Below are 50,717 nucleotides of genomic sequence, written 5' to 3' on the forward strand. Positions count from 1 at the left end.
ACAGGACGGGAGAAAGCGTGAAGCCTACCAGATAATCCAGCGCGCGACGGGCCAGATAGGCGTCGATCAGCGGACGGTCCAGCTCACGAGGCGCCGCCATCGCAGCCGTGACGGCCGATTTCGTGATTTCGTTGAAGGTGACACGATGGACGTCAACGTTCTTCAGAAGCTTCTTTTCTTCCAGCACGCTGCGGACATGCCAGGAAATCGCTTCGCCTTCGCGATCCGGGTCAGTGGCGAGGTAAAGGTTCTTCGCCCCCTTCAGCGCCTTGGTGATAGCGGAAATCTGCTTGGCGCCGCGCTCGTCCGTCTGCCAGCTCATGGCAAAGTTCTCATCCGGGCGCACGCTGCCGTCCTTGGGCGGCAGATCCCGCACATGGCCGAACGAAGCGAGCACGGTATATCCGCTTCCCAGATACTTGTTGATCGTCTTGGCCTTTGCCGGGCTCTCGACCACCACAACGTCTGTCATCGCCACTCCGGTATTCCGCGTCACTTCAGTTCGGCAGCAACGCCACGCGTCCGCCGGGCACAAACTCCACGACCCCTCCGAGCTCCAGCTCGGCCAGCGTCGCAAGCACTGCCGACACGGAGAACTGGCAGCGGCGCATCACCTCGTCAACTGCTACGGGTGTTACAGATAGAAGCGCACACACCGTTTTCTGGATCACATCCGGATCAATCCAGTCATCTTCCGTCGCCGCCCCCCATGCGACCGAAGGCTCGGAAAACCCCGTCAGAAGCGGGTTGTGGCCTGGTGCGCGCTGCCAGGGCGCCGGCTCACGCGGAGGAAGTTCCAGCGGCAGGGCCTGAAGAATATCACTGATATTTTCTGTCAGTGTCGCCTGGCCCGTTTTCAGTAACTGGTTTCCGCCCCGTGACCGCGGATCCAGCGGCGAACCGGGCACAACCAGAAGTTCACGGTTGTAGGACTGGGCCAGATCAGCGGTGATCAGCGTGCCGGATCCGAGCGTTGCCTCGATGATCAGACAGGCCTGCGACATTCCGGCAATCAGGCGGTTGCGCCGCGGAAAATGGCGGGCCTGGGGCGCAGTGCCCAGCAGCGCTTCCGTCACCAGACAGCCCCTTTCGGCGATCTGCTGCTGCAGGGAGGCGTTCTCGGGCGGATAGACATGATCCAGCCCGCCCGCGATGGCCGCGACCGTCAGCCCAGGATGAAGAGCCGCGGCATGGGCCGCCGAGTCGATTCCCCGTGCCAGCCCGGAAATCACGCACAGTCCGGCATGTGCCATCTCGGCTGAAAGGCTCTCCGCCATCCGGATCCCCGCGGCCGAGGCATTGCGCGCGCCCACGACTCCTACGGAGCGGATCGATAGTTTGCGGACATCTCCAAGGGTGAAAAGGACGGGCGGAGCATCGGGGACGTGCGACAATAGAAGCGGATAGTCCGGCTCGCCGCGGATCAGCATCTTGCCGCCCAGTTTTTCCAGGCGTTCCAGCTCGTCCATCATACGCGAAACGGATGGAATGACCGGGTCTTCCCGACGCCCTGCCTTGCGCATTCGTGCAGGCAGGGCCGTAAGCGCCGCGCCCGCACTGCCATACTGCGTCATCAGTCGCGCAAAGTTGATGGGGCCTACCCCGGGCGTCCGCGCCAGACGAAGTGCGTCGATTCGGTCTGGTGCGGACATAATGGGGAGGGAAGCTGGAAACGCTGTCATAAGATCTTTTTCTTAGGACAGATTCCTTAACAGGTACTTAAAATCTAGCGGCGAGAAGCCTGATCCACGTTCACGCGGGGCTCCCGTCCTGTCAGGAGTCGGGTAATATTGCTGGAATGTCTGACCCAGATCAGCAGTGAGACGAGCAGCGTTGCCACCGGGATCGGAGAGTGCAGCGGTCGTCCTGACAGCAGAACCATCAGCACGGGTGCGAGGAGGAACGCTGCCAGCGCTCCGGCCGAAGAAATCCGGCTTAGACGCGCGACAAGCAGCCAGATCACGCAGCAGGCCAGCCCCACCGGCCAGGACAGGATCCAGATTGTTCCCAGTCCCGTTGCAACGCCCTTGCCACCACGGAACCCAAGCCAGACCGGAAAGCAGTGCCCGATGACAACGGCCACGGCGGCCACGGCCATGGTCGTCTCGCTCGCTCCGGGAAAAAAGAATCTGGCGATCAGGACGGCCACGGCTCCCTTGAGAGCGTCAAGAAGAAGCGTGGCTGCTGCCAGTCCGCGACGGCCCGTGCGCAGGACATTGGTTGCGCCGATATTGCCCGACCCGATTTTGCGAATATCGCCACCACCGGCCACGGCCGTCAGGAGCAGGCCGAACGGAATGCTGCCGATCACATAAGAAATGAGAGACAGCAGGATCAGCTGTGCCTGAAAGCCGCTCATGAAGCTGCTCCCGCCATCTCGGCAGCCGTAAAGACTTCTACGCCCCGTTTGAACGTGCGCAGGACGCGGCCCTTCAGCTCCTGCCCGTCAAAAGGCGTATTCTGTGCACGGCCCGGAAGATCTCCAGCCACGACGGTCCACAACCCTTCCGGATCGAACAGACACAGATCGGCATCGCTTCCGACCGCCAGCGTTCCGGCCTCAAGGCCAAGCAGGGCTGCCGGAGCAGACGTCACAAGTCGCAGCGCATCAATCAGCGGCAGCCCGGCGCTGAGCGTGACGCCCAGCAGCGTGACCAGCCCCGTTCCACCGGCCCGCGCCTGTGCAAAGGGCAGCCGCTTGTCATCGGCATCTGCCGGGGCATGATCTGACGCTACGGCATCAATCGTTCCATCCGCCAGCGCGGCACAGACAGCCTTGCGGTCGGCTTCGTTACGCAGGGGAGGCGACAGTTTTGCATAAGTGCGGAAATCGCCGATATCGTCTTCTGTCATCGCGAAATAGGGTGGCGCCGTATCGCAGGTCGCCCGAATACCGCGGCTTTTGGCCTCGCGGATCAGATCCAGCCCCTCCGCCGTCGAGACATGGGCGAAATGCAGACGCGCGCCCGTCATGTCCGCCAGACGCAGATCCCGTGCAATCATGATGGCCTCCGCTGCCGCCGGAACCTGGGGCAGCCCCATCCGCACGGCCCGCGCGCCAGCCGTGGCACAGGCACCCTTGGCCAGCGACGGCTCTTCCGGATGCTGAACTACGATGGCGTCGAGAAAACGCGAATAGGACAGCAGATTGCGCATTTGCTTGGCATCAGAAATGGCCCGCGTTCCATCAGTAAACGCGACCGCTCCGGCATCCCGTAGCAGCCCGAGCTCAGCCATCTCGCCGCCCTCGCAGCCACGCGTCAGCGCGCCGTAAGGGTGGATTGAGACCATACCCGTCTCTTCACCACGGACCCGCAGAAGATGCACGAGGGCCGGGTTGTCAATTGGGGGGGAGGTGTTGGGCAGGACCGCCATGGTCGTGATGCCGCCCGCGACAGCTGCCCGCGCGCCGGAAGAGACGCTCTCGCGATATTCCGATCCCGGCTCGCCAAGAGCCACGCGCATGTCCACCAGTCCCGGACACAGGACTGCTCCCGCGCCATCGATGACCCGCGCTCCTTCGGGGACCGATCCATCTTCGCAGGCGACGATCCTGCCCTGACGCACCACAAGCCGTCCGGTCTCATCGCGACCCGAGGCCGGGTCGATCAGGCGCACATTTTCAAAAACGATATCACTCATACTGGCATCCGTGCCCGGGACAGCCGGTCCAGAACCGCCATCCGCACAGCCACGCCCATTTCAACCTGTTCGGAAATCACGCTCTGGTCCGAATCCGCCACGTCCGAGGCGATTTCGACCCCGCGGTTCATCGGCCCCGGATGCATGACGAGTGCGCCGGGTTTCGCCAATGCCAGACGCCGGCGGTCCAGCCCGAAGAAGCGGAAATATTCGCGGGCACTGGGCACCAGACCGGCTCCCATGCGTTCTTTCTGAAGCCGCAGGGACATGACGACATCCGCGCCTTCAAGCGCCTTGTCCATGTCGGAATACAGCTCGACATCGCCAAGCTCGGCCATGGCACCGGGCAGTAGCGTCGGCGGTCCCGCCAGACGCACCTTGTTCCCGAATGCCGTCAGCAGATGGATGTTGGAGCGTGCCACCCGGCTGTGTCCGACATCGCCGCAGATTGCGACTGTAAGCCCTTCAAGGCGGCCGAAATGACGGCGGATCGTCAGCGCATCGAGCAGTGCCTGTGTTGGATGTTCATGCGTGCCATCGCCGGCATTGACGACACTGGCTTCCACCTTCTGCGAGAGCAGGGCCGGGGCGCCGGACTGCGCATGCCGTACGACCAGCAGATCGCAACGCATGGCGTTGAGCGTTGCTGCCGTATCGAGAAGCGTCTCGCCCTTGTTCACCGAACTTGTGGCGACGGACATGTTGATCACATCCGCGCCCAGCCGCTTGCCCGCGAGTTCGAAACTGGTGCGGGTGCGGGTGCTGTCTTCATAGAACAGGTTAATGACTGTCCGCCCCCGCAGCGCATCACGCGGCGCAGAACGCGAGCGGCTCAGAAGCGCGTAGCTTTCCGCCAGATCGAGGAACGGTACGAGCTGTTCGGCCGACAGCCCCTCGATTCCCAGCAGATGCCGGGGGACGGAAGGCCGCTCAGGCATCGACGGACCCGGAAGCCAGAACGGCCGCAATACGGGCCAGGACCTCGTCCTGCCCCAGAGCCGACAGCGTCAGGTCAATGCCCGGAGAGGTCGTGGAGCCCGTCATGGCGGCGCGCAGCGGCTGGGCCACGGAGCCAAGCTTGATTTCATGCTTCTCGGCATAGGCGCGCAGCGTGGCGTCGATCGCTTCAGGCGTGAAATCCTTGAGAGCGGCCAGTTCCTTGCCGACGCCTTCGAGAACCCTGCGTCCGTCCTCGCCGAGCAACTTCTCGGCCTTGGGTGTGAAGGTCAGCGGCAGGGTGAAGCCCGCGAAAGCCGCATTGTTCGCTAGTTCCACCAGCGTCTTGGCGCGTTCCTTGAGGCCCGGCATCATCGCAAGGATGCGTGCGCGGGTTTTGTCGTCTGTCACAACGCCTTCGCGGCCCTGAAGGCGCTCCATGACGTCATTGGTCAGGCGCGCGTCATCGGCCTGACGCATCCAGATTCCGTTCAGATGCGCCAGCTTGACGTAATCCATGCGCGACGGGGATCGGCCCACGCCGTCCAGATCGAACAGCTTGATCTGCTCTTCGCGGGACAGGACTTCGGCGTCGCCATGACCCCAGCCCAGACGCAGCAGATAGTTGCACAATGCTTCCGGCAGATAGCCTTCCTCGCGGAAATCCACGACCGACTGCGCGCCGTGGCGCTTGGACAGCTTGGCGCCGTCCGGTCCGTGAATCAGCGGCAAATGCGCGAAATGCGGCAGGTCCCAGCCCATGGCGCGATAGATCATGGCCTGACGGAAGGTGTTCGTCAGATGATCATCACCGCGCATGACATGAGTGATCGCCATGTCATGATCGTCAACGACCACGGCATGCAGATAGGTCGGCGTGCCATCGGAGCGCAGCAGGATCAGATCGTCCATCTCCGCATTCGCCACGCGGACTTCGCCCTGCACCAGATCCTTGATGACGGTCTCACCCTCACGCGGCGCCTTCAGACGCACGACATAAGGCGCACCTTCGGGGGCCTCGGACGGATCGCGGTCCCGCCAGGTGCCGTCGTAGCGGGGCGGGCGCTTCTCCTTCATGGCCTTCTCGCGCATGGCGGTCAGCTCTTCCGGCGTGCAGAAGCACTTATAGGCCTGCCCCTTTGCCAGAAGCTCCAGCGCGACTTCCGTGTGGCGGTCCTGACGTGCGGACTGGAAAACCGGCTCCGCATCTGCCTCGATCCCCATCCAGGCCAGACCGTCGAAGATCACGTCCACGGCCTTCTGGGTGGAGCGTTCCTTGTCGGTGTCCTCGATCCTCAGAAGGAATTCGCCGCCGTGATGGCGGGCAAAGAGGAAATTGAACAGGGCGGCGCGGGCATTGCCGACATGCAGCAGACCCGTCGGGGAGGGGGCAAATCGCGTACGGATGGTCATGCGGCCGTCATATCACGCTCTGCCCCGCGCTTCCATCCGCTAGCGCAGGGAACAGAACATGGGATTAATCCCCGCAAAACCGTCAAAACCACGTGTCTTACAAAAAGCTAAGCCTCTTCAAGCGCGTGTGATTTCCTGCCCTTTCCCGAACCTGCCTATCCTGTACCCCAATAGTCCGGGTGGTACCTTTCGATGAACCGACGCGATTTCAACGCCCTGCTGGCAGGGCTGGGACTGACCTTCGGAGAGGGCAGGATCCATCATGCGAGCGCCACGACATCGCACGTGGATGTCTTTACGCTGCGCGCCAATGACTGGGTGCCGAACAATCCGGATCTTCCTGTCATCGTCTATCGCAATGCGCTGGAAGCGGGGCCGGACCGTGAATCGGTCTATGAGGATCTGTTTGCCCGTAACGGCTGGCCACCGCAGTGGCGGAACGGCGTCTATCCGTTTCACCACTATCACAGCCTGGGGCATGAAGTTCTGGGCTTTTCCAACGGCTCTGCCCGCCTCATGCTTGGTGGCCCGAAGGCCCGGACGGTCGAGGTGCGTGGTGGGGACATCGCCCTGCTTCCGGCGGGCACGGGACACTGCAATCTTGGCTCAGATGAAGATTTCACCGTCATAGGCGCCTATCCGCCCAACCAGTCCTTCGACATTCTCCGTGCTGCGCCCACAGCAGAACAGAGCGCCCGCATCCATGACCTGCCATTCCCGAAAACCGATCCGGTTCAGGGCGGAGCAGGCGTCCTCGCACGGGAATGGCATCCCTCATGACAGCCTTTCCGCTCAGACGACGTCCCTTCCTTGCAGCGCTCGCGGGTCTGGTCACGGTCAGCAGCGCCAGTGCGGTTGAGAGCACGGGCCAGAAAACCCGGATCGGCATCATTGGCACAGGTCATGTTGGCACAACGCTGGCCGAACTCTGGGTTCATGCGGGCTATCACGTCATGGTATCGGCCCGCTCCCTGACAGAGGCGCAGTCTCTGGCAACGTCGCTTGGTCCGCTCGCTACCGCCGGAACCCCGGCCCAGGCCGCGGCTTACGGAGATATCGTGGTCCTCGCCGTGCCATATGGCGCCATTCCGCAGCTTGGCCCGCAGCTCAGCCGGACGCTGCTGGATAAGGTCGTGCTTGATCCGTCCAATCCCTATCCCTGGCGGGACGGGGCGATTGCGGATACGGCGCAGAAGGATGGGGCAGGTGTGACGACCCAGCGTTATTTCCCGTCCGCGCATGTGGTCCGGGCGTTCAATTCCATCGACATGACGACGCTCCGCTCCGAAGCCCATCGTGCGGCGCCTCTTCTGGCCGTGCCGGTTGCGGGAGATGACGCGCAGGCCGTGTCAAAGGTGGTGGCGCTGGTGAGGGCGGCCGGATTCGAGCCTGTCGTGACCGGAAATCTCGCGACTGCAAAACTGTTTCAGCCGGGCAACACCGGATTCGAGCTGGAACAGGATGCTGCCGGTCTGAAGCAGGCGCTGCACCTGTCGCAGTAAAGGCAGTCTGTTCGGGATGCGTCTACCTCGAGTGAGGAGGCGCGTCCTGGGGAAAAATCCGTTACGGTCCTGTCTGTGAAGACAGAGCCCCTTTCCGTTCCGGACCTCGATACGGACGAACTTCTGGCCCGTGTAGAGTCCCTTGACCCTGCACTGACGCCACCGCCTGCCATCATCCAGGCCTTTCTGGATCAGGGGCGGCAGATGATCTGCTGGCTTCCGGTCGCGGTGGGGCTTGGGGCCATGCTGTATCTGGTTCTGCCGTTCGAGCCTTCCGTGCTGTGTGTTGTGCTCGTCACAGTTCTGCCGATCCTGATGGGGTGTGCCTGTTTCTGGTGGGGCTGGCAGCGGTTGTTTCCGCGTCTGCTGGGATTCGCGCTGCTCTCTGTGGCGATCGGTTTTGGCGATCTGGCGTTTCAGGCCCGGATGCAGCCGCCGATGCCGGCCCTGCCGACCCATGCGACAGTCCTGACCGGACGCGTTCAGTCGCTGGAAATCCTGCCGCCCCGCAATGATGACGAGGATGACGGCCATCGCGTGATACTGGCGGATGCCGTGTTCGAGACGCCTGTCGATGCCGGGATGGCGCCGTTACGCCGGACGCTGCATATCCGTCTGCGCGATGATGACGACCTGCTTCCCGAGCCCGGAAGCACGATCCGCCTGCGCACCATGCTGCGTGCACCGTCACCGCCCTCCTGGCCCGGCGGGCGGGATCTTCAGCGGGAAGCCTGGTTCTCGGGGCTGGCCGGCAGTGGCTATGCGCTCGGTCCGGTCAGCCTTTCAGGCGCGCCCTCCCGCCAGTCCTGGCTTGAATCCCTGCGCGAAACCGTGGCTCTGCGTGCCAATGCCGCGCTATCTGACCAGACCGCCGCCATTGCCGCAACGCTTCTGGCGGGAGAAGCGGGGAGCATCGACCAGCATACGCGCGAAACGTTTTCCGCTTCGGGGCTGGCGCATCTCCTTGCGGTGGCCGGGCTGCATCTGGGGCTCGTGATGGCGGCTGTCATTGTGACGCTGCGCTGTGGTCTGGCGGCTATTGAATATGTCGCCCTGCGCTGGCCGTGCCGGCAGATCGCCGCTGTTGCCGGACTGCTGGCCGGGGCGGGTTATGTGATGCTGACAGGCGCGCATCTTCCCAGCCTTCGCGCGCTGGGTATGGCGAGTATCGTGACGCTGGCCATCGTCACCGGGCGGCGCGTGTTGTCCATGCGGTCTCTGTCCATCGTGGCGCTCCTGATCCTGCTCGTCTCGCCGATCTCGGTTGTCGATGTGTCGTTCCAGATGTCTTTTGCTGCCGTGATGGGGCTGATCGCGGGGTATGGTGCGCTGCGCGAACCGCTCATGCGCCTGCGGGGTGAGGGGGAATGGTACCGCGTTGTCGTGTCCCATTGTGCCGCGCTGGTCCTGACGAGCCTTCTGGCCGGACTGGCGACCCTGCCGGTCAGTATGGCGCATTTCGGCGCGCTTCAGCCTTGGTTCGTGCTGGCCAATCTCGTGGCCGTGCCGCTTGCGGCGGTCTGGATCATGCCGGTCGGGCTTCTGGCTCTGGTGGCGATGCCGTTCCATGCCGAAGCGCCGTTCCTGAAGCTCATGGGGATGGGAATCCGCATCGTGCAGGCGCTGGCGGAGCGTGTGGCAGCGTTTCCGATGGCGCATCAGCCTGTTCCTGCCATGCCGGGCTGGGGCCTGCTTCTGGTGATGCTCGGGCTGTGTTTCCTGTGTCTGTGGAAGGGCAGGGTGTGCCTTGCTGGTCTGCTGCCAATCGCGGTCGGGCTGGCCTCGATCTGGCTGGCTCCGAAGCCGGATATTCTTGTTTCTCCGGATGCGGGGCTGATGGCTGTGCGTCGTCAGGGTGTGCTTCTGGTCGGGCCTCATTCCAGCCTGCAACGCCGTACACTGGAAGACTGGCAGCAGGCTCTTGCCCTTCCCACGGCGCCGCTGCCGTCAGACTGTCTGTCCGGTCCGTGCCGGATGCCTCTTGGTGCACAGACTGTCCTGCTGCGTGTGCGTGATGCTTCGGATGGCAATACGCTGCCGACCATGATGCAATGCGAGGGCGTGAGCCTGTTCATCAGCGCCTCGCCTGCGCGGAAAGGTTGCCCGGATGTGCCGTCCATCGACCGGTTTTCGGTCTGGCGGGATGGGGCCTACAGCGTTTTTGCTGGGCGCGGTCTTACGGTTGTGTCGGACCGGAGCTGGCGGGGGAACCGTCTCTGGGTGCCGCCCGTGGGCTGGCATGGCATGCCCAACCTGCCTCTGGCCCAGTCCGAGTGAGCGCCTCTCAACCTTTTGGAAAGCAATCGCCCTGTAGGATCGCTGTACAAGGAGGTCCGCTATCGTGGCTTACAAACCCGCAACGGGCGTTCTGCTCGCGCTTGCACTGATGGTTGCTGTTCCGGCGCAGGCCGCTCCCGCCGTGATCTGGGACGGGCTGAGCCTGGGCATGAGCGTTCCGGAAGCAAAGCTCAGCCATCCGGAAATGATGGCGCTTCCCGCACCGGTGCCGCGGGCGGGTTTTGCGCGCTATGTGATGCAGGGGCCGTCGATCGGGTCGTGCCTGTCGAATGTGGATGTGAATTTTCTGGGCGGGCGTCTGGCTTCGGTTGAGGTTCATGCCCTGACGGATACGGATTCCGGTGATGTTCGCATCTGCGCCGAGGAATGGGGACGCGCGGTCCGGCAGAAATACGGTCAGCCGCTGTTCGACGTGCGGACGCCCATGACGGAAAAGATTACCTGGAACGCCAATGGCTTTTCGGTCACGACCCACATGCGCGTGGTCAACACGGTCGTGGTCTATTCCGTGTCCTATCAGGCCTCTCGCCGGACGGCGGCACAGATCCTTTAGGTCGCCGCGGCTTTTCGTGCTGGCGGAGCCTGCATCCGCTTGTCCGGGTAGAGGCACCATTTTGTTGCCGGGCAACGCCAGCATTCCGGTGCGCGCGCCTTGCAGACATAGCGTCCATGCAGGATCAGCCAGTGATGCGCCGGGCGCAGCATGTCTTTCGGGATCCGCGCGACCAGCCCGTCCTCGACCTGCCGCACGGTTTTGCCCGGTGCCAGGCCGGTCCGGTTGCCGATGCGGAAGATATGCGTGTCCACCGCCATCGTATCTGCACCGAAGGCGACGTTCATCACGACATTTGCCGTCTTGCGTCCCACGCCGGCCAGCGCTTCGAGCGAGGCCCGGTCGGACGGGACCTGTCCTCCGTGCCGTTCCAGCAACTGTTCGCATAGCAGCGCCACGTTATGCGCCTTCGCCCGCCACAGCCCGATAGTGCGGATATGCCGCGCAATGCCGTCCTCGCCGAGGGCTGCCATGGACGCTGGATCGGGCGCTTCCTCGAACAGGCCCTTCGTCGCCTTGTTGACGGATTTGTCCGTAGCCTGGGCTGAAAGCACGACGCTCACCAGAAGTTCGAACGGATTGCGGAACACCAGTTCGCTCTCCGCGTTGGGGTTGGCCTCGGCCAGTGCGGTGATGAAGGCTTTCGCGGCTGCCTTGCTCATGGCCCGGCTTGCGGTTGCGGGGGCATCGGTCATGACAGGCACTCCACTGGGATGTGTTACCGGGGCGTATTGCAGGGCTGTTGCGTCCGGTTGGGACACACAGCAAGATACGGCAAAGTTCTGAAAATTCCATGCCATCACACCGTGGCCTGCCCTGCATCATACCGCAGGCAGACAGACGGCGGAGCGTTTTGTGTCCGATACCACTCTTCCCATGACCACCCAGCAGCAGGAGGGCCGCAAGCAGGACGTGTCCTTTACCGAGGTCCTGTCCTTCGTCTCCAGCCGCTGGCGGGATCATCCTCTCTTGCTGTCAAAGACCCTGGGCGGCGTCGGCCTCGCTACGCTGGCCGATGTCTGCACGCCCATTCTCGCGGGTCGTCTGGTGGACGATATTTCCCGCCATGCCGCAGGTCCCGCCGTTGAGCAGACGGCCGAGCTTCTGCATCTGCGGGACGACGCATTCCTCATGGTCGGGGGGCTGATTGTTCTGGGACTGGTCGGACTGTTCGGGCGGCGCTCGTCTTTCATCGGGATTTCGCATCTTACGCTCGCCATCATGCACCGGATTGCCAATCAGGCTTTTGATCGGGTGCAGCGTTTTTCGACGGACTGGCATGCCAACAACTTCGCCGGCTCCACCGTCCGCAAGCTGACGCGTGGCATCTGGGCGATTGATACGCTCGACGATACGCTGCTGCTTCTGATTGCACCGGAAGTGCTGGTTCTGGGCGGCACGACGGCTGTTCTCATGTTCCGCTCGCCGCTTATGGGTTCGGTGCTGGCGGTCTCGGTCGTGCTGTTCGCCTGGCTTTCCATCACCCTGACCCTGCGTTACGTCGCGCCCACCGCCCGTGCCTCCAATGAATGGGACACGAAAATGGGAGCCGCGATGGCAGATGCCGTGACCTGCAATCCGGTCGTCAAGGCGTTCGGTGCGGAAGACCGTGAAGACGAGCGGCTCGACAACATCATCCATGGCTGGCGTCAGCGCACCCTGAAAACCTGGATCCGCGGCACCAACAGCGCCAATCTGCAGGCCCTGTCATCGCTTGCCATGCGGATGCTGCTGATCGGCCTCGCCGTCTGGCTGTGGTGGGATGGCAAGGCGGGACCGGGGGATGTGGCTTATGTGCTGACGATGATGTTCCTCGTGCAGGGCTATCTGCGCGATCTGGGACAGCAGGTCAGCCAGGTGCAGCGCTCGGTGAATGAAATGGAAGAGCTGGTGGCGATTTTCCGCCGTGAGCCTGCCATTCGGGATGCTCCTGATGCCGCGGAGGCTCACTTTTCACAGGGTGCCATCCACTTCGAGCATGTGGACTTTCAGTATCCCGGACAGGATAAGCCGCTCTACCACGATCTGACGATCGATATTGCGCCGGGCTCCCGCGTGGCGCTTGTCGGGCCGAGCGGATCGGGCAAGACGACCCTGACCAAGCTGCTTCAGCGTCTTTATGATGTGAATGGCGGGCGGATCGTGGTGGACGGGCAGGATATTGCCCATGTGACACAGGACTCCCTGCGCTCGCACATCGCTATTGTTCCGCAGGAGCCGGTCCTGTTCCATCGGACGCTTGCGGAAAACATCGCCTATGCGCGCCCTGATGCCAGCCGTGCCGAGATCGAGGAAGCCGCCCGTTTCGCCAATGCGGCGCCGTTCATCGAACGTCTGCCTGAAGGTTACGAAACCATGGTCGGTGAGCGGGGCGTGAAGCTCTCGGGTGGTGAGCGCCAGCGTGTTGCCATTGCCCGCGCTTTTCTGGCCGATGCGCCAATTCTAATTTTCGACGAAGCGACGTCCAGCCTTGATTCGGAATCTGAAGCTCTCGTGCAGGACGCCATGCGCCGTCTCATGCAGGACCGGACCGTGATCGTTGTGGCGCATCGTCTTTCGACCGTCATGGAGCTGGACCGCATTCTCGTTTTCAACCGGGGCGAGCTGAAGGAAGACGGAACCCATGCCGAACTGATCGAGCGGGAGGGTGGCATTTATCGCCGGCTGTTCGAGCTTCAGTCGCTGGAAGTCTGAACGGGGAGGGAAAGGCTGCGTTTTTGCATCCTTTCAGGTCTGGCTGCGTTTCTCCGTTTATGGACTTTTCCGCCCGGACCACAGGATGCCCGACGGGAGCCACACAGGAGACCGCTGCATGACCATCCGTTCCGCCTTCGCCGCCCTGCTGCTTGCAACGCCTGCCGCCCTATATGTCGGGAGTGCGATAGCTGAACCGGTAGCATTCGAACATGCGCGGCTGATTGACGGGACGGGCGCCCTGGCCCAGCCGGACGCCACTGTGGTCATTGATAACGGCACCATCATCTCCGTGGGTATCCCCGCACCTGCCGATGCCCGTCATGTGGATCTGACGGGCAAGACGCTCATGCCCGCCCTTATCAGCGATCACAGCCATGTCGGGCTTGTGAAGGGTACGGGAGCCAGCCGCGATAACTACACCCGCGCCAATATTCTTGCGGCCCTGAAGCAGTATTCCGATTACGGCGTTCTGACCGTCACGGCGCTGGGTCTGAACCGCTCCCCGCTTTTCGACACGCTGCGTCAGGAACAGCATGATGGCCGCAATCCGGGGGCGGATCTGTACGGTGTGGATCAGGGGATTGGCGCGCCTGATGGTGTGCCTCCGGCCGCCATGGTCAATGGTATCGGTCCCGATCAGGTTTTCCGTCCCACCACGCCCGAAGAGGCTCGCAAGGATGTGGACCAGATGATCGCGGAGCATACGGATCTGGTGAAGCTGTGGGTGGATGATTTCCGCAATGACGTGCCTGACGGCAAGACCTATCCGATGCTGCCCCCGGCCATCTATCAGGCTGTCATCGATGAAGCGCATCAGCATGGCACGCGGGTTGCGGTCCATATTCATGATCTGGCCGTCGCCAAGGCCATCGTTGCCTCAAAGGCCGATATTCTTGCTCATGGCGTGCGGGACCAGCCGGTCGATCATGATCTGATCGCCGCGATGCTCCGTCAGGGGACGTGGTACATCGCGACGCTGGATCTGGATGAAGCGAACTATCTTTATGCCGAGCAGCCTGAACTGCTCTCCAATCCGTTCGTGCTGGCGGGTATCGATCCAGCCCTGCGCCGCGAGTTCACCGATCCGAAATGGCGTGCCGAGACGATGGCCAAGCCGCTGACCAAGGCCTCGCATTATGCGCTGTCCGTTAATCAGAAGAACCTTGCTGTTCTGTATCGTGCGGGCGTGAAGGTCGGTTTTGGTACGGATTCCGGGGCTGCTCCGGCGCGCATCCCCGGTTTTGCCGAGCATCGTGAGCTTTACCTGACGGTGCAGGCGGGACTGTCGCCTGTGCAGGCGATCAGTCTGGCGACGGGCAATGCCGCGGCTCTGCTGCACCTGTCCGATCGTGGGGTGATCGCGCCGGGCCGTCGGGCCGATCTGCTGGTTGTGAATGGTAATGCCGATGAAAACATTGGTGCCGTGGATCAGATCGATCAGGTCTGGCAGCGGGGCGTTCTTGTCAGCCACGGCCCCGTGCGTTCGAAGAACTGAGGACCGGTTATCCGGCGGTTTGGGGACGGGAACGCCCTGACACCAGCCGGAACATCGGTCCCGTCAGGGTTGTGGAAATCACGGCCAGCACCATCAGGGAGGCGAAGGCGAATTCCGAAATCATGCCATGCGCGTGAAGGATGGTCGCTGCCACGATTTCCATTAGCCCCTTGCATTGCAACAGCGAGCCGATCCCCAGAGCCTGCCGGTGCGTCAGGCCCGGCGCAGGCGGGAAGATCCAGACGGCCAGGATCTTCGTGACAATGGCGATCACGACCAGCAGGAGCGAGGCGATGACGGATGGCCAGGTCAGCGCATCGCCGTCAATCCGAAGGCCGCTATGGCCGAAGAACATCGGGGCCAGCCAGATCAGCGAGAACGTACCGACAGTCTCGACCGGCAGGCGACGGACCCAGCGTGGCGGCATGAGCGCACCTGCGAAATAGGCTCCGATCAGCTCATGCAGCCCCAGTTCATGGCTCGCCCAGGATCCTGCGGCGAGATAGGCCGGGACGGCCGCCCAAATGACCCAGATCGGCGGGTTTTTAAGGTTCCGCGTGGCCCAGCTGCTGAGAAAGGCCATACCGATCAGTAGCAGGACGGCCAGACCCTCAAAGCCGGTCCAGCCATGTAAAGCATCTGGTCCGCGTGCGGCAAATTGCAGGATGGCCAGCCCGATCCAGAGCGCGGCATCGTCCACAACCGCGAGCTTCAGGGCGAGCTGTCCGACGGGGCGATAGACAGGCTCCAGTTCGCGCACGATCCCGATCAGAACCGGCAGGGCACTGACAGAAATGCACAGCCCGATCGACATGGCGCCGATCCAGCCATTCCCGTGAGGGGCCTGCCAGCCATGCAGCGGCAGGAAGAACAGCTTGACTAGAACGGTGCCGATGACGAACGGAATCCCCAGCGCCACCAGTGCGCCGCACAGAAGGCGGCCCAGCGTCGGGGAGGGCAGGTTTGCGGCTTCGGGAGAATGGGTCGGGTTCTGCCACATTTCCAGCCCGGCGGTGAACGCCAGCACCAGAACGGCCAGCCACCCGATGTAATCGCCATAAAGCGAGGGAATGCCGATGGTCGAGGCGGGAAAATGCAGGACCGCAAGAAGAATGCCGACCAGAATGGGCAGGATGGCAATCGGAATGGAGCGTCTGAGCAGCTGCCACAGTCCCCATGGGATAAGGACAAATATAAATGCATCCGCCAACAGTGCTGTCACATTCCCCATGATGATCCCTTTTTTGTTTCTGGTCCGATCAGGGTAACATGAATCACAAAATTTGCGGTGATTTTTTGTTACTATGTATTCTATGGATCTATGTTTGTGCTTTTCGGATCCAGAAATTCCAGAAAAAATAAACCCGGATTTTCCTCTTGGAAAAACCGGGCCTGTTCCAGTCAGGCTTCAATAAAGTCTTTCAGGAACTGCTCCAGCGCCCGTCCGCGATGACTGACGGCATTTTTCTCCGCTTCCGTCATTTCTGCAAACGTCCGGCTTTCGCCTTCGGGCATGAATATCGGGTCATAACCATGCCCGCGATCGCCCCGTGGCGGCCAGACGACCGTGCCGTGACATTCGCCCTGAACGGTCCGGGTCTGGCCATCCGGCCAGGCCAGGCATAGGGCTGCGACGAAGAACGCCCGGTGATCCGGGTTATCGCCCATCTCCCGGTGCACGCGCTCCATCGCAACCTGCATGTCCTTGGTCGGCCCACCCCAGCGCGCGGAATAGACACCCGGTCGGTTATCCAGCGCTGAAACACAGAACCCGGAATCATCGGCCAGCGCGGGCAGTCCGGAGACCCGGGCTGCGGCCAGAGCCTTGATGGCGGCATTGCCGGTGAAGGTCTCTTCCGTTTCTTCCGGCTCGGCCAGATCCAGTTCTGCGGCCGAGAGCACGATAATTCCGCTCCTGGCCAGCAGGGTGGAGAATTCGCGGAGCTTGCCGGCATTGTGGCTGGCAAGCACGATCTTTGAACCGGGGGAAAGTTTACGCATCATGCAGTCTCCAGCACCTTGTTCTGGGCTTCGAACAGTCGGGCCGTGCCGAGCTTCGCCAGCCGCAGAAGTTCGAAGAATTCGCTTTCCTGAAACGGCTTGTCCTCGGCCGTCCCTTGGATTTCGATGATGCCACCATCTGCCGTCAGGACGAAATTCGTATCGGCCTGTGCGCTGCTGTCCTCGATGTAATCCAGATCCAGAACGGCTCCGGCATCCGTCAGCCCGCAGGAGACAGCCGCGACCTGTGCCGTCAGGGCCTGTGACCGCTTGGCTTTTTTCAGCGCCAGGGAAAGTGCCACCCATGCGCCCGTGATGGACGCGCAGCGCGTGCCGCCATCCGCATTTAGTACGTCGCAGTCGAGCGTGATGGTCCGCTCGCCGATTTTTTTCAGATCCACGCAGGCGCGCAGCGAACGTGCGATCAGGCGCTGGATTTCCTGCGTGCGGCCGGACTGTTTGCCCTTGGCGGCCTCGCGCTGGCCCCGGCTGTGCGTGGCGCGCGGGAGCATCCCGTATTCCGCCGTGATCCAGCCTTGTCCCTTGTTGCGCAGGAAGGGCGGCACGCGGTCTTCGATCGTGGCCGTGCACAGGACTTCCGTCCCGCCCACGCGGATGAGGGCCGAGCCTTCGGCATGGCGGGCAAAACCCGTCTCGATGGAAATAATGCGGTTTTCGTCCGGCGCACGCCCTGAAGAGCGTTTGCCTGCGGTGTCGGTCATGTAAAAAGATCCTGTGGTCGAATATGTCCCGCCTCTACCGCGTTTGACGCGAAGGCATCCAGCCCCGACAGTTGGTTTACCATGATGCGACCACAGCCTCCCCTGTTCCGCCCCTCCATCCCGATGCCCCACGGTCTGGGAGATCGTGAAGCTGCGATCCTGCGGGAAATCGTCGAGGAATATGTTGAAACCGGCGAACCCATCGGCAGCCAGACCCTGGCCCAGCGCCTGCAGCCCAGCCTGTCCCCGGCCACCATCCGCAATGTCATGGCGGAACTGGCCCGCGCCGGACTGCTGTTCAGCCCACACGTCTCGGCCGGACGGCTGCCAACTGAAAAGGGCGTGCGCATGTTTGTGGACGGGTTGCTCCAGTTCAGTTCCCTGACGGAAGAGGATCGTGCCAGCATCGACAGTCGCCTCGATATTCATGGCCGCTCCTATCAGGACATTCTTTCCGAAGCGTCCTCCCTGCTATCGGGCCTGTCTTCAGCAGCCGGACTGGTGCTTGCGCCGAAATCGGACGCGACCCTCAAGCATATCGAGTTCGTCGCGCTGGGCCCGGGGCGGGTGCTGGTCATTCTGGTGGGTTCGGACGGGCAGGTGGAGAACCGCATCATCGAAACGCCGCCCGGCGTTCCGCCCTCGGCGCTGGTTGAAGCCGGAAACTATCTCAATTCCCGTCTCGGGGAGCTGACGCTGGGCAATCTGCGCGAACGGGTACGGACGGAAATGGATGCCAGCCGTCACGAACTGGATGCCCTGACCGCCAGCGTCATCGAAAGCGGGCTGGCGACATGGGACGCCGATGGCGGGACGCTGTTCGTGAAAGGGCAGGGGAAGCTGCTGGCCGACATTACCGAGATCGAACGCCTGACCACCATCCGGATGCTGTTCGACCATCTGGAGACGCAGGAGACCATGCTCCAGCTCCTGCAACTGGCGGATGCGTCCGAGGGGTGCGGATCTATATCGGGCGCGAAAGCGGTATGTTCGGCATGTCGGGCGTGTCCATGATCGTGGCCCCGGCCCGCAACGAGGCCCAGAAGATCGTGGGCGCTATCGGCGTGATCGGCCCGACGCGCCTGAATTACGGGCGGATCGTGCCGGTCGTGGACTATACTGCGCGGATGGTCGGGCGCCTGCTTGGCTGAAGTTTTCGGCAACCCTGATCCGCCCGGACTGTTGAACAGGGACCACGGAACATAGGAGCCTGCTCATGTCTGGACCCGACGCCCGCAAATCCGGCACTTTTCTGATCGGTGGAGACCTCAAGGTCCACCGCCTCGGATTTGGAGCCATGCGCATCACCGGCAAGGGGATCTGGGGTGAGCCGCCCGATCATGAGCAGGCTGTCCGAACGCTGGAAAGCCTGGAAAAATTTGGCATCGACTTTGTCGATACGGCAGATTCTTACGGCCCGTTTGTCTCGGAAAACCTGATCCGCGAAGTTCTGTATCCCTATAAGGGCATGGTCATCGCCACCAAGGGAGGGCTGACGCGCCACGGCCCCGATATCTGGAAGCCGGTCGGCAATCCCGATTATCTGCGCCAGTGTGTTCTGATGTCCATGCGGCGTCTGGGCGTGGACCGGATCGATCTGTGGCAGCTTCATCGCATCGGTCCCGACTGTCCGGCTGAAAAGCAGTTCGAGGCCATCGCGAAGTTCCGCGAGGAGGGCCTGATCCGGCATGTCGGCCTGTCACAGGTGACCGTGACCGAGATCGAAAAGGCCAGAAAGTACTTCCCGGTCTCGACCGTGCAGAACCGGTTCAACCTCGTGGACCGCTCCTCCGAGGACGTGCTGGATTACTGCACGAAGGAAAATATCGGCTTCATTCCCTGGGCGCCTCTTGCCGCCGGAGATCTCGCCAAACCCGGTACCTCGATGGACCGGATCGCCCATCACCACCACGCCGATGCCGGCCAGATCGCACTGGCCTGGCTGCTGAAACGCTCGCCGGTCATGCTCCCCATTCCTGGCACTGGGAGCCCCGAACATCTGGCGTCCAACGTGCGTGCAGCGTCCTTGCATCTCAATGATGAAGAGTTCGGCGAACTTGACCGTCAGGGCCATGACACATGGAAAGCGTCACAGCGCTGAACATGAGGTTTCAAGGTGGCGCCTCTGCCACGAAATGACCCTTTCAGACGGGGGCGACGACAGATAGTGAACAATGCTATGCAGGCCGCATGACGCGACGTTCCTTCCGTTCCCGTAATCCTCAGGGCTCTGGCAATCCACAGGGCCCGGGCGCCACGCCTCCACGTCCTCCGCGCTTTCGGCGCTATAGGCAGTCGCTGGCGATCATTGCCGGCGTGGGGCTGATGGGGATCGCCGGGGCTGGAATCCTGAGCTGGACGACCTATGCCAAGCTCGTGGCGGATCTGCCGAGCGTAGACAGTCTGCGTGCCTATCAGCCGCCGACTGTCAGCCGCATCTATGCTTCTGACGACCGTTTGATGGCGGAACTGGCGAACGAGCGCCGGATTTTCGTGCCGATCAATGCGATCCCCGAGCGGGTGAAAAATGCCTTCATCGCGACTGAAGACCATAATTTCTACACGCATGGCGGCGTGGATTTCATGGCGATCGGCCGTGCGGGCCTGACGGATATCTTTGCGCGTCATGGTCGTCGCCCGCTGGGAGCCTCGACCATTACCCAGCAGGTCGCGAAGGTCATGCTGCTCAACAGCAATGTCCTGAGCTTCGACCGCAAGGTGAAGGAAGCCCTGCTCGCCATGAAAATGGAGCAGGTGCTGTCCAAGGACAAGATTCTCGAAATCTACCTGAATGGCATCTATCTCGGGAACGGCGCCTATGGTGTTGCCGCTGCTGCCCAGAGCTATTTCAACAAACCGCTCGATCAGCTTGATGATGCCGAGGCTGCCTCACTGGCCGCGCTCCCCAAGTCGCCCACGAACTATAATCCGTTCCTGCATCCGCAGGCTGCGATGGCGCGCCGTAACCTCGTGCTGGATCTAATGGTCGAGACCGGCGTGCTGACACGTCAGCAGGCCGATCAGGAAAAGCAGGAGCCACTGGTCCCGCAGCAGAAGCAGCGCTTTGGACCTCTGCCGGATTCCGAGTGGTTCGGCGAGGAAGTCCGCCGCCAGCTTATCGCCCAGTACGGGCAGGAGCGGGCGGCTCAGGGCGGTTTGGAAGTTCATACCAGCCTCGATCAGAGCCTTCAGGTCACCGAGACACGCCTTCTGCATGAAGGCCTGATGAATTACGACCGGGTCCATAGCGGCTGGCGGGGAGCATTGCGCAACCTGCCGGATATTCAGGATGATGGCTGGGAAAGCGCTCTCGATCACATCACGCCGCCCGGTGGCATGCTGCGTGAGTGGCGTCTGGCGGTCGTGCTGCCCGGCGGTACGCATGTGGGCTGGATCGAGGAAGGCACAGCCCGCAAGGGTACGCTTCTTGCAACGGATATTGCCTGGGCGCGACGGATGCATCCGCTCCGGGCCGGTGACGTCATCATGATCGAACCACAGGAAAGTGGCTCCGCAGCCCTGCGCCAGATCCCGCAGGTTGAAGGTGCGGCCGTCACGCTGGACGTCCATACGGGCCGTGTTCTGGCGATGGTCGGCGGCTGGTCGTTCCATGAAAGCCAGTTCAACCGCGTTACGCAGGCGCTGCGTCAGCCCGGATCGTCCTTCAAGCCGTTCGTCTATCTGGCCGCGATGGAGAAGGGGATTTCCCCATCCGAGCGCTTCGATGATTCGCCTGTCTCCTACGGTGACTGGCATCCGCAGAACTACGAGCACGATAACTGGGGTCCCACGACGCTGCATGATGCGCTGCGTGAAAGCCGGAACCTCGTGACGATCCGCGTCGCGGCCCATCTCGGCATGAAGGCCGTGGCCGATACGGCCATCCGTGCCGGACTGGTGGCGCAGATGCCGCATGTGCTGCCTGCGGCCCTTGGCGCTGTTGAGACGACTGTCATGCGCGAGGCCGCGGCCTATGCCACGATCGCCAATGGCGGGCATATCGTCACACCGACCCTTGTGGATGACATTCAGGACCGCTCCGGCAGTGTCCTGTGGCAGGCAGGCGGCCTGAAACTTGGCACCATCATGCAGGCCCCGCCCAGTGAACAGCCTGCTGTGGATGATGGCACGACGCCTCCAGCCCCCGAAGCGCCGCCTGCCGCACCTGCGGCCCCGGCCCCGCCAGCGCCCGGCAGCGTGTCCGTCCCGGCTCTGACAGACATACGCCCGACCCTTGCAAGCGAGCAGAGCACGTTCCAGATCGTCAAGATGATGCAGGACGTGATTGCCCGTGGCACCGGTCGCATGGCCGGCGTAGGGATCGACCGTCCCGTTGCAGGCAAGACCGGTACCAGTCAGGATTTCCATGATGCCTGGTTTGCCGGCTTCTCGCCTGATATCGTCACGGTTGTCTGGGTCGGTTTCGACACGCCCCAAACGCTGGGTCGCAATTCGGATGGTGGCCGCGTTGCCGGACCGATCTGGAACAAGATCATGAAGGTCGCGCTTGCCAGCCGTCCGAAGCTGGATTTCCGGGTGCCGGACGGTATCACGCTGGCAAGCTATGATACGGGTCGGATTTCTGCGGTCGATGGCTTCAAGACCGATCAGGTCCCGGGCGCTTCCGTGGCGCTGCATGGCTTTGGTGCAGGTACGGAAGCCCTGACCGCCGCCGATACCGGGGCCGATGCCGTGATTTCGGACTCCGAAAGCGACATGGCCCAGACGCCGGGTCAGTCCGGAAGCGCTTCGGGTAGCAGCGCTCCGGCAACGCCGGGACAGGCCCAGAAACCTGCTCCGTCCGATGGTGACATCGGCGTAGGCGGCCTATACTAAGACGCACCAGAACAGACCGAATGGGGCGGCGTAAAACCGCCCTTTCAGTGGAGGACATTATGTCGGCCGAAACCGAGGCCCTTTCAGAACAGATCAAGCAGTCGGTGGCACTGCTGAGGAGGCATCTTTGACTGGGATGTCGCAACAACACGTCTCGCGGAACTGAACCACCGCGTTGAAGATCCCGACCTGTGGAACGATGCGGAGGCCGCCCAGAAGCTGATGCGTGAGCGGACGACGCTGGCCAACCAGATCGAAGGCGTCCAGCAGATCGAAGCCGAGGTCGAAAGCACGCTCGAACTCGTCGAACTGGCGGAAATGGAAGGAGATGACAGTCTCGTCCAGGATGCTGTCCAGACCCTGCGGGGGATTGCCGAAGACGTCCACAAGCGTGAAATCGAAAGCCTGCTCTCGGGCGAAGCGGACAGCAATGACTGTTACGTCGAGGTGAATGCGGGTGCGGGTGGTACGGAAGCCCAGGACTGGGCCGAGATGCTCCTGCGTATGTACACGCGCTGGGCCGAGCAGCATGGCTACAAGGTCACCTTCATCGAAGGGAGCGAAGGCGAGCAGGCTGGCATCAAGTCCGCCACCATCCAGGTGAGCGGCCCCAATGCCTATGGCTGGCTCAAGACCGAGGCCGGTGTACATCGTCTGGTCCGGATCTCGCCCTTCGATGCGGCGGCCCGTCGCCAGACATCATTTGCGTCTGTCTGGGTCTATCCGGTCGTGGATGATTCGATTGAGGTCGACATCAACGATTCGGACCTGCGCGTCGATACGTTCCGGGCGTCCGGTGCGGGTGGTCAGCACGTCAATAAAACGGATTCGGCTATCCGGATCACCCATATTCCCACAGGAATCGTGGTGGCCTGTCAGACGGATCGCTCGCAGCACCGCAACCGTGCCAAGGCCATGGAAATGCTGCGTGCCCGGATGTACGAGGCCGAGCTTCAGAAGCGCGAAGCCGCGGCGGCTCAGACCGAGGCTTCCAAGACCGATATCGGCTGGGGACATCAGATCCGCTCTTACGTCCTGGCGCCGTATCAGCTGGTCAAGGATCTGCGGACCGGGGTGGAAAAGGGAAACCCGGGGGCCGTGCTCGATGGCGCTCTGGACGACTTCATGTCTGCTTCTCTGGCGCAGAGCGTGGGCGCTACGCGTTCGGAAGCCAGCGCTACCGCACAGTAAGCGCACCATATGCACTGTTCCCGAAGATAAGCGGGAGCAGTGCCAGTCGACTGAAACGGATTCGCAAAGGCGCCGGAACAGGATCCCTGTTCCGGCGCCTTATTTTCTTGAATCTGTCACGGTACCGTATCGCGAAATTGCGCTACGGTGATTTCCAGCGACATTTTCGTTTTTCTGGCGTGATCCAGAACCAAAGAATATGTCGTCAATATGGAAAAATCGTTTCGATAAAGGCAATAACCGGCTTGACAGCATGGCGGTTAGACTGCCCAATCAGCATATCGGGTATGTCCTCACGGCATATGAAGGATTTCATGTGTTCTTTGTGAGGGAACCCGGTGGAAACACAGAAATCGGGGGCACCGCACCCGGCAGATGTGGATCAACGCCGGTGTCAGTGAGGGGTAAGAAGGTTTCGACATGAAGAGCTACGCCGCACAGCAGCGCAAGCCGACAGACTACATTGTCGCGATCGTCGTGGCCGTGCTGGCTATGGGCGCCGTGATCTATGCGCTCATGAGTGGTGCTGTGAGCAAGCTGGTCCAGGAAAAGCCGCCTATCAAGACGGAAGTCATCAAGGAACAGCCCAAGCCACCGCCGCCACCGCCGCCACCGCCGCCGCCGCAGATGGAACAGCCGCCTCCGCCGTACATTCCGCCGCCGAAGATCAGCGTTCCGCCGCCGCCGAAAGCGGTCCAGCGGGTCACGCACACCAAGCCGCCGCATCCGGTGCCGCCCAGCCCGACCCCGTCGCCAGAGCCCGTTCCGGCTCCGCCGCAGGGACCGCCCGCTGACGCAGTTCCAGATCATTCGGCTGGTGCACGACCGATCAACGGCGCACAGGCAGTCTATCCGGACGAAGCCATGGAAGAAAACCGCGAGGGTCATGTGACCGCATCGTGTGACATTCTTCCGACCGGCAAGACGGCAAACTGTACCATTGTGAGTTCAAGCGGTGGTCACGAGTTCGTGGAAAGTGCACTCGACTTCCTTCGTCGAGCCCGTTACCAGCCTGCCGTCGTGAACGGCGCCCCGGTAACAGAGCATCACCACGTGCTGCACATCGACTTCACGATGGGTGACGACTGATCTTTCGACTACCGTCAAATAGAATTGCCCTGTCAGGATCTCCAAACCTGACAGGGCTCAGAAAAGGGCCGGTCTCCATATGGCCGACAACCCAGAAAGCTCCGAAAACGGGCATCTCTAACGAGGATATGGAGTTCATGACCAGACTGTTCCGCCTTCCTGCCCTTGCCGTTCCGACGAAGGCGCGTGCCGTCCGGGCCAGCGCACTGGCTCTGACGCTGGCCCTGGCTTCCGGTGCCGTTGCACCGGCTGTCGCTTTCGCCCAGCCGGCTCCGGCTGACCAGAGCGCTCCCGCAGCGGCTCCGGTGGATCCCTCTTCCAACCCGGCAACCCCGACGACGTCAGCCGATCCGGCTGGCGCCCCGGCTGCAGCTGCCCCCAACGATGCCGGCGCTCCGGCAGCCGCTGCTCCTTCCGACAGCGCCGCTCCGGCAACGGCTCCGGCCGACCAGTCTCCTGCCGCCGCCGCAACCCCGGGCGAGAGCGCAACCGCAACTCCGGAAGCACCTGCTCCGCAGGGCAACCCGTATGGCCTTGGCGCCCTGTGGGCCAATGGTGATGCGATTGCCCGTGGCGTTCTGATCATCATGGTGATCATGTCCGCTGGTACCTGGATCATCATGGTCATGAAGTTCCTGGAGCAGGGCCGCGTCTTCGCAGCGTCCAAGGAAGCCGCACGTGAGTTCTGGACCAAGCCGTCCGTTCATGACGGTGCTGCTGCCCTGAAGCCGTCTTCGCCGTTCCGTTACATTGCCGAGACGGGCATCGTGGCTGCCGAGCACCACGAAGGCTCCATGCGTGACTCGATCGATCTGCCGTCCTGGACCGAAATGTCCATCTCGCGTTCGGTCGACACCATCAACACCCGTATGCAGGGCGGTCTCGCCTTCCTCGGTACGGTGGGTTCCACGTCGCCGTTCGTCGGTCTGTTCGGTACGGTCTGGGGTATCTATCACGCCCTGACGGCCATCGGTATTTCCGGTCAGGCATCCATCGACAAGGTCGCTGGTCCGGTTGGTGAATCCCTCATCATGACGGCCATCGGTCTCGCCACCGCTGTTCCGGCCGTGCTGGGTTACAACCTGCTCGTCCGCCGCAACAAGGGTGCCATGGATCGCGTCCGCAACTTCGCTGCTGACATCCAGTCCGTCCTGATCGGCGGCTTCCGTCACGGTGTTGCTCCGGCTGAAGGCGGCATGGCTGTCCCGACCACCATCACCACCAGCGAGCGGGTCTGATACCATGGGAATGAACGTCGGAGGAGGCGGCGGTGACGACGAGGTGGTGTCGGCAATCAACACCACCCCCCTCGTCGACGTCATGCTGGTGCTGCTGATCATCTTTCTGATCACCATCCCCGTCGCCACGCATACGGTGAAGGTCAAGCTGCCGGTTGATGCCAATCAGCCGACACAGACCAAGCCGGGCAACGTTGTCCTGGCCGTGAATGCGAACGGCCAGGTGTTCTGGGACACGACACTCGTCCCGAACCACACCGAACTTCTGAACCGCCTCGTCGAGGCGGCCAAGAAGAAGCCGCAGCCGCAGATCCAGATCCGCGGTGACCAGGCTGCCAAGTATCTGGCAGTCGGCCAGGTGGTTGCAACCTGCCAGGAAGCAGGGATCGCCCACGTGGACTTCATTACCGAGCAGCCTCACTCGAACTGAGGTCGTGTCGGGCCGTTTTGAACGAAGCGGCCCGTTCCTGCTTTCACGTCACCCTTTTGGAGAACCGCCGTCATGGGCATGAGCGTCGGATCTGACAGCACGCACGAAGACGAAGGCATTGTCGATATCAACACCACGCCGTTGATCGACGTGATGCTGGTGCTGCTGATCATGCTGATCATCACCATCCCGCTTCAGACACACTCGGTGGCGATCGATCTGCCTCAGGGCAATCCTCCCCCATCGACCGAACAACCCAAGCTCGTGACCGTCAGCATCGGCTACGACAACAGCATTTCCTGGAACAACGAGCCGATCGCATCCGAGGCCGCTCTTCAGGCCCATTTCGAAGCTGCCGCAGCAATGCCGGACCAGCCTGAAATGCATATCCATCCCGATCGTCTTGCCGACTACAAGACGGTGGCCCATGTTATGGCGGATGCACAGCGTCTCGGCATGACCAAGCTTGGAATTGTCGGTCTGGATCAGTTCATGGAAGGACAGTAATTCGTGTCTTTGTCCCTTTACCGCCGTCTGAGCGCCCGTAACCTTCTGCTGGCCGGTGTCTTCGGTATCGCTGCGCTTGCCGGCTCCGCCCATGCTGACGATGTCCTCGGCCAGGCCGTTGGCAAGGATCTGCAGCAGGCCCAGAGCGCCCTGGCATCCAAGAACTATGCCAAGGCAATGGAAGCCGTCGACGCCGCAGACGCGGTCAAGGGCAAGACCGATTACGAAGCCTACACCACGGCCCAGATGCGTGCGGCCATCGCCGCGCAGTCAGGCAACACGGATGCTGCGATCAAGGCCTATGATGTCCTGATCAACAGCTCCCGTACGCCGAAGGCTGCCAAGGGCCAGATGCTGATGGCGCAGGCCACCATGGCCTACAGCGCCAAGCAGTACGCTCGCGCCATTCCGGCAACCGAGCGTTATCTGAAGGAATACGGCGCCGACCCGCGCATGCAGACGATGCTGATTCAGTGCTACTACCTGCAGCAGGACTGGAAGGGCACGGCCAAGGCCGCGCAGGAGCAGGTCGATGCCACGATCAAGGCTGGCAAGGTTCCGGCCGAGAACCAGCTTCAGATGCTGGCAACGGCTTATACGAACCTGAAGGACGCGGATGCTAAGACGCATGCCTATGTCCTGCTGGCCAAGTACTATTCCAAGCCTGATTACTGGTCGATGCTGATCCACGATCTGGTGGCAAACCCGAACCTTTCGCCGCCGCTCGTTTTCTATGTCGAGCGTCTGCGTCTGGCGACCGGTGTGCTCAAGGATCCGTCCGACTATCAGGATATGGGTGAGCGCGCCGTACAGATGGGCCTGCCCCAGCTGGCGCTCAACCTGCTGAACCAGGGCTATGCCAACCACTCGCTCGGCAATGGTCCGACCGCAGCGTCTGATGCGAAGTTCCATGCCTTTGTGGCCCAGCAGGCTGCGACGAACCGGAGCCAGCTTGCCTCTGCCGTGACGCAGGCCGCTTCTGCTCCAAACGCAGGTCCGGCTTTGACCGCTGGTTACAACCAGGTGCTGAACGGACAGGTTGATGCGGGTCTGGCTCTGATGAAGACGGGTCTGGGCAAGAACCCGCGTTATCCGGATCTGGCGCAGGTCGAATACGGCATGGCGCAGATGGATGGTGGCCAGAAGGCCGAAGCCATCAAGACGTTCTCTTCCGTGCAGGGCAATGGCCCAGCTAAGGATGTTGCCGAACTCTGGTCGCTGCTGCTGTCGCGTCCCGCGAAGTAAGACATCCGTCTTAAAAAAGTATAGAAAAGCCGGGGTTCTGCCCCGGCTTTTTTGTGTTCAGAACGGCAGGATCGCGTCCATGACCTGCTGGCCATAGCGCGGGGTCTGAAGCTGTGTGAGCGTTCCGCGTCCACCATAAGAAATCCGGGCTTCCGCCATACGGTCATGCGTCACGGTATTGTCCGCCGTGATGTCCTGCGGACGCACGATGCCGCTGACTCCCAGTTCCCGCAATTCACTGTTTACCCGCACTTCCTGTTTGCCCATTACGACAAAATTGCCGTTTGGCAGAACCTGGGTGATGGTCCCTGCCAGACGCAGGGTTACGGTCTCGTTGCGGGTGATCTTGCCGGTCGCACCGGAATCACTGCTGCTGGCCGTGTTCAGACTGTCCGCGCCTGTGATCGAACTGATGACCTTGCCCTTGATGCCAAACAGATTGGGAATTCCAAATTTCTCGTCCGCGGTCCGGTCGGCAGTCGTCCCGTTGTTGAAGGCGGCGTTGTCCGTGATGTCCACGATGATCGTGACGAGGTCGCCGACCTGCGATGCGCGCTGATCCTTGAAGAACGCCTTGCTGCCGGAGCGCCAGAGACTTGCGGCCTCGTCAGGGGGCGCCTGCAGGGGCGGCATCGGCATGGTGACGGGACGATAGGAGTTCGCCCGCGTCGGATCCGTGATCGATGTCATGCGGGGTGGCCGGCCGATCTCGGACATCTGCGCGAGGGAATTGCAGGCTGACAGGACCGGCAGAAGGCCGAGCAGCCCCAGAGTGCGAGCAGAATGTCGAAAAGCGTGCCGCATGGGAAAGATGAGATCCGTCTGTTCTGTGTGATCCCAAGCAAACACGAGAGCGGTAAAAAACCTGTTAAGACGCCGCCGGTACAGTGCATTGGCAAGACTCGGACGAGGTCTCGTTGTCGGTGGCAGGCCTCCGGTCTGAGTGTCCCGGTTCCTGCTGCGCCCTTGCCCTGTCAGGAGATGTGGCCGAAAACAACATGGCGTGGGCTGACATTCCGGCCAGCCCGGGCCCATCCTGCCGGGAGACTGCCCCATGCCGACCGTTTCTGCCTCTTCCACCGCGGACAGGTTTTCCGCGTTCCGGTCCTGAGATGGGACTCCGGATTCTGCTGACCGGCGGGCAGGGGTTTGTCGGCCAGCATCTCAAGGCCCGGCTTCAGGACCGCATTCCCGGACATGTGCTGCTGGAAGACCCGATGGACATCCGCGACCGGGCTGCCGTCGAGCGTTTCGTGCGGAATGAAAAGCCGGATGCCTGCCTGCATCTGGCTGCTGTTTCCTCGGTCGCGCGTGCAAAGGCGGAAAGCGCTGATGCCTGGACGGTCAATCTGGACGGGACGCTCATTCTGGCTGAAACCTTCGAGACCCATGCTCCTCAGGCCAGCTTCATCTTCGTCTCAACGGCCGAAGTTTATGGGGCCAGTTTTTCCTCGGGCCAGCCCCTCGACGAATCCGCTGTGATCGCACCGGTCAATGCCTATGCCTCCAGCAAGGCGGCGGCCGATCTGGCCATCGGCAATCTGAGCCGGGAAGGGCTGCACGGCCTGCGCCTGCGCTCTTTTACCCAGGCGGGCACTGGGCAGGATGAAGACGCTATCCTGCCGTTTCTTGCCGCTCAGGTTGCCCGGATCGAAGCCGGACAGCAGGCGCCGACCATCAGAGTGGGCCATCCCGACGCGGGTTTCGACGTTACCGATGTGCGCGACGCCTGTGACGCCTATATCAATGCGCTGGCTCTTCCCCAGCCTCTGCCAAATGGAACCGCTCTGAACATCTGTTCCGGCGTGACCCGCACGGTCCGTTCCATGGCTACTGATCTTCTGGACGTGGCTGGCATCTCGGCGACCGTTGAGGTCGATCCAGACATTCCCTGTCCGTCCGGCCTGCCTTCCATGCGGGGCAATCCAGCCGCCGCCCGGCAGGCGCTGGACTGGAGCCCTCAGATCCCCTGGCATGAGACGCTGGTGAGTGTGCTCAATGACTGGCGTTACCGGATCAAACCCTGAAATGACCGGTCCGGCATCGTCTGATGCTGGACAGTCCGCGAGCAGGCCGTCATTTTCTTTGTGGCCTCCTGTGAATGTCATCGCACCGGCGGACGGGACAGGATTATGGTCAGCAAGGCAGAACCGGAAACCGGAGTTCGTATGACGACAGACCCCCATGACAGCGAAATTACGGTGCTCGCCGCTGCGAACGGCCTGACCATCCCGTCCGAATTCCGTGCCGGGGTGCGGACCAATCTTGAACTTCTGCGCAGCTATGGCGCGTTGATCGAAGGGCTGGAACTGCCGGACCGCCTCGAACCCGCTTTCCGGTACGAACCATGAGCGGCCTTGAACAGCGCACGGTCGCGCTTGCCGCCAGCGTCCGCAAGGGCGAGCGCTCCGCACGCGATCTGGCCGTGAAGGCTCTGGCCGATATCGAAAGCCGGGACGGGAGCTATCACTGTGTCACGCGCCTGCTGATGCAGCGTGCCCTTGAAGCTGCCGAGAGGGTGGATCGTCTTGTGCTGCAGGGCCGCGATCCCGGACCGCTTGCGGGTGTGCCGTTTGGCATCAAGGATCTGTTCGATGTCCGAGGCGAAGTCACGACCGCTGGCTCGAAAGTCCTCGCCAACGATCCGCCTGCCACGCAGGATGCGGTTGTGGTTGCGCACATGATCGCGGCCGGGGCTATTCCCATCGCCCTGACGAACATGGACGAGTTTGCTTACGGGTTCGCCACGATCAACGCCCATTACGGCAACACCCGCAATCTGCATGCTCCCGAGCGTCTGGCCGGTGGATCGTCAGGCGGTTCGGCGGCGGGTGTGGCTGCGCGGATGTTCTCTCTCGGCCTTGGTTCCGACACGAACGGCTCTATCCGCGTTCCGGCGTCGCTCTGCGGCGTGTGGGGGCTGCGGGCGACGCAGGGTCGGTTGTCCGTGGAGGGCAGCTACCCGTTCGTACCGAGCCTCGATACGGTCGGCCCGTTCGCTGACAGTGCGGGCGGACTGAAAGCCTGTTTTGAAGCGCTCTGCGCCAGACCGCTGGCGGAGGTGGATGTCAGCAGCCTGCGCATTGCCCGGCTTGGCGGCTGGTTCGGCGAGAACATGTCGGCGCCGATGCAGACGGCGATCGATACGCTCTCCATGGCGCTGGGAGCAACGGATGTCGTGGAGATCCCCGAAGTGGCGCGTGCGCGGGCTGCGGCATTTGTCATCAGCGCCTCCGAAGGGGCGGGGCAGCATCTCGGACGTCTGCGCACTCAGGCTGGCGAATACGATCCTGCTGTCCGGGACCGTCTGCTGGCTGGGGCTCTTCTGCCGTCCACGCTGATTTTTCAGGCTCATCGCCTGCGGCACTGGTTTCGGGATCGCATGCACGAGGCTTTTGCGAAAACCGACATCCTGCTGGCCCCGGCGCTTGTCGGTGAGGCGCCGCGTTTCGATCAGCCGGAAATCGAAATCGGCGGCAAGATGGTCTCTGCCCGGGCCAATCTGGGTCTTTACACGCAGCCGCTGACATTGGCGGGTTTCCCGGTCCTGACGGTGCCGATGAAGGTTCCGGGGCTGCCGCTCGGTGCGCAGCTGATTGCGCGTCCGGGCCGCGAGGACCAACTCTTTGCTTTGGCTGAAAAGCTGGAAACGGACGGACTGGCGGAAGCCCGTCTGATCTGATTAACGTCCTAGCGCCTCGGCCATCTTTGCGTGGTCGAGGCGCTTTTCCCATGCGGCAATCAGAACCGGGGCGACGCAGTTGCCTGCGAAGTTGCCCACGGCCCGCGCGATCCCTGCAAACCAGTCCACGGCCAGAAGCATCACCAGACTTGCGGGCGGGATGGAGGGCACGCTCGCCAGCGTTGCTGCCAGAATGACGATCGCAAAACCCGGAATCCCGTGCGCGCCTTTGGATGTGATCAGCGCTGTCACCAGCAGTGTCGCGATTTGCCAGACTGTCAGATGCGTTCCGGTGGCATTGGCCAGAAAGATGACTGCCATCCCCAGATAGATCGATAGTGCATCCAGATTGAGTGAATACCCGGCTGGCACCACGATCCCCACGACCTGACGTTCCACCCCGAGTTTCTCAAGCTTGGTCATCAGGCTGGGCAGAACCGCGTCCGATGCCGTGGTTGTGGCGACGATCAGCAGTTCTTCGCGAAAATAACGCGCAAACCGCAGTGGGCTGACGCCCGCAAGCCGCAGACCCCCGCCCAGCGCGCCAACGATAAAAAGCCCCACCAGCAGGAAATACAGCGCCGTAAATCCGGCCAGATGCCCGATGGTCTCCAGTCCGTAACGCGCCGTTGTCGTCACCATCGCGCCGAACACGCCCAGAGGAGCCACGCGGATGATGACGCCCATCATGCGCGAAAACAGTTCGGAAACACTTTCGATCAGCCGGACCAGAGGTGCGCCGCGTTCTCCCATACCGCTCAGGCAGCATCCGGCAAAAATCGCGAAGACCAGAATCTGGAGGACGTTCCCCTGCGTGAAGGCTTCCGCAGGGGTGCGCGGCACGAGCGAGAGCAGGAATCCGCTGATGCCTCCCGCCCGCAGGCTCTGCGCATGTCCGCCATAGGACGCAATCATCCGCATATCTTCGGCCGTTGGCACGAACCCGACGCCCCGGCCGATCCCGAGCCCCATCGCAACCATGACCGCTACGCCAAGCGCGAGCGTCGTCATGATCTCGAAATAGAGCAGGGCCTGTCCCCCGAGCCGCCCGACCGTTTTCAGCGATCCGGCCCCGAGAATACCGAGCGTTACGATACAGAACAGCAGCGGCCCGACCGCCATGATGATGAGGCGCATGAACAGCGCCATCATCCATCCCACATCATCCGCGAGGGCCGGGAAGAACAGTCCGGCGCCAAGCCCGAGTATCGTTGCCAGAACGACCTGCGCGAACAGGTTTCCGGCCAGAGCTCTCACCACGCGGCAACGGCCCCGTCGCTGCGGGGATCGGTCGCGCCTTCGAGGCGTCCGTTTTCGTGGCGGATCAGCGCGCCGGCGTGACCCATGATGATGGACTGTTCGGGGAGTGCTTCGACGGTATGCCCGGCTGCCTCAAGCCGCGACATGACATCCGGACTGAATCCCGGCTCCACCTTGAGCGACAGGCTCTCGTCTCCCCAGGTGCGCCCGAGCAGCCAGCGCGGACGGCAGATCGCTTCCTGAAGTGGCACCTCGTAGCGGACATGACGGCTGAAGATTGCGGCCTGTGTCTGGGGCTGGCCTTCGCCGCCCATGGTGCCATAGACCATTGTGCGCCCGTCCCGCAGTCGTGCGGCAGCCGGGTTGAGCGTACGAAACGGCTTGGCTCCGGGACGCAGGATATTCCAGCCCGAATGGGCCAGACGGAAGGATGATCCGCGGTTCTGCCAGAACAGCCCGCTCTGCGGCAGCATTACGCCGGAGCCAAATTCGAAATACAGGCTCTGGATCATGCTGACCGCAACGCCATTGCGGTCGATCGCCCCCATCCATGTCGTATCGCCCCATTGGGTCTGCTCCGTCCAGGGCAGGGCATGGGTCATGGAAATGCGGGACGCCATCGCCTCCAGTCGTGCCGGATCGGCCAAGAGAGCCCGGGCCCGGGATTCCGAATGTTCGCTGCCATCCGTATAACGGTTGCGGTAGAGGAACGCCTGTTTGGTCGCTTCGACCAGACCATGCACATGCGCAAAGCTTTCCGGCCCGTCGGCACGGCTCAGATGATCCGACAGGGCCAGGATCAGAAGCGAGGCCACGCCCTGTGTGGGCGGGGCGGTATTATAAAGAAAGCCATCGCTGGTTTGGACATGCAGCGGTTCCTTGACCTCTGCCCGATGCGCCAGAAGATCCAGCGACCGGACCGGACTGCCTGCCGCTGCCAGATCGGCGGCCAGACTGCGCGCCAGCGGCCCGTTATAGAAACTGCGCAAGCCGTCCCGGTTCAGCATTCTCAGCGTCTGGGCCAGTTCGGGCGATTTGCGGATACTGCCCGCTGTCCAGGGCTTGCCTTCTGGAAAACAGATCCGTGCCAGCGTCGGATCCGACATGAGTTCCGGCTGCTTCTGCGCCAGAAGAGCCGCCTCGCTCTCTGATACGACCCGCCCGTGTTCTGCATAAAAGATGGCGTCACGAAGAAGCCGATCCAGCGGGAGGGGCTCGCGGATATCGCTGCTCAGTTCCAGTGCCTTCTCCCAGCCCGAGACTGTCCCGGCCACCGTATTGGCCGCAAGCCCGCCACGCCAGGGAATGACGTTGTGCCCAGCCTCGGCATACACCGCATGATCCGCTCCCATGGCCAGCGCCCCACAGGCGTCGATGGCCACCGTCCGTCCGTCAGGATAGCAGATCAGCCAGAACGCATCGCCGCCCAGTCCCGTCATGTGCGGATAGACGACTGCCAGCGTGGAAGCCGTGGCCACGATCGCTTCGATCGCTGTTCCGCCCTCGCGCAGGACGTCCAGTCCCGCCTGACTGGCCAGATGATGCGGAGACGTTACCATTCCGCCGAGAGCATTGGGTGTCAGCATGGCAGCGTCCTCAGAGGGGCATGAGATCGGGCTGGAGGCGTGGGATATGGGCGCAGAGCGTCCGGATCAGCAGTTCTTCCGGCCCTTGCGCCACCTGATGGCGGGTGGACGCAATGAACTCGACCTGCGGCATTTCCGGCAGTAGGCCTGCTGTGCAATGAGAGAGGTGCTCCACGTTGCGCAGGAATGCCGGCTGCGGGGTTACGCCATATCCGGCGCGCACAGCCGCCAGAAGCGCGCCGAGACTGCCGCTGGTAAAGGCCAGATGCCAGGCACGCCCGGCCTTGTTGAGCGTTTCGATTGCCAGACGTCGCGTGACGCTGCCATCGGGGAATGTCACGAGCGGAATGGACTGCTCGGCCGGAAACTCCGTTCCCGCAGGCGCATACCAGCGCATGTCCTCGGTCCACAGCTTCTGTCCGCGTGTCTCCGTCGTACGCCGCATTCCGCACCAGACGTCCAGCTCTCCCTGTTCCAGAAGCTGCGCAAGATAGGCCGACAGACCGACTGTCATGGTGATCTGAAGCGAGGGATGAGACGCGCGGAATGTTCCGAGGATTTCGGGAAACCGCGTCAGAAGCAGGTCTTCCGTCACGCCCAGACGGATGGTCCCGCGCGGGGCTTCCTGCCGGAAGCGGGACAGGATGCTGTCCTCACACTGAAGAAGCTGCCGCGCCAGACCGATCAGTGCCATGCCGTCTTCCGTCAGCCGCACACTCTTGGTGCTCCGGGCCAGAAGGCGCGTTCCAAGCTGTTCCTCCAGCCGGCTGACATGCTGGCTGATCGTGGACTGGCTTACTCCCTGACTCTGCGCGGCTGACGTGAAATGCAGCGTTTCCGCGACCGCGAGAAAGGATTGCAGATGGAACGGGTCGAGATGCATCTGATCTTTCATCCCAATATGTGGGACCATATTTATTGGCAGGTCAACTTGATCTGACTCCGTTATGAGAGCACAGTTCCACCCGTCTTGACACATCATCCCGGACAGGAGCCCCCATGACAGCCCACGGAGCCCGCGCCGTCGAGCGGTGCCGTATTCTCGCGGATGTCCCTTTCAGCGAGACACCGGGCAGTCTGTTCCGCTTCTGGCTCGGCCCCGCCTATCAGCGCACGCTCACACAGGTTGCGCAGTGGATGGAAGAGGCCGGGCTGACCACCCGTCTGGATGCTGCCGGGAGCCTGATCGGGCGCTATGAAGGCCTGACGCCCGGCGCCCCAGCGCTGATGATCGGCTCACATCTTGATACCGTCCGCAATGGCGGTGCGTTTGACGGGAATCTTGGGGTCATGCTGGGGATCGAGCTGGTCTCCGCCCTGAATGAAGAGGGAACGCGCCTGCCATTCGCCATCGAAGTCATGGGCTTCGGGGACGAGGAAGGCTCGCGCTTTGCGGCTCCCATGATCTGCTCCCGTGCCATGGCCGGGCTGATCGAGTCCGTTCCTGAAAACATGACGGATGCGTCCGGTGTGACCGTGGCCGACGCCATGATCCGTTACGGCCTCGATCCCGCTGGTCTGAGCGAAGCCGCCCGTCGCCCGGATGAGCTGATCGCTTATATCGAACCCCATATCGAACAGGGTCCGGCCATCGAAAGCGCGGATGGTGAGATCGGCGTTGTCACCGCCATCGCCGCCCAGACCCGTCAGCGCGTGACTGTCACCGGCCAGTCCGATCATGCGGGCACGACACCCATGACCATGCGTCAGGATGCCCTGACGGCTGCCGCTGAAATGATCCTTGCGGTCGAACGCAATGGTGCGTCGGGGGGTGCCACGCAGGTTGCCACGGTGGGCCAGATTGACGTGACGCCAAACACGTCGAACGTTATCCCCGGCGAAGTCCGCTTCTCGCTCGACATGCGGGCCGAAACCAATGAGGCCCGTGATGCCATGGCGGAGGCAATCCGCACCGATCTGCGTGCCATCGCTGACCGTCGCGGTCTGGGCATTGCGTTCGATACTCCGCAATACCTGCCTGCCGCTGCCTGCGCGCCTGAACTGGTGGAAGGTCTGGCGCGGGCTGTCACAAGTGTCACCGGTCGCCCGGCCCAGCGCCTTCTGAGCGGTGCAGGGCATGACGCCATGGCCATGGTCGATCTGTGCCCGATGGGGATGCTGTTCATCCGCAGCCCCGGCGGCCTGAGCCATCATCCCGATGAAACTGTCCGCGTGGGAGATGTCGATCTCGCCCATCGCGCCCTGCTTGCCTTCGTCAAGGAGTTCCAGTCATGAGCCACCCTGCGACTTTCGCCCAGCTCGATCCGCCGTCCCGTCTGCTGATGGGTGCAGGACCGACGAATGTCCATCCGCGTATCCTGCGTGCCATGTCCTATGACGTGATCGGCCAGATGGACCCGGAAATGACCGCCTATATGGATGAGGTCATGGCCCTGTATCGTGAGGTCTTCCGCACGAAGAACCACTGGACGCTGCTGGTGAACGGCTCGGCCCGTTCGGCTATTGAGGCTGCGCTGGTATCGCTGGTCTCGCCGGATATGAAGGTCGTCATTCCGCGCTTTGGCCGTTTCGGGCTGCTGCTGACGGAAATCGTTCATCGCTGCGGCGGTATTCCATGCACGGTGGACGTCGAATGGGGACAGGTTGTCGATCCGGCCGCCATCGAAGCTGCCATCATCGAGCACAAGCCCGGTCTGGTCGCCTGTGTTCATGGCGACACCTCCACCACGACCGCCCAGCCGCTCGAAGAGATCGGCCGTCTCTGCCGCAAACATGATGTGCTGTTCTATGTGGATGCCACGGCCACGCTCGGCGGCATGACCTTCGAGACCGATGCCTGGAACATCGACGTCGCCACGGCAGGTCTGCAGAAATGCCTGAACGGCCCTCCGGGTTCTGCACCCATCACGCTGTCCGAGCGTGCCGTTGCCGCCATTCTCAAGCGTCGCCATGACGAAGCGGGCATTGCCACTGGTCAGCCGCAGGGTGATGGCCCGGTCATCCAGTCGAACTATTTCGATCTGGCGATGCTGATGAATTACTGGTCCCCGGCGCGGATGAACCATCACACCGAAGCCACGTCCATGCTCTACGCCGCCCGTGAGACGGCGCGTCTGGTTGTGGAAGAAGGTGTGGAAGCCCGCGTTGCCCGCCATGTGAGAGCAGGGCGCGCCATGGTCGCCGGGCTGCGCGCCATGGGCCTGAAGGTTTACGGTGACGATGCCACGCGCATGAGCAATGTCACAGGCGTCTGGGTTCCGGAAGGCGTGGACAATGCCCGTATCCGCCAGCTCATGCGCGACGATTTCGGGATCGAGATTGTCTCATCCTTCGGTCCGCTGACCGGCAAGATCTGGCGTATCGGGGCAATGGGCATCAATGCCCGCAAGGACAAGGTCCTGCTCACGCTCGCAGCTTTCGATTCCGTGCTGGCCGCCGAGGGCGTAAAACTCAACCGCGGCGCAGGCGTGGATGCTGCCCGCGCCGCCTGGGACGCTGCCTGATCGGTCTTCGGACCGGAAGTTCTATTCCTTCAGATGGTTCTTCCGGCCCGATCCGCTTTTCTTTCCGCCACCGTCTTCCTTGTTGACGGTGGCCCAGGCTCGGCGCTCGGCTTCCTTGTCGGAGACGCCACGCTTTTCGTAGCCTTCCTCGATATGCTCTGCCTGACGTTTCTGCTTGTCCGTATAGGCTGACTTGTCTCCACGAGGCATGATCCTGCCCTCCTGTATGAGATCCAGCCCCCTCTACGCTCGAACCCGGCCTGCGTTCCCGACAGTTCGCCATACACAAACAGGTGTGCGGGGTTGATCCGAACTCCCTGTGGCGCGAGCATTCCCGCACATATTTCCGGCTGGAGAACACGTAGAATGTCGATCGTCTTCCATCACACGCCCGAACGCGCGAAGATCTGGAGCGAGAAGTTCGCGAAGGCCCGTCCTGACATCCCGTTTCATATCTGGCCGGAAACCGGCCCGAAAGAAGATGTGCGCTATCTCGCGGCCTGGAAGACGCCGGACGATCTCGCCACGCTTTTTCCCAATCTTGAAGTCCTGTTCTCGCTGGGCGCGGGGATCGACCAGCTCAACCTCGCCAATGTGCCACCGGGGGTGAAGATCATCCGCATGGTGGAGAGTAGTCTGGTGGAGGGCATGATTGAATATGTCCTGTGGGCGGTTCTGTCCTTTCACCGGGACATGTTCCGCTATGCCCGCCAGCAGCGCGAACATGTCTGGGACGGCTCGCATAACCGTCCCGCGAAGCTCTACCGTGTTGGCCTCATGGGCATGGGAGAACTGGGCAGTCCGGTTCTGGAGAAGCTCGTTTCCTTCGGATACGAGTGCCGGGGCTGGAGCCGCAGTCGTCGCGAGGTTCCGGGCGTAAAGTCCTTTGCCGGGGCAGGGGAGCTGGACGCCTTTCTGGCGGAAACCGACATTCTGGTCTGTCTCGTCCCGCTGACGGACGCCACGCGCGGCATCCTCAATCGCAGCCTGTTTGAAAAGCTGCCCAAAGGGGCTTGCCTCATCAACTGTGGCCGCGGTGGTCATCTGGTGCAGGACGATCTGATTCCGGCTCTCGACAGCGGCCAGCTTTCACAGGCCGTCCTCGATGTCGCCACGCCGGAGCCCCTGCCGCCTGAACATCCGTTCTGGAATCATCCGCGTATTTTCCTGACCCCGCATATCGCCAGCGCCGCCCAGTCGGACACGGCAGCCGAGGCCGTTCTGGCCAATCTGCGGCGCTACGAAGCCGGTGAACCCATGACCGGCGTGATCGATACCGGACGTGGCTATTGAGGTATCGAAGCGGTTTTTGCATTTTCTGGCTTGCCAACCCCCAAGGGCTCGGTTAGAACGCGCCCACCTTGATGGGTGCGCCGGTGTAGCTCAGCTGGTAGAGCACGTCATTCGTAATGATGGGGTCGGGAGTTCGAATCTCTTCACCGGCACCATCAAGGTCTTCCGAAAATCTGGATCTGTTACGGCTGTGTCCTATTATATCGGACGCAGATAACGGTGTTTCCCTCCCGGGATCCGGATCTTCACAATTTTTCAAAATATTGCAGATACAATCCGCTTCCTCTGGGCAATCTGCCTGCGATGGGACTACGATGAATGTCGATATCCCGATGCGGAGGGCTGCCTGAGGAGGGCAGACTGTCAAAAGACGGCTCCCTGCGTTAGGTTAGGAGCCCGATGTCTGACCGTTTCCATAAACGACTGTGGCGCAACGCCGTCAGCTTTTCCCGCAGCCAGGAGCCTCACGCTTCCATTCACGCGGTGGAAGGCCTGCGTGAATGCCCGACCTGCGGCCTTTTCCAGCACGTTCCGCGCCTGAAACCCGGACATCTTGCCGAATGCCTGCGCTGCGGCTGCCAGCTGGCCCGTCGTCGCAGAACGTCCCTGATCGGCGCTCCGGCCGCTTTCTGCATTACGTCTGCCGCGCTTTACGCGACGCTCCTCATCAGTTCCCTCATGACGCTGAACGTCTATGGGCGTGAAAACACCGTCTCGCTGATGAGCGGTCCGATTGAGCTTGGCCATCAGGGCTATGGCATGATCGGTGTTCTCGTTGCACTGGTGACGATCCTCATGCCGGGCGTCATCATCGGTCTGATGGGTGCCATTCTCTATGGCGCGTCACGGCCCCAGATGCCTGACTGGACCCCACGTCTGCTCACTTGGTACGACCGCCTGCGTGGCTGGTCGATGGTGGAAGTCTATGTCCTTGGCGTGCTTGTAGCCTACACCAAGCTCGTGGACCTTGCCCTCGTCATCCTGCAGCCCGGCGTCTATCTTCTGGGTGGTCTGATGCTGAGCATGGCCGCCGTGGACTCGACCTTCGATGCTGAGCGTATCTGGCGCAGCCGCGACATCCAGCCCAAGCTTGACGATCATCAGGGCCATCTGCTGGATGTTGCTCATCTGGATGCCCGCAACGGCGTGATCCCTCCCGTAGAGAACATGCTCTCCTGTTACGCCTGCAATCTGGTTCTGGCCTTCGATCATGCCGTGCCGCAAGAACACGATATGGGCGACTGTCCCCGCTGTGGTCAGATCCTGCGTCGCCGCAAGCCCCAGAGCCTGTCCTCGGCAACCTGCCTTCTGGTGGCCGGCGTCGTGTTCTACCTGCCAGCCAATCTTCTGCCGGTCATGACCTACACCAAGGTCGGGCATGGCGCGCCCAGCACCATCACCAGTGGCGTGATCGAGTTGTGGCAGGCCGGGATGATTCCGCTCTCCCTGTTGGTGCTCTTTGCCAGTATCACCGTGCCTGTCCTCAAGATCATCGCCCTGACGATCATGATCATCTGTACCCGTCTCAGATCCAGCTGGCAGCTGCGGCATCTGGCGAAGCTCTATCGTCTTGTCGTCATCATCGGTCGCTGGTCCATGATTGACGTTTTCATGATTTCCATCCTCGTTGCCGTCGTGCATTTCGGCTTTCTGGCCAATGTCACGGCTGATCCGGGGATGGTCTGCTTTGCGCTGGTGGTGATCCTGACCATTTTTGCCGCAGAGCTGTTTGATCCCCGCGGAATGTGGGATGCCGCCGGCCTGAATGGTGCGGTCGCCAGTCCCGCGACGGGCAACCGGGAGCCGGAGACATCGTCTGCGGATGCTCCCGTTCCCCATCTGCCTTCTTCTGACCCTACTGACATGGAGCCTGGACGCGCGTGAGCGATTCCCGAAACAACCGGGGGGAGCCAACGGTCTCGCCGAAGGAAGCCCCGGTGCGCCGCACCCGCTTCTCCCTCATTCTGCTGATTCCGGTGGTGGCCATCCTCATCGCCGGATGGCTGGCGTGGGAGCATTTTGCCACGCGTGGTCCTGAAATCACCATTACGTTCGAGACCGCAGATGGCCTGACTCCGGGCCAGACGCAGGTGAAAAACAAGGCCGTGACTCTGGGCACCGTGCAGGACATCACCTTGAGCGACGACATGAAACATGTCGACGTGACGGTCCAGATGAACGCCAACAGCTCCCATATCCTGACCGATCATACCCGGTTCTGGGTCGTGCGCCCGCGGATCAACGGCGCCAGCATCACTGGTCTCGATACGCTGTTCTCGGGCGCCTATATCGCTCTGGACCCCGGTACGGATGACGGCCACTACCAGAAGTCCTTCAAGGGGCTGGAGTCGCCTCCGGGCGTCCGTTCGGATCAGCCAGGCGAGACATTCTGGCTGGTCTCTCCGTCGCTGGGTTCGCTTGGTCCGGGGTCGCCGGTCTTCTTCCGCGACCTTCAGGTGGGTGAGGTTCTGGGCTACACGATGCCGCCGGGCGGGAAGGGGCCCATCGTCATCCAGGCTTTCGTCAAGGAGCCCTATGATCACTATCTGCGCACGGACAGCCGTTTCTGGAACGTCTCCGGGGTTCAGGTCGGTCTTGGTGCCGGTGGTCTGAAGGTCCAGCTCAAATCGCTTCAGGCTCTGTTCTCGGGCGGTATTGCTTTCGGCCTGCCGGAGCGTCGCCGTAACATCGATCTGCCTGATGCGCCCGCCAATTCGGTTTTCAAGCTCTATGCCAGTGAAGCTGATGCCGACAATGCCCGCTATCACAAGCGCCTGCGTGTCGTGACCTATATCAACTCGTCCGTCAAAGGCCTCACGAGCGGCAGCCAGGTCACCATGTTTGGGCTGCAGATCGGTACGGTTAACGACGTCCGCCTCCTCCTCGAAGGCCCTACGAAGCTTCCCCGTGTCCGCGTGGATATGGAACTCGAGCCTGAGCGCATGCTGTCCAACTGGGATGACCGGATCGAGAACAGCAAGGAGCCGCCCGTCGAGAAGTATCTTCAGGCCTTTGTCGCTGAGGGTATGCGGGCCTCGGTCCAGAGCGCCAGTTTCCTGACCGGCGAGTCCATGATCGCCTTGCAGTTCGTCAAGAATGCGCCTGCTACGACACTGACCTATGAAGGCGATATCGCCGTCCTTCCAAGTCAGGCAGGTGGCATGGATGGCATCATGGAGTCTGTCTCCACTATCACCGACAAGATCGCAGCCATGCCGCTGACCGAAATCGGTGGTCATGTGAACGATCTTCTGGCGCATGCGGATGGTCGTTTGAACAGTCCTGAGGTCACGCAGTCCCTCGCGGCGCTGCGCGATTCGCTTCAGAACCTGAGCAAACTGACGAAGAACGCCAACCAGAACCTGCCGGCACTGATGAAGGGTCTGCAGGGCACCCTGACCAATGCCCAGTCGGTTCTAGGGGCTTATGGCGGCGATACGGATTTCCACCGCAGTCTTCAGAACATGATCACCCAGCTGACCCAGATGTCCCGCTCCCTGCGGTTCCTCACGGATTATCTGGATCACCATCCTTCCGCTCTCATCACCGGCCGCAGGAACTGAGCCATGACACAGTCTTTGACGTCCCGCCTTCGTGTCCTGTCCCTGATGGGGGCTCTGGGTCTGACGGGTTTTCTCTCGGCCTGCAGCAGTGATCCGACGCTTTACACACTGGCGCCTCTGCCGGGCATCTCCCAGGCGGGAGGGCCGGTCGTGGTCGAGGTGCGTACGCCTGTTGTGAGTGCGCGACTGGATCGCGATACGATCGTGAAGGCCAGTGAGGATTACCAGACCAAGCTGGCCTCTGGCAGCAGCTGGAGTGAAGCGCTGCCGGACATGCTGGGCCATACGCTGATGACCGATCTGGCCCAGCGTTTGCCGGGTACGACCGTGTTTGCTCAGGGTGATGCGGTCACGACGACACCCACGGCCTATGTCGAACTGACCATTCGCAATTTCGAAGCCGATTCGGTCGGGCATGCTCTTGTGACCGGCATGCTGTCTGTTCATCCGGCCGGAAAGATGATCGGGCCCGTTGTAACCTCGCCTGTGGTCTGGCAGTCGGCGGAACCTGTGGCCTCCAGCACGTCAAAGCTGACCGCAGCGCTCAGCCAGGGTGTCGCGGCCATTGCCGATCAGGCGGCTGCAAAACTGCGCGTCCTGCCGCCTCCTGTGACGGACTGAGAGGCGCAGGCACACAAACAAAAAGGGCTCCCGAGAGGGAGCCTTTTTTGTAGGTAATTCAGCGGTTGAAAAGCGTCAGAGCTTTTCAACCTGCGTGAAGTCCAGATCGACAGGTGTGGAGCGTCCGAAGATGGAGACGCTGACCTTGAGGCGCTGACGCTCGTCGTCGACATCTTCGATCATGCCGGTGAAGGAGGTGAACGGACCATCGGCCACGCGAACCTGTTCGCCAATCTCGAAGGACAGGCTGGAACGGGGGCGCTCAACGCCTTCCTGGGCCTGCTTCATGATCCGATCGGCTTCGGCGGCCGTGATGGGGGTCGGACGGTTGCGCGTTCCGAGGAAGCCCGTGACCTTGGGAGTGTCCTTGACGAGATGCCAGGCTTCGTCCGTCAGTTCCATTTTGACAAGAACATAACCCGGGAAGAACTTGCGCTCTGCATTGACCTTACGGCCGCGGCGCATTTCCGTCACATCTTCAGAAGGAACGAGAATCTGCTCGAAATGGTCGGAAAGGCCTTTCTGTGCTGCCTGCTCCTGAATGTGACTCGCGATTTTTTTCTCGAATCCGGAATAGACATGCACAACGTACCAACGCTTCGCCATGGTGCGAACCTAGCCTCCAACGCCAAATAGTTCGCGGACGCCGAGGCCGATCACCTGGTCCACGATGAAGAAGAAGATGCAGGTCACGGTAACCATGACGAGCACGGCACCTGACGTGATCAGGGTGTTACGACGAGTCGGCCATGTGACGCGCTTTGCTTCGGCGCGGACATCACGAACGTATGCGACCAGATTGAAGCCGGATCCGTGCTTTTGAGGCGCCGTTTTCCGCGACTCGTCTTTCGGGGTACTGACCGACACCATCGTCCTCGAATCAAGTGAAAAACCCGCTCCCGGTGTCGGGAAGGACATCCGGCGAGAAGGAGTGGCAGGGGTGGAGGGTCTCGAACTCTCAACCTCCGGTTTTGGAGACCGGCGCTCTAGCCAATTGAGCTACACCCCTATCATCGGACAGGACATCTTTGGAATGTCATGCCAGCGACAGTGGCCGCAAAAGAGAATGTTCAGGAACAAAAGTCAAGTGCCTCGAACATCTTTGTTGTGGAATTTCCATTTTGGCTTTTCCCCTCTTGCGGGGGGCAAAAAGAATGGAGTAAGGACTGCCTCACCTGAGCGGGCGTAGCATAGTGGTAATGCAGTAGCCTTCCAAGCTTCTGAGGAGGGTTCGATTCCCTTCGCCCGCTCCAGGAATTCCCAGAAAATCTGCTATCCAGGCCTTATTGCCACTGACAGGGCACATGCGATGGCGAGGCTTCTCCGAACTGGAGAATCTGCAGCGCAACTGCTGCGTCGCCAACATTGCCTGACAGGTGGCCTTTCGGATCCGAGCCGTGCGATGCGGGTGCTAGATCTTCACTGAGCAGGATATCGCCCGGATTCAGCTCCACGCTGGTTCCGTCCATCGCCTTGACGAAATAGATTCCGGAAAGCGGTACGATCCACTGCACCTGATGGCTTTCGTTCCATCCGCCTTTCCAATGCGGAGGCTGAACGCGCATTGTCACGGTTGCCGGTCCGTCATGAGGGCTGCTGAGCATGATCTTGTCACTGTCTGACGCGATCGAATCCTCATGGAATGTCGACATCTTGCACTTCGTCAGATGCGTAACCCCCTGAGGGTCCGTCCAGTTGTCCCAGTAGGAAATAGTGGGGAACGAAGGCTTGTCTTCAATCGGGGTTGCCTGTGCTGCGGTCGTGAGTGCAGGGACGGACAGGGCGCCGAGCAGGAAAAAGAGGTGCTTCTGGATGGACATCGGGTCTCCATGGTTGTTTGCGGGAAAAGGTATCGTAAGGATGTGATCTGACGGGACGAGATCTCCCGAAAAATCACTGCAGCACCCCTTTCATGCCAGCCCCTAAGGGCAAAACGCAAACCCACGTCATGATCCCGGAGGGTTGAGCGGGCAATTTGCGTATCGTCTCGGTTGCGCAGGAACCGGACAGCGTGCTAGAGGCGGCGCCAAGTGGAGGACCGGGTTTCAGACGAATCCTGCGCAGGAACGTGTATGCCCGGTCCGGACAGTTTTGATGCAAGGAACCGGATAAGCCGGTTCCGGCCGCACTCTGCGGCGGATTTAGTGAGACGGAACACGCGTGTGACGGTGACACAGGTGCCGCAGGTTGGACATACAGGGGGCTTGGCCCAGCGCTATGCCCGTGCGCTTTATGACCTCGCTTCGGAGCAGGGAAATCTTTCCGACGTTCTGGGTGAAGTAAAGGTGCTGCGTGCCGCCATTGCCGACAGCGACGATCTGCGGAAGTTCCTGGCTGATGCCCGGATGGACATCCGTCAGGGCCGGACGGTTTCGAACGTCCTGATGTCGAAGCTCGGTTTCGGAGACGTCCTGCGCCGTTTTGTTGGCGTCATTGCCGATAATCGCCGCCTGCCTGATCTTGCATCCATTCTGGACGGTGTCCTGGCGCTTGATTCCGCCCTGCGTGGTGAAGTCGTTGCCGAGGTCCGCTCCGCACAGCCTCTGACCGACACGCAGCGCAGCCAGCTTCAGGCCCGTCTGGCCGAAGCCGGTTACAGCCGCGTGTCCATGACCGAACGTACGGACGCTGCCCTGCTTGGCGGCATGACCGTACGGATCGGTTCCACACTGTTTGATACTTCGATCGCCGGGCGCCTGACCCGCCTGCAGAACGCCATGAAGGGAGCCGCGTGATGGATATCCGTCCCGCTGAGATTTCGGACATCCTCAAGCAGCAGATCGCGTCGTTCGACCAGGTCGAGACCGTTTCCGAGACGGGCACCGTCCTGTCCATCGGCGACGGCATCGCCCGCGTCTACGGCCTGACGAACGTCATGGCCGGTGAAATGGTTGAGTTCGAAGGCACGGGCCTCAAAGGCATGGCGCTGAACCTCGAAGCCGACAATGTCGGTGTGGTTCTGTTCGGCGACGGCGACAGCATCCGCGAGGGCGATACCGTCCTGCGGACGAAGTCCGTGGTTGAAGTGCCGGTCGGCAAGGGTCTGCTGGGACGTGTTGTCGATGGTCTCGGCAACCCGATCGACGGCCGCGGCCCGCTGACGGATGTCGAATACCGTCGTGCCGAAGTGAAGGCTCCGGGCATCATGCCGCGCCAGTCGGTCAGCGAACCGATGCAGACGGGCATCAAGGCCATTGATGCTCTCGTTCCCATTGGACGTGGCCAGCGTGAGCTGATCATCGGTGACCGTCAGACGGGCAAGACCGCCATCCTGATCGACACCATCGTCGCCCAGAAGCCGGTCAATGCTGGGGGCGATCCGAAGAAGTCCCTGTACTGCATCTATGTTGCCATCGGCCAGAAGCGCTCCACGGTTGCCAACCTGGTGCGTACGCTGACCGAGCAGGGCGCGATGGAGTACTCCATCGTTGTCGCCGCTACGGCGTCCGATGCGGCTCCGATGCAGTATCTTGCACCGTACACGGCCTGCGCCATGGGCGAGTACTTCCGCGATAACGGTATGCATGCTCTTGTCTGCTACGACGATCTGTCCAAGCAGGCTGTGGCCTATCGTCAGATGTCGCTCCTGCTGCGTCGTCCGCCGGCACGTGAAGCCTTCCCGGGTGACGTGTTCTACCTGCACTCCCGTCTGCTGGAGCGTGCGGCCAAGATGTCCGACGCCCATGGCGGCGGCTCCCTGACGGCCCTGCCGGTCATCGAGACGCAGGCTGGCGATACGGCAGCCTACATCCCGACCAACGTGATCTCCATCACCGACGGTCAGATCTTCCTTGAGACGGATCTGTTCTACAAGGGCATCCGCCCTGCCGTGAACGTCGGTGGTTCGGTGTCCCGCGTGGGGTCCGCAGCCCAGATCAAGGCGATGAAGCAGGTTGCCGGCAAGATCAAGCTGGAGCTGGCCCAGTATCGTGAAATGGCTGCGTTCTCGCAGTTCGCTTCCGATCTGGATGCCGCAACTCGCAAGCAGCTGGATCGTGGTGCCCGTCTGGTTGAGCTGCTCAAGCAGCCCGAGACGTCCCCGCTGCCGGTCGAAGAACAGGTTGTTGTCCTGTATGCCGGTACGCGCGGTTACGTTGATCCGATCGCCGTGGACAAGGTTGTGGCCTATGAAGCCGCTCTTCTGTCCGAGATGCGCGGTGCGGGCTCTGACATCCTGACGGCCATCCGCAATGACCGCCAGATCAAGCCGGAGACGGAAGGCAAGCTCAAGGAGCTGCTCGAAGCATTCGGCAAGCGCTTTTCGGCCTGAGGATAGCCCATGGCTTCGCTGAAGGAACTGCGGGGACGGATCACGGGCGTCAAATCGACGCGCAAGATCACGAACGCAATGAAAATGGTCGCAGCCTCCAAGCTGCGGCGCGCCCAGATGCAGGCCGAAGCGGCCCGTCCCTATGCCGACGCCATGCGTCGCATGATGGCGGAGCTGGCGACGGCCACCCGTGGTGAGGACGCAGCCAGTCTGCCGCGTCTTCTCGCGGGAACAGGCAAGGACCAGACCCATCTCGTGGTGGTGCTGACCTCCGACCGTGGCCTTGCCGGTGGCTTCAACGCCAATATCGTCCGCAGTGCCCGTCAGCTGGTCGACACGCTTGTCTCTGAAGGCAAGACGGTCCGCATCCTGCCGGTTGGTCGCAAGGGAGCAGACATCCTCGTGCGTCACTATCCGGAGATGATCATCGATCGTCTCGCTGGCAGTGATGGCAAGGATGTGGGTTTCGACAAGGCGACCGATATTGGAAGCCGGATCGCCACCATGCTGGAAGCGGGCGAGATCGACCGCTGCACACTGGTTTATAACCGCTTCCTCAACGCCATGACGCAGGTTCCGGTCCAGGCGCCTCTGGTTCCGCTTTCGGTTCCCGAGAATGACAACGCCGCACCCGATGCCGATACGGCGCAGTACGAATTCGAGCCCGACGAGGCAACACTCCTGACGCAGCTTCTGCCGCGCAACCTGCAGGTCCAGATTTTCTCGGCCATGCTGGAAAGCGCTGCGGGCGAGCAGGGCGCGCGGATGACCGCGATGGACAATGCCAGCCGCAATGCGAGCAAGGCCATCGACCGTCTGTCGCAGAAGTACAACCGCACGCGTCAGGCCAACATCACCAACGATCTGATCGAAATCATCTCCGGCGCAGAAGCCGTTTGAGATCACGCAGGAGACGAATCCGATGTCCGAAACTCTTACCCCTTCTGCCGGAGCTGCCAACAACGTGGTCGGCCGTGTCACCCAAGTGCGTGGTCCGGTCGTGGACGTGCAGTTCGAAGGCGATCTTCCCTTCATCCTGAACGCCCTGCACGTCCAGAACGGCGATCACACGCTGGTTCTGGAAGTGGCCCAGGAAATTGGCGAGCGTCAGGTCCGCTGCATTGCCATGGACACGACCGACGGTCTGGTTCGCGGTACCGAAGTCCGTGACACGGGCAAGCAGATCATGGTGCCGGTTGGCCCGGCAACGCTCGGCCGTATTCTGAACGTCGTTGGTGAACCCATCGACGAGCGTGGTCCTATCAGCAGCGAACTGCGCTTCCCGATCCACCGCCCGGCTCCGTCTTTCGAAGAGCAGGCTGCTGCGTCCGAGATCCTCGTGACCGGCATCAAGGTCGTCGATCTTCTCTGCCCATACCTCAAGGGTGGTAAGATCGGCCTCTTCGGTGGTGCAGGCGTCGGCAAGACGGTCATCATCCAGGAGCTCATCAACAACATCGCAAAGGCCCACGGTGGCGTGTCCGTTTTCGCAGGTGTCGGTGAGCGTACCCGTGAAGGTAATGACCTGTACTTCGAAATGCAGGACGCAGGCGTCATCAAAATCGCTGAAGATGGCTCGACCGAGGGTTCCAAGGTTGCGCTGGTCTATGGTCAGATGAACGAGCCGCCGGGAGCCCGTTCGCGCGTAGCCCTGACGGGTCTGTCGCTTGCGGAATACTTCCGTGACGAAGAAGGTCAGGACGTTCTGTTCTTCGTGGATAACATCTTCCGCTTCACGCAGGCTGGTTCCGAAGTCTCCGCACTTCTGGGCCGTATCCCGTCCGCAGTGGGCTACCAGCCGACGCTGGCCACTGAAATGGGTGCCCTGCAGGAGCGTATTACCTCCACGAAGAAGGGCTCCATCACGTCTGTTCAGGCCGTGTATGTCCCTGCTGACGATTTGACCGATCCGGCTCCGGCAGCAACCTTCGCGCATCTTGACGCCACGACGGTTCTGAACCGTTCGATCGCTGAAATGGGCATCTATCCGGCTGTTGATCCGCTGGATTCCACGTCCCGTTCGCTCGATCCGAAGATCGTTGGTGAAGAGCACTACCAGGTTGCGCGTCAGGTTCAGCAGACGCTCCAGACCTACAAGGGCCTGCAGGACATCATCGCGATTCTCGGCATGGACGAACTGTCCGAAGACGACAAGAAGATCGTTGGTCGCGCCCGCCGCATCCAGCGCTTCCTGTCCCAGCCTTTCCATGTAGCCGAAGTCTTCACGGGCGCTCCTGGCAAGCTGGTCTCGCTGGAAGACACGATCCGTTCCTTCAAGGCTGTCGTGGCTGGCGAATACGATCACCTGCCAGAAGGCGCCTTCTACATGGTCGGTGACATCGACGAGGCCGTTGCGAAGGCCGAGAAGATGAAGCAGGAGGCCTGATCCGATGCCGCTTCGCATCGAGATCGTCAGCCCGGAAAAGCGCCTTGTCGAACGTGAAGTCGACATGGCCGTGGTCCCGGGCATGGAAGGCGATATTGCAGCCATGCCGGACCGCGCACCGCTGATGCTTCAGCTGCGGGGTGGCGTTGTGGCCCTTTATCAGGGTGACAAGATCGTGGACCGTTACTTCGTGACGGGCGGTTTTGCGGATATGGGCGCTGATCACTGCACCATTCTGGCCGACTCTGCACAGCTCATGAGCGAGCTGTCCGTGGATGAGGCCAAGAGCCGCCTGCGTGACCTTGAAAGCCGTTGGGCCGAAATCGGTCCGAACGACGTGGACATGCACGACCAGATCAGCCGCGAACTGCAGTCAGTTCGTGCTGAGCTGGAAGCCGTTCAGGAACACGGTCCGGCCTGATCCGACTTTTCAGACTAAATTTGAGAGACCCGCTTCATCGCAAGGTGAAGCGGGTTTTTCTTTGCCATTTTTCAAGATTCTAGATTCGCAAGTACGCGCCGATGCCTTGAATAACGTCGTGCCTAAGCATCAAGCGTATCATCTGAGTGGTTCCTGAGCTGTTGCGAGGTGAGGGTGCTGGCTGCCTCTGCTCAGAAACCTTTTAGCTTTGCTTGGTCACCTACTCTGGAGCGGAGGGAAGGCTTTCTAAAGAACGCTATGCTCAAGGGTAAGGCGCGATAATACGTGCCTCTCTGCTCAACAGGGATTGCACGAGCATCAAACTAAGAAGTTCAAAGAAAACGACAGGAAAAAGCGCCTTTTTGGCGCTTTTTCT

46 protein-coding genes, 3 tRNA genes and 1 pseudogene (1 of these 50 running past the window's edge) are annotated in these 50,717 nt (G+C 61.7%); 31 read left to right on the plus strand and 19 right to left on the minus strand.

Annotation, left to right across the window (positions count from 1 at the left end; all coding sequences use genetic code 11):
* The 6 genes in view from topA to gltX are tightly spaced (at most 44 nt apart) and all read right to left on the minus strand, a layout consistent with a single transcriptional unit that may run on beyond the window.
* On the minus strand, positions 1-472 hold the 5' end (the start) of the coding sequence (gene topA / locus GRO01_RS12430; protein WP_062507650.1) for a type I DNA topoisomerase. The gene continues 2,225 nt to the left of window position 1, outside the view; the window shows 472 of its 2,697 coding nt (coding positions 1-472); it begins with the start codon at positions 470-472; its stop codon lies off the left edge, out of view.
* Between the two features lie 25 nt (positions 473-497).
* Positions 498-1,682, minus strand: a complete 1,185-nt coding sequence (dprA, locus tag GRO01_RS12435) for a DNA-processing protein DprA (protein WP_083541231.1) — start codon at positions 1,680-1,682, stop codon at positions 498-500.
* A gap of 44 nt (positions 1,683-1,726) precedes the next feature.
* Complete coding sequence (gene plsY / locus GRO01_RS12440; RefSeq protein WP_062507652.1) at positions 1,727-2,359, minus strand: glycerol-3-phosphate 1-O-acyltransferase PlsY; 633 nt, start codon at positions 2,357-2,359, stop codon at positions 1,727-1,729.
* Positions 2,356-3,642 (minus strand): dihydroorotase, encoded by a 1,287-nt coding sequence (locus GRO01_RS12445; protein ID WP_062507654.1) that lies wholly within the window; start codon positions 3,640-3,642, stop codon positions 2,356-2,358. Before GRO01_RS12445 ends, plsY begins: the two co-directional genes overlap by 4 nt.
* Complete coding sequence (locus GRO01_RS12450) at positions 3,639-4,580, minus strand: aspartate carbamoyltransferase catalytic subunit (RefSeq protein WP_062507724.1); 942 nt, start codon at positions 4,578-4,580, stop codon at positions 3,639-3,641. Before GRO01_RS12450 ends, GRO01_RS12445 begins: the two co-directional genes overlap by 4 nt.
* Positions 4,573-5,991, minus strand: coding sequence for a glutamate--tRNA ligase (gltX, locus tag GRO01_RS12455; protein ID WP_062507656.1), 1,419 nt, complete (start codon positions 5,989-5,991; stop codon positions 4,573-4,575). Before gltX ends, GRO01_RS12450 begins: the two co-directional genes overlap by 8 nt.
* Positions 5,992-6,183: 192 nt before the next feature.
* On the opposite strand from gltX, the gene GRO01_RS12460 reads away from it, so the two are divergent.
* The 4 genes from GRO01_RS12460 to GRO01_RS12475 all read left to right on the plus strand — a co-directional run bounded on the left by GRO01_RS12460 (position 6,184) and on the right by GRO01_RS12475 (position 10,344).
* Positions 6,184-6,771: a hypothetical protein gene (locus GRO01_RS12460; protein ID WP_062507658.1), complete on the plus strand. Its 588-nt coding sequence runs from the start codon at positions 6,184-6,186 to the stop codon at positions 6,769-6,771.
* Positions 6,768-7,493 (plus strand): NADPH-dependent F420 reductase, encoded by a 726-nt coding sequence (locus tag GRO01_RS12465; protein ID WP_062507660.1) that lies wholly within the window; start codon positions 6,768-6,770, stop codon positions 7,491-7,493. The genes GRO01_RS12460 and GRO01_RS12465 overlap by 4 nt, the downstream gene beginning before the upstream one ends.
* A 204-nt stretch (positions 7,494-7,697) precedes the next feature.
* Positions 7,698-9,770 carry a ComEC/Rec2 family competence protein gene (locus GRO01_RS12470; protein WP_062507726.1) on the plus strand — a complete coding sequence of 691 codons (2,073 nt, stop codon included), beginning with the start codon at positions 7,698-7,700 and terminating at the stop codon, positions 9,768-9,770.
* 64 nt (positions 9,771-9,834) lie between these two features.
* Positions 9,835-10,344 (plus strand): hypothetical protein, encoded by a 510-nt coding sequence (locus tag GRO01_RS12475; protein WP_062507662.1) that lies wholly within the window; start codon positions 9,835-9,837, stop codon positions 10,342-10,344.
* On the opposite strand, the gene nth is transcribed toward GRO01_RS12475, so the two are convergent.
* Positions 10,341-11,039 (minus strand): endonuclease III, encoded by a 699-nt coding sequence (gene nth / locus GRO01_RS12480; RefSeq protein WP_011252827.1) that lies wholly within the window; start codon positions 11,037-11,039, stop codon positions 10,341-10,343. The two genes, GRO01_RS12475 and nth, sit on opposite strands and share 4 nt — an antisense overlap.
* A gap of 181 nt (positions 11,040-11,220) precedes the next feature.
* Between nth and GRO01_RS12485 the strand changes: the two genes are divergently transcribed.
* Positions 11,221-13,038, plus strand: coding sequence for an ABC transporter ATP-binding protein (locus GRO01_RS12485; protein WP_371857416.1), 1,818 nt, complete (start codon positions 11,221-11,223; stop codon positions 13,036-13,038).
* Between the two features lie 118 nt (positions 13,039-13,156).
* Positions 13,157-14,536 (plus strand): amidohydrolase family protein, encoded by a 1,380-nt coding sequence (locus GRO01_RS12490; protein ID WP_062507666.1) that lies wholly within the window; start codon positions 13,157-13,159, stop codon positions 14,534-14,536.
* Between the two features lie 7 nt (positions 14,537-14,543).
* Here the strand turns inward: GRO01_RS12490 and GRO01_RS12495 are convergent, their stop codons facing one another.
* From GRO01_RS12495 to rph, 3 genes are all read right to left on the minus strand, one after another.
* Positions 14,544-15,767: a cation:proton antiporter gene (locus tag GRO01_RS12495; protein WP_062507668.1), complete on the minus strand. Its 1,224-nt coding sequence runs from the start codon at positions 15,765-15,767 to the stop codon at positions 14,544-14,546.
* 170 nt (positions 15,768-15,937) lie between these two features.
* The gene (gene rdgB, locus GRO01_RS12500) at positions 15,938-16,537 is read right to left on the minus strand and encodes an RdgB/HAM1 family non-canonical purine NTP pyrophosphatase (protein WP_062507728.1); all 600 of its coding nucleotides are present in this window, start codon (positions 16,535-16,537) and stop codon (positions 15,938-15,940) included.
* Complete coding sequence (gene rph, locus GRO01_RS12505; protein WP_062507670.1) at positions 16,537-17,259, minus strand: ribonuclease PH; 723 nt, start codon at positions 17,257-17,259, stop codon at positions 16,537-16,539. Before rph ends, rdgB begins: the two co-directional genes overlap by 1 nt.
* A gap of 81 nt (positions 17,260-17,340) precedes the next feature.
* Here rph and hrcA point away from each other — a divergent pair.
* From hrcA to GRO01_RS12550, 9 genes and pseudogenes are all read left to right on the plus strand, one after another.
* Positions 17,341-18,410: pseudogene (gene hrcA / locus GRO01_RS12510) on the plus strand (heat-inducible transcriptional repressor HrcA).
* 65 nt (positions 18,411-18,475) lie between these two features.
* A complete protein-coding gene (locus tag GRO01_RS12515) occupies positions 18,476-19,360 on the plus strand; it encodes an aldo/keto reductase (RefSeq protein ID WP_062507672.1) in 885 nt (294 codons plus the stop codon).
* Between the two features lie 89 nt (positions 19,361-19,449).
* Positions 19,450-22,095, plus strand: coding sequence for a penicillin-binding protein 1A (locus tag GRO01_RS12520; RefSeq protein WP_062507674.1), 2,646 nt, complete (start codon positions 19,450-19,452; stop codon positions 22,093-22,095).
* A 59-nt stretch (positions 22,096-22,154) separates the two neighbouring features.
* Positions 22,155-23,286 (plus strand): peptide chain release factor 2 gene (prfB, locus tag GRO01_RS12525; protein ID WP_141307047.1). Its coding sequence is split into 2 segments (ribosomal slippage): positions 22,155-22,223 and positions 22,225-23,286, totalling 1,131 coding nucleotides; the frame shifts between segments, so codons are not numbered across the junction.
* Between the two features lie 420 nt (positions 23,287-23,706).
* On the plus strand, positions 23,707-24,375 hold the full coding sequence (locus GRO01_RS12530) for an energy transducer TonB (RefSeq protein WP_062507678.1): 669 nt from the start codon (positions 23,707-23,709) through the stop codon (positions 24,373-24,375).
* A gap of 137 nt (positions 24,376-24,512) precedes the next feature.
* Positions 24,513-25,613, plus strand: a complete 1,101-nt coding sequence (locus GRO01_RS12535) for a MotA/TolQ/ExbB proton channel family protein (protein WP_062507730.1) — start codon at positions 24,513-24,515, stop codon at positions 25,611-25,613.
* 4 nt (positions 25,614-25,617) lie between these two features.
* Complete coding sequence (locus GRO01_RS12540; protein WP_011252841.1) at positions 25,618-26,043, plus strand: ExbD/TolR family protein; 426 nt, start codon at positions 25,618-25,620, stop codon at positions 26,041-26,043.
* 72 nt (positions 26,044-26,115) lie between these two features.
* Positions 26,116-26,550: an ExbD/TolR family protein gene (locus GRO01_RS12545; protein WP_062507680.1), complete on the plus strand. Its 435-nt coding sequence runs from the start codon at positions 26,116-26,118 to the stop codon at positions 26,548-26,550.
* A gap of 3 nt (positions 26,551-26,553) precedes the next feature.
* A complete protein-coding gene (locus GRO01_RS12550) occupies positions 26,554-27,795 on the plus strand; it encodes a tetratricopeptide repeat protein (RefSeq protein ID WP_062507682.1) in 1,242 nt (413 codons plus the stop codon).
* A 57-nt stretch (positions 27,796-27,852) separates the two neighbouring features.
* On the opposite strand, the gene flgH is transcribed toward GRO01_RS12550, so the two are convergent.
* The gene (gene flgH, locus GRO01_RS12555; protein WP_062507684.1) at positions 27,853-28,599 is read right to left on the minus strand and encodes a flagellar basal body L-ring protein FlgH; all 747 of its coding nucleotides are present in this window, start codon (positions 28,597-28,599) and stop codon (positions 27,853-27,855) included.
* Positions 28,600-28,907: 308 nt separating this feature from the next.
* Between flgH and GRO01_RS12560 the strand changes: the two genes are divergently transcribed.
* From GRO01_RS12560 to GRO01_RS12570, 3 genes are all read left to right on the plus strand, one after another.
* The gene (locus GRO01_RS12560) at positions 28,908-29,822 is read left to right on the plus strand and encodes a GDP-mannose 4,6-dehydratase (protein ID WP_062507732.1); all 915 of its coding nucleotides are present in this window, start codon (positions 28,908-28,910) and stop codon (positions 29,820-29,822) included.
* Between the two features lie 141 nt (positions 29,823-29,963).
* Complete coding sequence (locus GRO01_RS12565) at positions 29,964-30,146, plus strand: DUF4089 domain-containing protein (protein ID WP_062507734.1); 183 nt, start codon at positions 29,964-29,966, stop codon at positions 30,144-30,146.
* Positions 30,143-31,477, plus strand: coding sequence for an AtzE family amidohydrolase (locus tag GRO01_RS12570; protein WP_062507686.1), 1,335 nt, complete (start codon positions 30,143-30,145; stop codon positions 31,475-31,477). The genes GRO01_RS12565 and GRO01_RS12570 overlap by 4 nt, the downstream gene beginning before the upstream one ends.
* Here GRO01_RS12570 and GRO01_RS12575 read toward each other — a convergent pair whose 3' ends face one another.
* Genes GRO01_RS12575 through GRO01_RS12585 form a run of 3 tightly spaced genes read right to left on the minus strand, consistent with a single transcriptional unit; the run spans position 31,478 to position 35,206 of the window.
* A complete protein-coding gene (locus GRO01_RS12575; protein ID WP_083541234.1) occupies positions 31,478-32,737 on the minus strand; it encodes a cation:dicarboxylate symporter family transporter in 1,260 nt (419 codons plus the stop codon).
* A complete protein-coding gene (locus GRO01_RS12580) occupies positions 32,731-34,323 on the minus strand; it encodes a gamma-glutamyltransferase family protein (RefSeq protein WP_174787455.1) in 1,593 nt (530 codons plus the stop codon). The genes GRO01_RS12575 and GRO01_RS12580 overlap by 7 nt, the downstream gene beginning before the upstream one ends.
* Positions 34,324-34,333: 10 nt before the next feature.
* Positions 34,334-35,206 (minus strand): LysR family transcriptional regulator, encoded by an 873-nt coding sequence (locus tag GRO01_RS12585; protein ID WP_231490081.1) that lies wholly within the window; start codon positions 35,204-35,206, stop codon positions 34,334-34,336.
* Positions 35,207-35,322: 116 nt separating this feature from the next.
* Here GRO01_RS12585 and GRO01_RS12590 point away from each other — a divergent pair, with 116 nt between their 5' ends.
* Positions 35,323-36,558, plus strand: coding sequence for an allantoate amidohydrolase (locus GRO01_RS12590; RefSeq protein WP_062507688.1), 1,236 nt, complete (start codon positions 35,323-35,325; stop codon positions 36,556-36,558).
* Positions 36,555-37,787 (plus strand): pyridoxal-phosphate-dependent aminotransferase family protein, encoded by a 1,233-nt coding sequence (locus tag GRO01_RS12595; protein WP_062507689.1) that lies wholly within the window; start codon positions 36,555-36,557, stop codon positions 37,785-37,787. The genes GRO01_RS12590 and GRO01_RS12595 overlap by 4 nt, the downstream gene beginning before the upstream one ends.
* A gap of 21 nt (positions 37,788-37,808) precedes the next feature.
* Here the strand turns inward: GRO01_RS12595 and GRO01_RS12600 are convergent, their stop codons facing one another.
* Positions 37,809-37,997, minus strand: coding sequence for a hypothetical protein (locus tag GRO01_RS12600; protein ID WP_062507691.1), 189 nt, complete (start codon positions 37,995-37,997; stop codon positions 37,809-37,811).
* 156 nt (positions 37,998-38,153) lie between these two features.
* Here GRO01_RS12600 and GRO01_RS12605 point away from each other — a divergent pair, with 156 nt between their 5' ends.
* From GRO01_RS12605 to GRO01_RS12625, 5 genes are all read left to right on the plus strand, one after another.
* Complete coding sequence (locus GRO01_RS12605; protein WP_062507693.1) at positions 38,154-39,080, plus strand: 2-hydroxyacid dehydrogenase; 927 nt, start codon at positions 38,154-38,156, stop codon at positions 39,078-39,080.
* A gap of 79 nt (positions 39,081-39,159) precedes the next feature.
* A tRNA-Thr gene (locus tag GRO01_RS12610) sits at positions 39,160-39,235 on the plus strand.
* A gap of 244 nt (positions 39,236-39,479) precedes the next feature.
* Positions 39,480-40,964, plus strand: coding sequence for a paraquat-inducible protein A (locus tag GRO01_RS12615; RefSeq protein WP_062507695.1), 1,485 nt, complete (start codon positions 39,480-39,482; stop codon positions 40,962-40,964).
* Positions 40,961-42,643 (plus strand): PqiB family protein, encoded by a 1,683-nt coding sequence (locus GRO01_RS12620; protein WP_062507697.1) that lies wholly within the window; start codon positions 40,961-40,963, stop codon positions 42,641-42,643. The genes GRO01_RS12615 and GRO01_RS12620 overlap by 4 nt, the downstream gene beginning before the upstream one ends.
* A 3-nt stretch (positions 42,644-42,646) precedes the next feature.
* Positions 42,647-43,264, plus strand: a complete 618-nt coding sequence (locus tag GRO01_RS12625; RefSeq protein ID WP_062507699.1) for a PqiC family protein — start codon at positions 42,647-42,649, stop codon at positions 43,262-43,264.
* 75 nt (positions 43,265-43,339) lie between these two features.
* Here GRO01_RS12625 and nusG read toward each other — a convergent pair whose 3' ends face one another.
* The 3 genes from nusG to GRO01_RS12640 form a co-directional block, all read right to left on the minus strand.
* A complete protein-coding gene (gene nusG / locus GRO01_RS12630; protein WP_011252857.1) occupies positions 43,340-43,870 on the minus strand; it encodes a transcription termination/antitermination protein NusG in 531 nt (176 codons plus the stop codon).
* A gap of 9 nt (positions 43,871-43,879) precedes the next feature.
* Positions 43,880-44,134, minus strand: coding sequence for a preprotein translocase subunit SecE (secE, locus tag GRO01_RS13385; protein ID WP_231490083.1), 255 nt, complete (start codon positions 44,132-44,134; stop codon positions 43,880-43,882).
* A gap of 62 nt (positions 44,135-44,196) precedes the next feature.
* Positions 44,197-44,273 (minus strand) — tRNA-Trp (locus GRO01_RS12640).
* Positions 44,274-44,443: 170 nt separating this feature from the next.
* On the opposite strand from GRO01_RS12640, the gene GRO01_RS12645 reads away from it, so the two are divergent.
* A tRNA-Gly gene (locus GRO01_RS12645) sits at positions 44,444-44,517 on the plus strand.
* Positions 44,518-44,547: 30 nt separating this feature from the next.
* On the opposite strand, the gene GRO01_RS12650 is transcribed toward GRO01_RS12645, so the two are convergent.
* The gene (locus GRO01_RS12650) at positions 44,548-45,084 is read right to left on the minus strand and encodes a cupin domain-containing protein (RefSeq protein ID WP_062507701.1); all 537 of its coding nucleotides are present in this window, start codon (positions 45,082-45,084) and stop codon (positions 44,548-44,550) included.
* Positions 45,085-45,426: 342 nt separating this feature from the next.
* Between GRO01_RS12650 and atpH the strand changes: the two genes are divergently transcribed.
* The 5 genes from atpH to atpC are packed head-to-tail and all read left to right on the plus strand — an operon-like array spanning position 45,427 to position 50,341.
* On the plus strand, positions 45,427-45,999 hold the full coding sequence (atpH, locus tag GRO01_RS12655; RefSeq protein WP_062507703.1) for an ATP synthase F1 subunit delta: 573 nt from the start codon (positions 45,427-45,429) through the stop codon (positions 45,997-45,999).
* Positions 45,999-47,534 carry a F0F1 ATP synthase subunit alpha gene (gene atpA / locus GRO01_RS12660; RefSeq protein WP_062507705.1) on the plus strand — a complete coding sequence of 512 codons (1,536 nt, stop codon included), beginning with the start codon at positions 45,999-46,001 and terminating at the stop codon, positions 47,532-47,534. Before atpH ends, atpA begins: the two co-directional genes overlap by 1 nt.
* A gap of 9 nt (positions 47,535-47,543) precedes the next feature.
* Positions 47,544-48,434: a F0F1 ATP synthase subunit gamma gene (locus GRO01_RS12665; protein WP_062507707.1), complete on the plus strand. Its 891-nt coding sequence runs from the start codon at positions 47,544-47,546 to the stop codon at positions 48,432-48,434.
* Between the two features lie 22 nt (positions 48,435-48,456).
* Positions 48,457-49,920, plus strand: coding sequence for a F0F1 ATP synthase subunit beta (atpD, locus tag GRO01_RS12670; protein WP_062446300.1), 1,464 nt, complete (start codon positions 48,457-48,459; stop codon positions 49,918-49,920).
* Positions 49,921-49,924: 4 nt separating this feature from the next.
* Complete coding sequence (gene atpC, locus GRO01_RS12675; RefSeq protein WP_041111694.1) at positions 49,925-50,341, plus strand: ATP synthase F1 subunit epsilon; 417 nt, start codon at positions 49,925-49,927, stop codon at positions 50,339-50,341.
* Positions 50,342-50,717: the final 376 nt, after the last annotated feature.

It is taken from the genome of Gluconobacter roseus NBRC 3990 (assembly GCF_006538885.1).
Taxonomy (GTDB): Bacteria; Pseudomonadota; Alphaproteobacteria; order Acetobacterales; family Acetobacteraceae; genus Gluconobacter; species Gluconobacter roseus.

What these genes read in the sequence shown, in the direction of transcription:
- dprA (WP_083541231.1), bottom strand. Translation starts at nt 1,682, where the DNA reads ATGACAGCGTTTCCAGCTTCCCTCCCCATTATGTCCGCACCAGACCGA.
- plsY (WP_062507652.1), bottom strand. Translation starts at nt 2,359, where the DNA reads ATGAGCGGCTTTCAGGCACAGCTGATCCTGCTGTCTCTCATTTCTTAT.
- GRO01_RS12445 (WP_062507654.1), bottom strand. Translation starts at nt 3,642, where the DNA reads ATGAGTGATATCGTTTTTGAAAATGTGCGCCTGATCGACCCGGCCTCG.
- GRO01_RS12450 (WP_062507724.1), bottom strand. Translation starts at nt 4,580, where the DNA reads ATGCCTGAGCGGCCTTCCGTCCCCCGGCATCTGCTGGGAATCGAGGGG.
- gltX (WP_062507656.1), bottom strand. Translation starts at nt 5,991, where the DNA reads ATGACCATCCGTACGCGATTTGCCCCCTCCCCGACGGGTCTGCTGCAT.
- GRO01_RS12460 (WP_062507658.1), top strand. Translation starts at nt 6,184, where the DNA reads ATGAACCGACGCGATTTCAACGCCCTGCTGGCAGGGCTGGGACTGACC.
- GRO01_RS12465 (WP_062507660.1), top strand. Translation starts at nt 6,768, where the DNA reads ATGACAGCCTTTCCGCTCAGACGACGTCCCTTCCTTGCAGCGCTCGCG.
- GRO01_RS12470 (WP_062507726.1), top strand. Translation starts at nt 7,698, where the DNA reads ATGATCTGCTGGCTTCCGGTCGCGGTGGGGCTTGGGGCCATGCTGTAT.
- nth (WP_011252827.1), bottom strand. Translation starts at nt 11,039, where the DNA reads ATGACCGATGCCCCCGCAACCGCAAGCCGGGCCATGAGCAAGGCAGCC.
- GRO01_RS12485 (WP_371857416.1), top strand. Translation starts at nt 11,221, where the DNA reads ATGACCACCCAGCAGCAGGAGGGCCGCAAGCAGGACGTGTCCTTTACC.
- GRO01_RS12490 (WP_062507666.1), top strand. Translation starts at nt 13,157, where the DNA reads ATGACCATCCGTTCCGCCTTCGCCGCCCTGCTGCTTGCAACGCCTGCC.
- GRO01_RS12495 (WP_062507668.1), bottom strand. Translation starts at nt 15,767, where the DNA reads ATGGGGAATGTGACAGCACTGTTGGCGGATGCATTTATATTTGTCCTT.
- rdgB (WP_062507728.1), bottom strand. Translation starts at nt 16,537, where the DNA reads ATGCGTAAACTTTCCCCCGGTTCAAAGATCGTGCTTGCCAGCCACAAT.
- rph (WP_062507670.1), bottom strand. Translation starts at nt 17,259, where the DNA reads ATGACCGACACCGCAGGCAAACGCTCTTCAGGGCGTGCGCCGGACGAA.
- GRO01_RS12515 (WP_062507672.1), top strand. Translation starts at nt 18,476, where the DNA reads ATGTCTGGACCCGACGCCCGCAAATCCGGCACTTTTCTGATCGGTGGA.
- GRO01_RS12520 (WP_062507674.1), top strand. Translation starts at nt 19,450, where the DNA reads ATGACGCGACGTTCCTTCCGTTCCCGTAATCCTCAGGGCTCTGGCAAT.
- GRO01_RS12530 (WP_062507678.1), top strand. Translation starts at nt 23,707, where the DNA reads ATGAAGAGCTACGCCGCACAGCAGCGCAAGCCGACAGACTACATTGTC.
- GRO01_RS12535 (WP_062507730.1), top strand. Translation starts at nt 24,513, where the DNA reads ATGACCAGACTGTTCCGCCTTCCTGCCCTTGCCGTTCCGACGAAGGCG.
- GRO01_RS12540 (WP_011252841.1), top strand. Translation starts at nt 25,618, where the DNA reads ATGGGAATGAACGTCGGAGGAGGCGGCGGTGACGACGAGGTGGTGTCG.
- GRO01_RS12545 (WP_062507680.1), top strand. Translation starts at nt 26,116, where the DNA reads ATGGGCATGAGCGTCGGATCTGACAGCACGCACGAAGACGAAGGCATT.
- flgH (WP_062507684.1), bottom strand. Translation starts at nt 28,599, where the DNA reads ATGCGGCACGCTTTTCGACATTCTGCTCGCACTCTGGGGCTGCTCGGC.
- GRO01_RS12560 (WP_062507732.1), top strand. Translation starts at nt 28,908, where the DNA reads ATGGGACTCCGGATTCTGCTGACCGGCGGGCAGGGGTTTGTCGGCCAG.
- GRO01_RS12565 (WP_062507734.1), top strand. Translation starts at nt 29,964, where the DNA reads ATGACGACAGACCCCCATGACAGCGAAATTACGGTGCTCGCCGCTGCG.
- GRO01_RS12570 (WP_062507686.1), top strand. Translation starts at nt 30,143, where the DNA reads ATGAGCGGCCTTGAACAGCGCACGGTCGCGCTTGCCGCCAGCGTCCGC.
- GRO01_RS12580 (WP_174787455.1), bottom strand. Translation starts at nt 34,323, where the DNA reads ATGCTGACACCCAATGCTCTCGGCGGAATGGTAACGTCTCCGCATCAT.
- GRO01_RS12585 (WP_231490081.1), bottom strand. Translation starts at nt 35,206, where the DNA reads ATGCATCTCGACCCGTTCCATCTGCAATCCTTTCTCGCGGTCGCGGAA.
- GRO01_RS12590 (WP_062507688.1), top strand. Translation starts at nt 35,323, where the DNA reads ATGACAGCCCACGGAGCCCGCGCCGTCGAGCGGTGCCGTATTCTCGCG.
- GRO01_RS12595 (WP_062507689.1), top strand. Translation starts at nt 36,555, where the DNA reads ATGAGCCACCCTGCGACTTTCGCCCAGCTCGATCCGCCGTCCCGTCTG.
- GRO01_RS12600 (WP_062507691.1), bottom strand. Translation starts at nt 37,997, where the DNA reads ATGCCTCGTGGAGACAAGTCAGCCTATACGGACAAGCAGAAACGTCAG.
- GRO01_RS12605 (WP_062507693.1), top strand. Translation starts at nt 38,154, where the DNA reads ATGTCGATCGTCTTCCATCACACGCCCGAACGCGCGAAGATCTGGAGC.
- GRO01_RS12615 (WP_062507695.1), top strand. Translation starts at nt 39,480, where the DNA reads ATGTCTGACCGTTTCCATAAACGACTGTGGCGCAACGCCGTCAGCTTT.
- GRO01_RS12625 (WP_062507699.1), top strand. Translation starts at nt 42,647, where the DNA reads ATGACACAGTCTTTGACGTCCCGCCTTCGTGTCCTGTCCCTGATGGGG.
- nusG (WP_011252857.1), bottom strand. Translation starts at nt 43,870, where the DNA reads ATGGCGAAGCGTTGGTACGTTGTGCATGTCTATTCCGGATTCGAGAAA.
- secE (WP_231490083.1), bottom strand. Translation starts at nt 44,134, where the DNA reads ATGGTGTCGGTCAGTACCCCGAAAGACGAGTCGCGGAAAACGGCGCCT.
- GRO01_RS12650 (WP_062507701.1), bottom strand. Translation starts at nt 45,084, where the DNA reads ATGTCCATCCAGAAGCACCTCTTTTTCCTGCTCGGCGCCCTGTCCGTC.
- atpA (WP_062507705.1), top strand. Translation starts at nt 45,999, where the DNA reads ATGGATATCCGTCCCGCTGAGATTTCGGACATCCTCAAGCAGCAGATC.
- GRO01_RS12665 (WP_062507707.1), top strand. Translation starts at nt 47,544, where the DNA reads ATGGCTTCGCTGAAGGAACTGCGGGGACGGATCACGGGCGTCAAATCG.
- atpD (WP_062446300.1), top strand. Translation starts at nt 48,457, where the DNA reads ATGTCCGAAACTCTTACCCCTTCTGCCGGAGCTGCCAACAACGTGGTC.
- atpC (WP_041111694.1), top strand. Translation starts at nt 49,925, where the DNA reads ATGCCGCTTCGCATCGAGATCGTCAGCCCGGAAAAGCGCCTTGTCGAA.